Consider the following 57,671-nt stretch of genomic DNA (forward strand, 5'->3'; position numbering starts at 1 on the left):
TTGCTATTAAATCCAATGCACTGGTACAGGATACGGTAAAAATCCCCTTGCGCATCATGGGCGTGGCTGCCGGTTTCGACAGAACCGTGACCATACAGGTAGTAGCCGATAGCTCCACAGCCCTTCCCCAGCAATATGACTTGCTGCCAACCATCGTTAAAGCAGGCGACTATACCACCAATGTACAGCTCCTGGTAAACAGAGCGCCGGCATTAAAAACAGCCGATGTACGGCTTCTGCTTGAAATAGGGACCTCCGACGATTTTTTACCCGGCGTGTACAACTCGGCAACCAGCACTACAAGCGGGGGCGGATCAGTACGCTTTCCGGTACGGATCAACGATATTCTCACCAAACCATCTAATTGGGACGGTTTCTGTGCTACTTACTTTGGCGCGTATAGCCAGGTAAAGTATAAACTGGTGATCGATGTTACTGGTCGCACAGAATTCCTGACCACGGGCGACGACCCGGTTTCTATTCCTCAAATGAACTTTTTTAAAAAGAAATGCCGGAATTACCTGACCGATCTGAATACAGCAAACGGCATCAATCTTAAAGATGAGAATGGCAACGAGATAACTTTCCCTAACTGATTAAAGCGAATTACATGACAAAACAGTATCTATACGGTCTATTATTTTTTGTAACGGTCATTGTATTGGGTAGTTGCTATAAGGATAAGGGCAACTATGATTATACCGACACCGATGAGGTAGTGTTAAAGACCATCCGCGATACATTTAACGTGGTATTGCCCGATTCATTAAAAATAAACCTCACCATTGAAGAAAGCATGGCCAATGCGGCTGATCTCAGTTTCCAGTGGGTATTGTATCCAACTGCCACGCCACTTACCCGCCGCACCCTCGACACTACACAAAACCTGAAAGCATTTATCACCGAACTGCCAGGTTCATATTATTTGACCGTATATGCCAAAGACCGCAAAACAGGATTGGAATACCAGAAACGAGTTTATGTTTCTGTAATCAGTCCCTATAGCGAAGGCTGGTTGGTGGTGGAGGAAAAAAACGGGGCTTGTGACATCTCCATGATCAGTCCGATCGATACCATTTTCAGGAACATCTATTCAACTCAAAACAATGGCGAGCTCCTACCGGCAGGTACCAATCGCATTCCTGAAATAAGGACCTATAGTACCGATCAAAGGGTTTTTATCATTTCGCCTGCTGACATGATCCAGGTAAATTATTCCAATTTCGCAAAGATCATGGATTTCCCTGAATTCTTCTGGGAAACGCCTGCGGTTGTAAAACCCCAGGAATATTTTGCTAACAGCTATGATGAAATGATGCTCAATAACGGTAAAATACACAGCAGAAGCCTGAATGTACCGCCCAACAGCGTCAACAAACTGAACCTGCCCCCGGAAGGAAAGTATTATATTGCGCCCTACGAAATATATACCGGTTCAGGTTATGAAGTGTATGATACCATTGGTCAAAAATTCTATATGCTGAATACAGCATCGGGCAATTTAACGCCAATTACAATAACAGGCACCCCAATTTTTAACATGAACAATATTGGCAAAAAACTGTTATATACCGAAGTAAATACCAGCGGTGGCCAATGCAACGCCTTCTTCAAAAACAACAATGACGATTCGCTGTTTGCCTTTGTGTATAATTATTCTTCTTCACAGACTACTACGAAAGAACGGTACGATGGTTTGAATGCCCCCGGATTAAAAGATGCCCGTTTGTTTGTTGGCTCCCGCTTGTTGCAACTTTTGTATTATGCATCCGGTAATAGCATTTACAAACTGGATATTCCGGCAAAAACTGCTGCGCCCATATACACTTTTCCTGCGGGCACAGAAATAAGGGCTATGAAAATGTACCGCAACCTGAAAAACAGCAAAGATCCCAATCACAACAACCTGATTGCCGTTGCTACCCATGAAAACGGACAGGGTAAAGTATATTATTTCCCCCTTGCAACTACCGGTAATTTCACCAACAATACCTACAGTAAAGTATTTACCGGTTTTAATAAGATCAACGAAATAACTTTTAAAAGTCAAAAATAAATAAATGCTGAACCTGTTTGCCTGCTTTGTTCGCCATAACTTCAGCGCCGGCGCATTATGCGCCATAGCTTCAGCGGCGACTCATGTGACCCCTAATTTCCGGCAACGCAAACAGGTTCAGCATTAAGTAACCCATGAAAAAATTAGTATTAGCTACAGCTATCAGCCTCGCTTTGCATATAGTCCATGCACAGGAAACCACCTGGAACCATGTACCTTCCTGGTCAGCGATGTTACAAAAAGCAAAAGCCGAAAAAAAGCCCATTGTTATAGATTGTTATTTTACCGGTTGCCATCCCTGTGCACAAATGGATAAGGAAGTGTTTCCCAACAGTCTCCTGAGCAAAGAAGTGGCCGATAATTTCATCGGCGTGAAAATAGATGTGTTCTCTGAAAAGATGGGCGACTCTATCACCCGGAAATATGCGATCAGCGGATTTCCTACCTTCCTGGTCCTTGATCAAAATGGCAACCTCGTATCTATGTTTGGTGGTTATAAAGATGCCGGTCAGTTTTTAACAGAACTGCAAACGGCTAAACAAAAGATCTCAGCCAAACAATTGCTCACTGGCATTTCCGCATCTTATAATGATATATACCCTGATTTTTATAAACAATACTACGACCGGCAAAGCAGGAACACAGATGTTACAGCCGCCAACAACTGGATCAGAGCGCAACATGATTGGACAGCAGAACCCGTGGCCATGGCGATATTCCGCACGGGAAAACTGGATGCAGACATCGAAACATATTTCCTGAAGAACTATGACCGCTACAGATCATTATACGGCACTTTACTGGTACAAAATAAAGCCACCGGTTTGTTAACAGCTCAATTGAACAAAAAGCTCAACAAGACCCGCGACGATGCCGCGTTTAACCAGTTCCTGAACGAAAATAAAAAAGCGTTCCCTGCAGATGACTGGGCGGTTATTGAGCATGTACTGGCATTCAACTACTTCACCAATTTTGCTAAAGACAATGTAGCCCTGCTTCAGTTCATGAATGAACATCCGGTGATCTATATGAATTATTATGGCGCCTTTTGCAATAACCTGCTGGCAAAAAAAGAAGTAACAGTCGCCAATGCACAACTGTTAAAGGGCTGGGCCGACAAAGCCATGAATGAAGAAACCGCATTTGAATTGTTGACTACTACCGCCTATGTGCTGAGATCTGCAGGCGACCTGGATGGATTTAAAAAATATGTATCCCTGGCAATTGCCAAAGCAAAAAAATACAATGTGCCCGCTGATAAATATGAAAAAATGCTTTCAGCCAGTTAAGAGCTCTGGCAGATCATACCAAAGAAAAACCCCATCGAAAATGGGGTTTTTGGGTTTAATAATTTGCACTTAAAAGAGTGTGTATGTGCTTTTTTCACAGGGATTGGACAAGCTCATAAGATATCGGACAAAACGGGGCCATCTTAAGACTGTCTGATTTTACACCAGATCTATTCAAATATAATAAGTAATTAAAATAAAAGAAAAGGTTTTATAAGGTTTGTTTGAAGTTAATGAAAAAATATACGAAGTATATAAACTTTAAATGTTTTCATTACAATTGATTAAATACGATTTTTCCCAAATGTGAACCGGATAAATTATTTTCAACATCTGTTTAGCTTTAATTTAGCACCTCTTATTAAAGGGGCAGCCGTCAAACGTTAATTGTCCTGTTAACATTTACCTGCTCCAGAAAATGTTCATCATGCGAAACAATTAACAAAGTTCCTTTATATGTATTAATGGCAGCGGTTAATATCTCAATATTTTGAATATCCAGGTTATTGGTCGGCTCATCCAGCATAATAATATCTGGCGCCTGCTGGCCAATGGTAAGACAGCATAACATCAACCGCATGCGTTCGCCACCGCTTAATGCAGCTCCTTTTTTATCCCAATCATCTTTTGAGAATAAGAACCTGTTCAATCGGATCTTGATCTCATGTTCCTGTAAACCAGTTTTATTGAATTGCAGGGCTTGTTCATACACCGTTTGCTGATTAGATATCAGCGAGTAGTCCTGGTCTATATAAACATTGCGGTTGTCGGCGCGGTATACAAAGCCAATGGTTGGTTCCAGTTCACCCAGTATAATTTTGATAAGGGTGGTTTTACCGGAACCGTTCAACCCTTTAAGCGCGATCCGTTCACCACTGTTTATTTGCAGATCGAGGTCCGCTTTCCACAGGCGTTGTTTATCATATTCCTGATTGATGCCGGTTGCAGAAAACAGCATCTTTCCCTGGTGTAAGGTGGTATTATCAAAACCCAGTTGCATCTTGTCTATATCAGGCAATTCATTGCGCAGGGCCTGCAACTCTTCAGAAATGCCGCTGATCTTTTCACCGTGTGCCCCTTTGATCTTTGCCGTACTGTTCTCTGCGCTGTTCCGCAGCGTATTCATCATAATACGGGCAACACCTGCTTTTTCCTGTTTGCGTTTACCACGGGCATCCAGTTTCTGCTGCCGCTCCATGGTTTCCCGTTCTTTTTCCTTTGCCTTACGCAAGGCTTTTTCCTTGCTGTGAATGTCCTGGCTTAAGGCATTATTTTCTATCAGTTTTTGTTCTGCATAAAAATCATAATTGCCGCCATACATGGTCAGACCGCGTTTACTCAATTCGCCAATAGCAGGCAACCCATTCAACAGTTTTCTGTCATGACTCACTACTACCAATGCACAGGAGGTGGTAGTTATAAATTCATACAACAAGTCTCTACCGGCAGTATCCAAATGATTGCTTGGCTCATCCAATAAAACCAATTGCGGTTGATGTATATGGATGCCTGCCAGGAAAACTTTTGTTTTCTGTCCACCACTTAAAGAAGCCATAGGTTGAGTAAGTAGTAATTCATTCAACTGCCAGTATTGTAATGCTTCCTGGCATCTCTCCTCGATGGTCCAGTCGTCGTTCAGCTGGGCAAGGTACTGTTCCGTTACATTTCCCGCCAGGATCTCTTGCAGGGCAAGTAATTTAGTGTCTATCCGCAATGCCTGGGCTACAGTCAAATGATTGTATTGCCCGAATAATTGTGGGATATAATAGGGCGTGGTATCAAGTATAAGCTGTCCTTCATGCGGTGTTAACTCACCGGCAATGATCTTTAATAAAGTAGATTTACCGGTCCCGTTATTGCCTACCAATGCGATCTTGTCCCGGCTGTTAACAGTCAGATAAATAGCTTCAAACAACAATTCTTTGTTGGGATGTATATATGAGAGGTTCTGCAGAAATAGCATAATTTCTTTCTTCAATGGTTACAAATTAAACAGTGCCCGCGTCGGGTGCTGTTCTATGCCGGTCCTGAAAGAAATTATCTACTACATTAAATCCTTATAAATGAAGAAGGCTGCAAAGATAGGAAAATTATATTTATGGAGAACAGAAGCCGGCAATCGGCAATCGGCAATCGGCAATCGGCAATCGGCAATCGGCAATCGGCAATCGGCAATTTTAGCCTCGCGTAATCGTGAAACGGGAAAGGTGAAATCCCGACAAATCGGGACAGGCTGTGAAATAAAACCAGGGCATCTCACTGCGTTCGATGTGCCTTCGCTTCGCTCAGGAATACAAACACGTCTATTGAGACTAATAACTATCTTGCGCCGCCCAAAATTCTCTGCCGACTGCTTCGCCCGCCAGCGTAGGAGGGCCGTCTGCCTTTTAAGCGACACGCGTAGCGTGGAGCATCCTCCTGTATTTCACTGCCGACTGTATTTTGTATTTCCCATTGCCTACTGCCCATTGCCTATTGCCTTTTGTATTTCACGTCTGCCTTCAGTTACCGAAGCCTTGGCGTAAGAAACCGTTTGCCGTTTGCCGTCTGCCTTTTAAGCGACACGCGTAGCGTGGAGCATCCTCCTGTATTTCACTGCCGACTGTATTTTGTATTTCCCATTGCCTACTGCCCATTGCCTATTGCCTTTTGTATTTCACGTCTGCCTTCAGTTACCGAAGCCTTGGCGTAAGAAACCGTTTGCCGTTTGCCGTCTGCCTTTTGAGCGACACGCGTAGCGTGGAGCATCCTCCTGTATTTCACTGCCGACTGCCGTCTGCCGATTGCCGAAGTGAGGCCCGAACGTCTTGAACCCTTTCACGTTTCCCGTTTCACGACCTACCCATTGCCTTCCCTAACAACTCATCCACCTCCTCATACCCACAAGGATACGGAACATTGATCGCTAAAGCCCCTGCGGCTAACAAAGCTTTAACAGAATCGGGAGAACGGCGTGCGGTCCAGTAGGAATCCACACAGGCTTTAATAGCCAGGTTCAGCGGCGTTTGTCCGTTCTTATCCGGAACATCAACCGGTGAACCTGCCGCGATGAGCGTTTTAACCACCGCCGGATGACCGAGAAAAGCAGCAACGTGTATGGATAAGCTGTCGGTTGGGATGCCATAATAACCGTCGCCATTGCGGTACGGTTCATTAACGGGAACACCCAGGTCCAACAAATGTTGTACACCGGCCGTATTTCCACAAAGACTAAAACGGGCCAGTAATTCACCACCCATTTCTTTTATTTGGGTTACGAGAGCAGGCGTCTGGGCTGCCAGTTTTTCCACGGCATCGCTATCATCCATTGCGCAGGCGGCTATTAACTTAAATACCCCTTGTTGTTCTATGGCAATTCCGCGGAGCGCAAAAAGCGACAATACATCACCCCGGCCTTCACAGGCGGCCATAGTTACGGCCGTAATGCCATTGCTTGACAAATGAGGGTCGGCACCAGCACTAAGCAACCCTTCAAAGAACGCTAATCCGTTAGCGCGCTTTAACGCATGGTGTAAGGCGTGCCAGCCGCGTTTTCTTTCGCCATTGGCATCGGCACCATGTGCCAGCAGGTATTGCAGCCCCTTCTCATCGTGCCAGTCCAGTTTCCTTATCAGCATCATGGCCAGATTTTCCGAAGTGAGCCTGCCGGTTTCCACCAGCAATTGCATGGCATCGTTCTCACAGGTTTCAGGGGAATGGTATACAGCTTCAATATCGTTGGGTTCAGCGCCCCGGTCTAACAACAATTTGGTAAGGGGGGCATGATGCGCTACGCCGGCGGCGCCATATAACGGCGTTTCAAACTCCGGATAGGGGCCGCTCGTCATAAACCCGGCATTGGGGTCGGCACCGGCATCCAAAAGGGCCGTAGCGGCGTCTATAAAGTCATGGCTCTTCGCTTTATTCAAACGCAGGTATTTGGAAAGACACAGATAGGTGAGCGCGTTACCGCCATAAGGCTCCGATACGGCCGTTGCATTGCCAGCATTGTCCAACAGCCAATCGCGTACCAGCGCCACATTACCTGTAATGGCAGCCGTATGTATATCACAGGTAGCTATTTCAGGGTGGGCGGACAGCATTTGCTCCGCTTCCTCCAGCGAACCATGCCAGGTGGCCGCCTTTATAAAAGCTATACGTCTTTCTTCATTCATATGACACTATTGTATATAGCTAATTTATCGAAAAAAAAGGAAGCTGTATCTTTGCATTATGCAACTCTATATAAAAAACATGGTATGCGACCGTTGTATCCTGGTCATAAAGGAACAACTGGATAAGGCAGGCATAGCCTATAGCAAGGTTAATTTAGGGGAAGTAGCGCTTGATAATGAACCTACGCCCGTACAACTCGACAGCCTGAATGTAGCTTTAACAGCCATTGGATTCGAACTGCTCGACGATAAAAAAGAAAAGCTGGTGGAGAAAGTTAAGAATATCATAATCTCCCTGGTGCACCGGAATGAAGAGGGCAATAACAAAAAACTATCGGCTTTGTTGGAAGAAAAACTGCAACTGGATTATCATTATTTATCCAACCTGTTTTCTTCAACAGAAGGCATTACCATTGAAAAATACGCCATCCGCCAACGGGTAGAACGCGTAAAAGAATTGCTTACCTATAATGAATTAAGTTTAAGTGAGATCGCCGACCAAATGGAATACAGCAGCGTACAGCACCTGTCGCAGCAGTTTAAAAAAGAAACAGGAATGACCCCGTCGCAGTTCAGGGAGTTAAAGGATAAGGCCCGGAAGCCATTGGATAAGGTGTAAAATAGGCAGTAGGCAATAACCTGTCAACTTAAAATTATATACATCTCCCGCACAATCCTATAACAATGGGCTGACCACATAACGAGACCTTTGCATAAAGGATCTCCATATGACACCCATTGAAAAAGACCAGTCTACAATAATAAAAACAGTAAGAAAAACCTTCCCGGTACTGGAAATGACCTGTGCCGCCTGTGCAGTAAGCGTTGAATCAATGCTCAAAGCGGCAGCCGGCGTTATAGATGCCGGGGTGAATTTTGCCAACCAAAGCGCCTGGGTACAATACGATCCGGCCATTGCTACGCCCGCCGCCTTACAACAAACAGTACGCTCCATTGGCTACGACCTCGTAATAGACGAAGCCAACAGCAAACAGATCCAGGAAGCCGCGCAGCTGGACCATTACAACGAATTAAAACAACGCACCATCTGGGCATCGGTATTATCACTGCCCGTAGTGATCATCGGCATGTTCTTTATGAACATGCCTTATGGCAACTATATTTCCATGGTGCTAACCCTGCCGGTCATTGGCTGGTTTGGCCGTTCATTCTTTATAAATGCCTGGAAACAGGCCCGGCATGGAAAAGCCAATATGGATACCCTGGTAGCGTTGAGCACGGGTATTGCTTTTTTATTCAGCGCTTTTAATACGCTGGCGCCTGACTTCTGGCATGCCCGGGGTATCCATCCGCATGTGTACTACGAGGCAGCTTCCGTGATCATCGCCTTTATTTCCCTCGGGAAATTACTGGAAGAAAGAGCGAAACACAATACCTCGACTGCTATAAAAAAACTGATGGGCTTACAACCTAAAACAGTACGCGTAGTGGTAAATGGAAAAGAACAGGAATTACCGGTCGCAAACGTGTTACCCGGCCATCTTATCCTGGTCCGGCCGGGTGAAAAGGTCCCCGTTGATGGCATGGTGACAACTGGTTCTTCTTTTGTTGATGAAAGTATGATCACCGGCGAACCGCTGCCTGTTTCAAAAGAGAAAGACAGCAAAGTATTTGCCGGTACGGTGAACCAGAAAGGCAGCTTTCAATTTATTGCGCAAAAAGTGGGGAACGATACCATGTTGGCCCAAATTATTAAAATGGTCCAGGAGGCCCAGGGCAGTAAAGCACCGGTGCAAAAACTGGTAGATAAAATTGCCGGCATTTTTGTGCCCGTAGTAATAGGCATCTCCATCCTCACTTTTGTGGTTTGGATGATTGCCGGTGGCGACAACGCCTTCACCAATGCGCTGTTAACCTCCGTCACGGTTTTGGTGATCGCCTGCCCCTGTGCATTAGGACTGGCCACACCTACCGCTATTATGGTAGGCATTGGTAAAGGTGCAGAGAACAATATCCTGATCAAGGATGCAGAAAGCCTGGAACTGGCTTATAAAGTAGACACCATCATACTTGATAAAACCGGCACCATAACCGAAGGGAAGCCCGTAGTGGCCCAAATGAACTGGTTGGCCGGCAAAGAGGCTAATGCGGCCTTAAAACAGATCTTATACAGCCTGGAAGTGCAATCTGAGCACCCATTGGCCGAAGCGGTTATCAATGCATTAAAACAGGAAGGCATCCAGACAGGCAGCCTGAACAACTTTGAAAGCATTACCGCCAGGGGTGTTACCGGTTTGGTGGGCGCCACCCGGTACTATGTAGGAAACAAACAACTGATCGATGAGCACCGGTTGAACATTGACAGCACATTATTGCAAGCGGCGGCACTCTGGCAGCAACAGGCCCATACCGTTATTTATTTTGCCGATGCGCAGCAGGTACTGGCCATCATCGCCATTGCCGATAAAATAAAAGCCACTTCAGCCAAAGCCATACAGCAATTACAGCAAAGGGGCATTGAAGTATATATGCTCACCGGTGATAATGAGCAAACAGCAGCGGCCATTGCTGCAGAAGCAGGCATCAAACATTTCTCCGCTGGTATGCTGCCAGCCGGCAAAGCTGAATTTGTAAAAAAATTACAGGCACAAAACAGGGTAGTGGCCATGGTGGGTGATGGCATCAACGATTCACAGGCATTGGCCCAGGCCGATGTAAGCATTGCCATGGGCAGGGGATCAGATATTGCCATGGATGTTGCCACCATGACGCTTATCACATCTGATCTGCAATCGATCCCCAGGGCCTTGTCGCTATCGCGTAAAACGGTACGCACCATCAGACAGAACCTGTTCTGGGCATTTATATACAACCTTATTGGAATACCATTGGCAGCAGGTGTATTGTATGCGTTTAATGGTTTCCTGTTAAACCCTATGATCGCTGGTGCCGCTATGGCATTGAGCTCCGTATCAGTAGTAACAAACAGTTTAAGATTAAAAACAACCAAATTATAAATTCAACAATATGGAAACAGTAAAATTCAAGACAACGATCAAATGCAGCGGCTGTGTAGCCACCGTAACGCCGTATTTAAACGAAGCAGTAGGTGAAAACAACTGGCAGGTTGATACCCAGTCGCCCGACAAAATATTAACAGTAAATACAGCAGATAAAACAAAAGAAAACGAAGTAGTACAGAAATTGCAACAGGCAGGTTATAAAGCGGAAAAGATAAGTTAAAACTAAACTAATGGATGGGTCCATCTTTTTAGAGGGGCTCATCCTCATATAAAACGTGAACCGTGAAAGCAGCTCATGATTTTATACCCCCAACAAGATCGGGAGCGAAGCATGTTCACCGATAAAAGCTATAACTTCATACAGTCATCATTTTTTTGTTGATCGCAAAATGAAATACGCCGTTCCATTCCCTGATAAAACGGTCGATATTAAAGTGCTCCTGCGCAACGGCACGGGCACGTTGTCCCATAGTTTTTGCCATAGGCAGATCATTCAATAATAGTTTCATTCCGGCTATCAGCGCATCCACGTCTGTATTGATAAAAGCTGACTCCCCATTCGTAAGCAGGTTTGCATATTCAGTGGTGGCCAGTGACACTACTGGTATACCCGCCATCATGGCCTCGCATACCGACAACCCAAAACTGTTATGGCGTATAGGATTGAATAAAAACCGGTAACGGGTAGTGAAAGCCGTTAACCGGGGAAACAATACTTCTCCCAGTCCACCATATTGTTCGGTACCCATGCCCGCCAGATCGATAGGCACTTCCGCCCGCACCCGCTCAAAAATATCCCAGCCTGTTATCCGGCCCCGTTCCTTGATATGATTGATCACCACAATCCCTTTCTTCAATGCTCCCGTATAAGTATGGGAAGGCTCTGTAATACCATGTTGAATTATTTTAACTACAGGCACATTATTCTTCCACATTAACTCGTTGTAATGCGTTACATGCACCAGTACAACCCTGGGATCATATAATGGATGCGAAGAATCTACTGCATAGGGCGGGGGTGCATTGTGCTCTAAATAAACAGCCGGCAATTTTCGCTGCTCGGCCGACAGTACCTCATACTGGTCAACACGAAAATTCTTTTCGGATTGAAACAGGATACAATCAAAATCCATAGCCCTTACCTCCGAAACAGGTACTTCTATTACATTATCGCCAAACAGAAATGTTTTACCCCGGCCATAATACCCTTCATTCTTTTTATCATTTACCGGAATATAAATATCAAAATTACCTTGCGAAAGATAGTACAGGTAGCTTCCATGAATATGCCAGGTAAATATTTTCAACCTGTCCGCCTGATGAACAACTGAAGTCATATTTTTAATGATAGTTTTAAACCTATCATATCCAGTAGCATAAAAAGAAGTGCCGCTCTTTCATGGGGAAAAGGAGAAGCGTTTCGTTCGTATGTATGCCCATTCATTAGCGATGCTGTGTGAAAAAATGACCACCTGATTGGGCTTTCTGCATTCATCAGACGAGTACAAGGTAATGGCGCTTGCTTCCTATGGCAAACCGGTGTATCTGGAAAAATTCCGTTCCCTCATTCATCTTAATGGAACGGGTGTTACACCATTGATGATTTCTCACCAGAGGACGCTTTGAACCCTGCCGGCAAAAAAGAAGCCACGTTTGAACAACATTATTTTAATGCGGCCCACTTCTTACAAAAAAGTGCTGGAAGAAACAGTACTGGCATTGGTACATTGAATGCACCAGCAAACCAAACTGGAAAATCTTTGTATGGCAGGTGGCGTTGCGTTGAATTGAGAGAAAAAACAGTGCCAATTATAAGGTGCCCAACGCCATTGTACAACATCCGGTACGCACTGCAACCTGAGGCGTAAACATCAGGGAACAAAAGAAAAGTATGTTCAACGCACTTTTGTATAAAAAGCATGCAAGGTTGTATGAAAAAAGCCAGATGGAGCACATACCTTTATTATATTATCTGATCACCGTTTTTTTACTGCTGTCGATTGTGCTCACTTTTCAAAATACCAACCTGATGTTGTTTGCCATGATTACATGGTTGGTTTTAACGGGCTGGTTGGCCTGGAAAAGATTGCGCAACACTTCCCGAAGCCTTTACCACATAGCTGAAATGATCTGTACTTCAGCCATCATACCAGTATTATCAATTTATTGGGACCTGTACGGTGCCATAAAATTTAAGACTTTATATATATGATACAATTTAATGAGGAACAACCAAAGATAGCCTTGTTCAGGGCATTGCAACTGGGAGATATGCTATGTGCTGTGCCCGCGCTCCGGGCCTTGCGGCATGCATTCCCAAAAGCGGAGATCACATTGATAGGATTGCCCTGGGCGCACTCATTTGTTGATCGGTTTAATAAATACGTCGACCGGCTTATTGTATTCCCTGGCTATCCCGGTCTGCCGGAACAATCATTTTCTCAACCGGAATGGGATGAGTTCATTACCCGTATGCAGAAGGAAGAATTCGACTGCATTTTGCAAATGCAGGGCAATGGCACCATTGTAAATGAGATGTTGCAACAATTACAACCCAAACAACTGGCAGGTTTTCATCGGTACGATTCTCGCATGAATGAAGAAACGTTTGTGGAATATCCAGAGCGGGAGAACGAGATCAACCGGCACCTGTTATTAATGCAACACCTGGGCATTCCAGGTTTTGGCACCCAGCTGGAATTTCCGGTTTCTGAACAGGAAGAGATCGGCTTGCTACAGATAGCGCCTTTTGTGCACCAGGAAAAATATGTAATTGTACATCCGGGATCAAGAGATACCAGCTGGCAATGGCCACCGCTTTATTTTGCAGCGTTAGCCGATTTTTGTGCATCACACGGCTATCGCGTGGTATTAACAGGCACGACTGATGAGACCTATATCACTGACTATTTAGCAGACCTGATGCAACAACCGGTGACCAATCTGGCCGGAAAAACCAGTCTGGGTATGGTAGCAGCATTGATTGAACATGCACAATTACTAATAGCCAATTGCACCGGCGTATCGCAAATTGCTGCAGCTACAAAAACACCCAGTCTTATCATCAGCATGGATGGCGAACCACATCGCTGGGGCCCTTTAAACAGACAGCTGCACCATGTATACGACTGGACACGAAAGAGATCATTTACTGATGTATACCATAAACTGGTTGAAATGCTTAGTCTGAAAGAAAGATCGGTGCATGCTTTATCGAGATTCGGTCCGGTGCAATTAGGAGAACGGGGCTTTATTATTGGATAAAAAAAAAAGACTCCGGATCTACCGGAGTCCTGTAATTTCTCTTCCCTTCGCTGGCATTATCCAGATCAGGTCATTGGGGTCTGTTCTCAGATCTTATACTTCTATTTATTCTCCTTTAATCAGGATATAAACTTTGCTTTACAAAACCACCCCCTTTTGAGAAACTTCAACATTATTACATAAAAACACATGCCAGTTAATATCAGCGAAAGTACATCAACAGTATGTTCATATTGAGGAAATATCTCTGCATCAAAACCCCAGATAATATTTGTGGGGTTTATTTTTTTTATTCAATTCAATGTACCTAGCTTTATTTTACTAACGGCAGCAAAGCACTTTCATTCCGTTTGATTATACACTACTGCGTATTTAAACAATCATTTATTAATTGTCAACATTTTCGTGTAACACTGCAATACTTCAAGGTGTATAACGCTTTGCCATATCCGCTAAACAAATAAACAGATTGCCAATATGCAGTGAGCATTAAAATTGCAAGTAGTAATATTACCAATTATCTAACGTTTAAACACTTTTGTTATGCAAAGAAGAGAACGTCAGGGCAGGCAGGATTACGGCCGCCGGCAAAATGAAGGAAACCGTGGTCGTTACGGATCACAGGGTGACTATGAAGACTATGGACGTCAGCAAGGTCAGGGAAGAATGGGTGGTTATGGACAACAGACGAATTACGGATACCGGGAAGATGAAGGAAGAAGAAGAATGCAAGGTGGTTATGGCCAGCAAGGTGGCAACTGGGGCCAACAGGGTGGACGCCAGGGAGAATATGGACAGCGTGGCAATTACGGCCGTCAGCAGGGAAGCAATTGGGGCCAGCACGAAGGATATGGTGGCATGCAGGGAGGCTTTGGTGGATATGGTAATGAAGGACAATACGGTCAACAAGGCCGGTATGGTGGACAGCAAGGTGGATACGGTGGATATGGTCAGCAAGGCGGATATGGTGGAATGCAGGGCGGATACGGTGGTCAGCAGGGTGGTGGTGGATATGGCCAGCACGAATATGGCGGTATGGGCCGTGAAGAAGGATATGATGAAGATTATGATGAAGACTACAACCGCGGAGGCATGCAGGGCCGATACCAGGAAGAGGATTACGATGAAGATTATGATGAAGATGAAGACGAAAATCGTGGTATGACGGGTATGCAGGGCCACTATGGCGAAGAAGAGGAAGATTATGATGAAGACGAAGAGGAAGATGAAGACGAAGGTGGCCGCCAACAATATATGCAGGGACGTTCACGCCGTGGTTTTGGCAGTATGTCTCATGAACAGAATCGCCAAATGACCGGTATGGGCGGACAACAGGACTACGATGAAAGCAGATGGGGCAGAAGCAGCGGCCGCCAGGGCCAGGGCTTGGACCAGGGTGAATATGGCTCCTCTTCACGCGGCAGTCGTTCTTACGGCCGCTCAGGCAGTAGCAGTTCCGGCACTTCACGCCGCGGCTTTGCCAGCATGCCAAGAGAAGAAGTACGACGTATTGCCAGCAAAGGCGGACACGCTTCACATGGTGGAACAGGACAACAAAGTAGTAACCAGGGGAGAAGCTCCTCTTCACGAAGCCGTTCACAAAGCGGTTCAAGCGGAAGAAAAAGTCGCTCCGGTTCAAACCGCAGCAAAAGCAGTTCCAGATAAACTTTATTTGATTTATAGGACGGGTTATCCCGAGGGATAGAGTGCAGGTCGCTCTATCCTTCTTTCACAATCATTTAATCATTCAAAATAGTTGGAGTTATGGCTACCGCTACAGAAACAGGTAAAAGAAATGAGATTACACCTGAAACATCGGACCCAAATACCAGAAAGAAGGGCAGCCTGCAACAAGCCGATGAATCGCCCTCCTTCTTACAGAAGTTTTTTTTAGACCAGTTAAAAGATATGTATTATGCCGAACAGGAGTTACTAAAGGCATTGCCTGAAGTAAAAAATGCGGCCACTACCGAAGAACTGGAAGATGCAGTGGAAGATCATATGAAACAAACAGAACGCCACGTAAAACGGCTGGAAAAGATCTTTCACATGATCGGTCAAAAACCAGAAGGCAAGAAATGTGAAGCCATGGATGGACTGCTCCGGGAATGCAGGAATATTATTAAAGAGACTGAAGAGCATACCATGACCCGTGATGCAGCCCTGATAATTGCCGCACAAAAAATAGAACATTATGAAATAGCCTCCTATGGCGGCCTTGTGGCACTCGCAGTTACTCTTGGCCTGGAACGGGCAGCAGATATACTGGATAAAACACTGGCAGAAGAAGAAGATACAGATCAGTTGCTGACCGACATTGCAGAAAGCTACATCAATGTAGAAGCAGAACATGAAGGTGCATACAACTGGGATAAAAAAATATGGGTAGTTTAACGAAAGGCAAAAGGCAATGGGCAGTGGGCAATGGGGGAATACAGAGCTGTCTGCCTATTGCCATTTGCTGTATTCCAGGTCTGCCTTCGGCCGCCGAAGCCTTGCCGTAGGAGACCGTTTGCCGTCTGCCATCTGCCGTTTGCCGTTTGCCGTTTGCCGTTTGCCGTCTGCCGTCTGCCATCTGCCGTCTACCGTTTGCCATCTGCCGTCTGCCATCTGCCGTCTGCCGTCTGCCGTCTGCCTTTTGTATTTCCTATTGCCTACTGCCCATTGCCTTTAAAAACAACCTCCCATGGACATCATCATAGAAACCCCCAAAGGAAGCCGGCAAAAATATACGTACGATAAAGAATTGAAACTATTCAGGCTAAAGAAAGTGCTGGCGGCCGGACTGGTATTCCCATACGACTTTGGATTTATTCCCGGCACAAAAGGCGAAGACGGCGATCCATTCGATATTTTAGTACTTTCGGAGTTCCAGGGATTTCCAGGTTGTGTGGTAGATGTTCGCATCGTGGGTTGTTTACCAGCCATGCAAACCCATGCAAAAAAATCTTTCCGCAACGACCGGTATATCGGTATTCTGGAACAAAGCACCGTTTATGAACGCATTACGAGCCTGGAAGAATTACCCATGTCAATAATCGACAGCATCAAACTGTTCTTTACAACTTATTTGCAAGCCGAAGGAAAGACCGTTCATTGGGAGAATGACATGAATGCGCTCCAGGCGATAGAAGTCATTAATAAGGCGGTGGGCGCAAGTCGGGAAACGTGAAAGGCAACCTTTCAACCATATCAACCTGTCTTCCTGGTCAACTGATCAATGCTACTTCATGTCTTTCTCTATCTTAGCAAAATCAATCCCCCTTTCCACAAAATCCGCCTGGCTATGCAACCTGGCTTTATCATTAAACCCACACGCTACCGCTTTTAACAGGTCAGCCTCCACGGCAGCCAGGTCATTAAGCCGGGCATGCAGAATAGCAGAAAAGTACCACGCCTCGCTGTTGGCAGGATCAACCATTTTATACAGGTTAACATAGTACTCAGCACCTACATCGCGGTGATTGCCCACCAGTTGGTTACTAAAAGAATAAAAGGCCAGTGATAAATACGCCAGTAATCGCTGATACATGGCGCCTTCGGCCGTAGAAGCCTTTGCTTTTGTTTGCAGATCGGCAATTTCTTTTGTCCAGTAAACCATATCGCCCCCGTTGAACTGCTGCGCGTAGTGGGCTTTGATCTGCTGTTCGCGTTGCAGCAACTGTTGTTGCGCTTGCGCCTGTTGTTTATATGCAGCCATAGCGGTAAGGGAAGCAGCCTTATTACTAAACCAGCCAGCATCAGCGGACAGGTTCTTTAACAGATTGCTGGCGAGGGCACATTCAGCCGCGGCTTTTACCAGGTCATTGGCGTTGATAAAAGATTCAACTGTTTTTTTACTGTTGGCAGCAAACGATTTGATCAATGTTTCATCCACCGGCAACTGTTTGTTACGCATGGCATCGAACTGCAAACCGGCAAAAGCAATGTCCATTGTTTTTTCAGGTGCCCATTCATGTTTGCCATTGAAAAACAACAGGCGGTGCGGAGTGGTTGTTTTATTGAGTTCGGAGGAAATGGCTACCAGTTCGGTCATATTCATATCACCTTCACCAGTTATTCCGGTAAAACTGAATGCGTAATTACTGGCGTCCGCCCCATCAGGCAAACCGGCACCGTTGGCAATAACCCCTTTAATTTCGGGGTGGTTCAGCGCTGCAAAGCCAGCTGCTTTTGCGCCGCCGGAAAACCCGGCTGTATATATCCGTTCAGCATTTATATTAAATCGCTTCCTGGTATCATCCTCCAGGATTTGCCAAATGGCGTCCGTAACATTCCAGTCGTTCCCATTTTTTGAATTATTACTACCAATCAACAGAAAGCCATATTTATCGGCGAGCGCCTTATATTTATTCAATGGCAGCGAACCACTCGCATGCGGATCGAAAAAATAGATCACCGTCAACGCTTTTTTACCTCCGGTTGATGGAATGTAAACAGCATAGGTTTGAGAACCATCAGCCCGGCAAGCGACTGTATCGATCACTTTCCCAATGGCAAAAGAATCGAGTGGGGCAGGGGCAGCCTCTACTACGCCATCCTTTACCGGGTGTTCCGAAGCAGTGGTAGGGTTATTAGCGCAGGCATGAGCACAAAAAGCAGCCAGCAACAATCCCGTACAAGTAGGTATTTTCATCATACGTAAATGGTGAATTCAGTTCGTAAGTTATTAAGTTATTGGGTTCATAGGTCAGAAATTCAAATTAACCTCCGAACTCGGGAACCTACAAACTTAATAACTACGAACCTGGAACCCAGAACGTATAAACTTACTTCTTAGTATGCTTTCTAACTTCAGGCGCCACCTTGGTACCCAACAATTCAATAGCCTTCATCACTTTGTCATGGGGCATGGTGCCCACGCTGATATGCATCAGGAAACGGGTTAAACCCAGCATTTCCTGCTCGTACAGGATCTTTTCAGTAACCTCTTGCGGACTGCCCACCAGTAAAGCCCCGCGTTTGCTCCGCATGGCATCAAATGCCTGTCGGGTCATGGGTTGCCACCCACGCTCTTTTCCCAGTTGCGTCATAACATGGTTGTAGGAGGGATAGAATTCATCTGCAGCCTGTTGGGAAGTTTCGGCAATATATCCATGCGAATGCACGGCCAATTGCAGCTTTTGTTCATCATGACCCGCTTTCTTGTAGGAATCGCGGTACAATTGCGCAAGCCCTTTAAAATTCTCCGGACTACCACCAATAATGGCCATGGCCAGTGGCAGACCGTATGCTGCCGCGCGCATGACCGATTGAGGTGTTCCACCCACGGCTACCCATAAGGGCAGTTCCTGTTGATAGGGCCGGGGATATACACCCAGGTTATTGATAGGCGAGCGGAATTTCCCTTTCCAGCTTATTTTTTCGCTTTTATTCAACTCAAATAGCAGATCGAGCTTTTCAGCAAAAAGGTCATCATAATCATCCAGGTTGTAACCAAACAGGGGAAACGATTCAATAAAAGAACCGCGACCCGCCATGATCTCGGCACGCCCATCACTCAACAGATCAAGGGTGGCAAAGTCCTGGAACACCCGAACAGGATCATCAGAACTTAACACGGTTACTGCGCTGCTTAATTTTATCTTTGTTGTTTTGGCAGCCGCCGCCGCCAGGATAACTGCAGGGGAGGAGGCAATGAAATCAGGCCGGTGATGTTCGCCAACTGCAAAAACATCCAGTCCTACCTGTTCCATTAATGCTACTTCTTCCATCAGGTCTTTCATGCGCTGATGTTGAGAAATAGATTTCCCCGTTACTGGATCGGGTGTTAATTCAACAAACGTACTAATACCAATTTCCATATATGAATATTCCTCTTTTTTAGTATGGTTATAATTTATGTAAGCATGTATCGGCAGTCGGCAATCGGCAGTCGGCAGTCCCTATATTCGATCTCGCTCATCACCTTCGGTCCTCTGCACTAGCTCAGCATGTTGACTCCTTCGCTTTCGCTCAGGAATTTTTAATCAAAACTGAGAACTAGAAAACTGACGAACCAATTAACCCGAAACTCCTAACCTAATAACTCAAGAACTAAATAACTATATAAAACAACCAAATGTATATCAAATTAGTTCATACAAGCTACTATACCCAAGGGAAGTGAGGGGCTATGCAAACGATTGAATTAATTGATTATTAAGACTTAGCTGTATATCCCCGTGAAATGGTATATTCATGGCATGAAACACCTCATTGTAACCATTGCCAGCTACCTGCTTATCACCACCTGCGTATATTCTCAATCTGCCACCAGCGACAAAAGCAGTTACACGCCCACTGCACAAAATATGCAGGCGCGGCAACAGTTCCAGGTCGATAAATTCGGGATGTTCATACATTGGGGGTTGTCGAGCATGCTGGCCGATGGCGAGTGGGTAATGAATAACCGGAACATCAAAGTCGTTGATTATTCCCGCCTGCTGCACGCCTTCAATCCTGCTGATTTTAATGCGGCGCAATGGGTAGCCACCGCTAAAAATGCCGGGATGAAATACATTGTTTTCATTACCCGCCACCACGATGGATTCTCAAACTGGGATACCAAATATTCCGACTGGAAAATAACCAATACACCCTATGGGAAAGATGTACTGAAAATGATCTCGGAAGAATGCCGTAAACAGGGTATCAAATTAGGATTGTATTATTCCCTGCTCGACTGGTACCGCACCGATTATCCCAGGGAAACCGGTCGAACCGGACAAGGCACCGGCAGAACTGGAACAGGCGATTATGCCTCGTACCTGCAATTCATGAAGAACCAGTTGACCGAGCTGTTGACCAATTATGGCGATATCATGTGCATCTGGTTCGATGGCCATTGGGACCAAACCAATCCCGAGGGACAGGCTGACCGTACTTCGCGCATCGACTGGAAGTATAATGAGATCTATGAGCTCATTCATAAATTACAACCACAATGTATGATCGGTAACAACCATCATATGACACCCTTTGCCGGGGAAGATTTTCAAATGTTTGAACGCGATCTGCCAGGTGAGAACAGATCGGGATTGAGTTTTCAAAAACCGTCAGATGCCCTGCCATTGGAGACCTGTGAAACGATCAATGGCGCCTGGGGTTATAATATCACCGACCGCAAATATAAAACGGTGAACGAGGTAGTTCGGTTGCTGGTAGGCGCTGCTGGCCGCGATGCCAACCTGCTGCTGAATGTAGGGCCTATGCCAACCGGCCTGATACAATCAGAATTTACCGATACGCTGGCACAGGCCGGGAAGTGGTTGCAACAATATGGTGAAAGCATTTATGGTACCCGTGGCGGGCCACTCAAACCGCAAGACTGGGGTGTAACCACCCAAAAGGGTAAGTTCATCTATTTACACGTTTTCAAAGCGCCCGACGCCAATGTGATCCTGCTGCCTGATGGAAAGCTTAAAATAAAACAGGTAAAAGTTTTGGGTGCCAATACGCCGGTGAAATACACCAAAATGAGAAATGGAGTGGCTATTTCTACGGAAGGAATTTCCATTACCGAACCGGATACGATCATCGTTATTGAACAATCTTAATACTGTTAATAGGTTCGTAGGTTATTATGTTCTTAGGTTCAACCCCAAAAACTTAATAACCTACGAACTTACAAACAGTCTTCGTTTAAACCATAGCCAATATTTTACCTCCTCCAACATACTTGATGATTTCCACCTCTCCCCGGTCCATGGCGCCAAAGGCAATACCAACGCCCAGTAAACAACTGTAGTTGTTCTCACCGGCCTCTTTAATAATTGCCTGCCGCATATCCATTATATTGCACGTCAGCGTAACAGCCTTACTTTGCTGTGATATGGTAAACCAGTCGCTATGCGCCATCTTAAACGAATTCGATGGTCGGGTATGATAACCTGATTTCAAACAATAGCCCCTGAAATTGAAAAATACATCCGGTACCATTCCCAAAACCGCAATAAACTTATACCAGCCAAAATTTCCTGGTAAAAAGAAATTTACATTTGGTATTAATTCAGGAAAAGTAACAGATGCTTCCAGCGCGTCTTTCGACAGCGTATATTTCAACGGATTGGCAATGATACTTTCGAACGAAGTGCGGCGATTGAGATTAATTCCCTCCAACAATTTGGGATTTTTAGTGAGTTCTATATTTCGTTCGCCGAGGTCACTTACGGTGTCCAGCCCCTGAATAGGTTTAAACATTGCATTCAGCGGGCCTGCCAGGTTATAGTCGCCGAGCAATTTCATGGGGCGTAAGATGTTCATTACATGGGAGCTGATGGTCGCCCTTCCGCCAAATTCCATATTGTATCTACGCGTATTTTCAAAGGCATCATGGGTTTTTACCATCCGACTGGAAGGACCGCCCTTCCTTCGAACGACCGGTTCATCAGATCCCCGGATCTTATAAACGGAGAAATCACTTAGATCTCCGATAATTTCTAACATTTTTTTGTACCTGCTCATAAAGATTGGTTTAATGGTCATGAAGATAGCCGTAAGCCGTAAACGCAAAGTGAATACAACTTTCGGACCAGTTTACTTCATGTAATTTACATAAAATATGTAACTTCGACCTTACGTTAGAGTTATATATTTCCACATTTTTATCTTTCTCAGCAAAAGGCAATTCTTACTTTACGCCATCCGCTACTTTCAGCCTCTCTTTATTCTCTCTTTAGTCTCTCTTTAGTCTGTCTTGATTCGCCTGTGGTTCATATATGCACCACATGAGGTTCACTAATATCCTCACCATGTCCCCCAGGTGTTTAGCACATGTCCTGTACATATCCCGTTCCTTTATAGGTACAGCACATATACAGGATATGTACGGGATATATACGGGATATGTACGGGACATCCCTACATCTCATATGAATATAACCTAATACAAGAGTGAATCCGGAGTGAATAATGAGTAGAAAAGCAGTGGGCAATGGGTCTCAGCTGAGCCGAGAGGAATAGGCTCGCGAAATTTGAAACTCGCTTCTGGCAGACGGCAAAAGGCAGACGACAGACGTGAAAAAGACAAAGACAGTAGGCAGAAATTCATGAATGGTGCTCGCCTGCGGCTCGACATTTCGGATACCCTCAATAACCACCCAATAACTTAATAACTCAAGAACCTACTAACTTAATAACCTACAAACTTACAAACTCAAAAACTTACAAACTAAATACCTGTAACAAATTAGTGAACAGTGATACATATAACGCGTATGAGATAGAAAGCGGTGACTGGTCAACCAATACTAAGGTAAATAGGTATTATTGGACAGATAAGATTGCTTTCCTATCAAATACATTTTATTTGCATGCTTTTTCTATTTAGGATTATTTAAACCTTAAAATTAATTATGAAAAGAGTAATTCTCCTCGGTACTATGGCTTCTGTTCTCGTTTTATCGGCTTGTAAAGGCGGTAACAAGAAAGAAGAGACCAGCGAAAACGCTGCAACTGCATCCCAATCATCCACTCCTGCTGAAGAAACCAAACCGGCTGCCAATCAGCCCAAAGAATACAAGGTAACTTTTACACCCGATTCAGCCATTATAGGCAAAAAGAAAGAAGCACTTGTAAAGATCCTGGGTGCCACCGCCATGGCCATGACCGATCCCGATGGCAAAGACAATGGCGTTGAACTGGTAGTAAAACTGCAGGCTACCAATAAAGCGCATATCAATGAAGGATACAACATTTCTGTTTCGTATTCCAACAGCCGCCTGCAATTAGACAACGGCACCAACGTTACCTGCAAAACCGGCACCGATTACCTGAGAGCTGAACCTGAAGCTACTGGTAAAGAAGAAAGCTGGACATACGAAATCCCTGCCGGCGCCAAACCAACCGCATTGAACCTGTTCATGGACGATACCCGCGTTTCTGTAGGTATTACCATGAGCGAAAAATAGTTAAAAGGCAATGGGCAATGGGCAGTAGGCAATGGGCCTCGTCGGCAATGCCGGGCCTTTTTAACCTTTAGGTCCAGGCTCTGTCGTAAAACATACTAAGCTACAAGCATACATGCTTGTAGCTTTTTTTATGCCTTGTACCTTCTGCCGTTGCTTGCAGCGATCTTCAGCCTTCTGCTAATATTGCTGAATAAATAGTAAACAAGCCCCCCGTAGATACTAAGAATTTGTCGTTAGTTAGTGATAGCAACGATTGTGCGCGCAAATCCTGCCTTTTTATTGACCATTTAAACCATCTCACATGCAACAATTGTATTGCCAGATCAAACGTTTGCCTAAACATTGGCAAACGACGTTACTGCTATTGTTTGTTTTATGTACAAATTTTTCATTACCGGCTTTTACACAAGCCAAACTTACTGCTACCGGCAGTTCTGGAAGCGGCTACCCGGTTATTACCGCAGCCGGGTTTGCTTATGAAGACCCCGATTGCGTGCACAGCTCTTTTGGCCCACATGTTACCCAGGCATTTGATGCAGATCTGAACAAGAATGTTTTTGTATTCCACAGCCATATTGTTGATGACAATGACCGCTGTACCAATTTCGACCGGGTTCGTATGGAAATCAAAGGCAACAACAGCACCACCCAGCACACAGAAGGGCAAACGGCCTGGTACCGCTGGAAATTCAAATTAGACGCCAACTTCATAGGCGGCTCTTCCTTTTGTCATATTTTTCAGATCAAAGCCTATACAGGCGACGCAGGCGCCCCCCTCATCACCATTACACCAAGAGCTTCTGTACTGGAAGTTATTCATGATGGCGGTGATGAAGCCGGCTCAGTTGACCTGGGCAAATTGATCTCAGTTGACCTGGCCCCCTTCAAAGGCACGTGGGTGGAAGGATATGTAAAGTATACCAGCAGTGATAATGGTTCTTTTGAGATAACATTGAAAAGAGTAAGCGATGGCGCCACGCTGTTGAGCTATAGCAAAACCAGCGGCATCGACCTATGGCGAACCGGTGGTGGTCATAACCGTCCCAAATGGGGAGTTTACCGTTCCAAGAACAGCACCGGTTTACGCGATGAACAGGTGCGATTCGCTGATTTCTGCGTATCGGAAAGCAGTGAATCGCAATGTCCAAGCGAAGCTGGCTCAGGTGGTGGCGGTGGTACCTTTTCCGGTTATTACCGGTTAACACCCCGGCACAGCGGCAAAGCCCTGGTTGTGCAGAATGCGGCTACCAGCAACAGTGCAGCCGTTATACAATACACTTATGGCGGCAGTAGCACTAATGATGAGTGGCAACTGCAAAGCATTGGCAGTGGCTATTACCGCATCATCAACCGCAATAGCAGTAAAGATATGGTGGTGCAAAGCGCCTCCACCAGCGACGGCGCTGCCATTATTCAATACACCTATGGCGGCAGCAATACCAATGACGAATGGCAACTGGTCGACAACGGCGGCGGATATTACCGCATTGTCAATCGCATGAGCGGCAAAGTAGTGGAAGTAGCGGGAAGTTCCACCGTTGACGGGGCGGCTGTACAACAAAATACCTGGAATGGCGGCACCAATCAACAATTCGAACTGGAAAGCCTGGCCGCAGCAAGACAGAAAACCATGAACACGGCCATCACTGAACCCACATTGAATGAAGCAAGCCTTCGCTTTCAAAACCCCATAGCAGGCAGTACAGTTATTAGTTTAACACTGCCGGAAAGCGGTCTCACCAATGTAACCATCTTCGATCAAACGGGAAGAGCCGTAAAGGTATTAGTAAACAGCCCCCTCAATAAAGGCAGCCACAGTATAACATTGAACCAGCAGGCTATTGCAGCCGGCACATATTTTATCAGGCTGGTGCAGAATGATAAAAAGATTACCCGGCAGTTGATAAAACAATAACGGCCCGGAACATTTGAGGTAGGAAGTAGGAGGTAGGAGGTAGGAGGTAGGAGGTAGGAAGCTCGCGAACTTTCATACTTCTTACTTTTTACTTCTTACTTCATACTTCTTACTTCTTACTTCCTACTTCTTACTTTTTACTTCTTTCTTCTTACTTCTTACTTTATCTACCATCACTTCTATCTTCAACCGTCTGCTGCCTTTCCTGGTCAATTGGCCTACTGGTCAACCCTTTCAACTTTGGAAACAGGGTGATCCACCCTTTGGCGGATGATCCACCTTTTGCCTTTCATCTCTGCCCTCTGCCTTCTGCCCTTTGCCTATTGCCTATTGCCCATTGCTGAATTTATTCTATTTTTAGCCCCATTTTTTATGGCACAACATCCGGAAATAAGAACAGTGAACGTAACCCGCTACGTTACGCCCTTACGCGAGGGCGGTTCGCTGCCTGCCATTGCAGAAGCTGATGACGGCTTTATGTACGTACTCAAGTTCAGAGGGGCAGGACAGGGGATAAAAGCGCTGATCGCAGAACTGATAGGAGGCGAAGTAGCCCGGGCACTTGGGCTAAAAGTACCAGAACTGGTGCTGGCCAACCTGGATACCGCCTTTGGCCGTACCGAGCCCGATGAGGAAATACAGGACCTGTTAAAAGCAAGTGTGGGACTGAACCTGGCATTGCACTATTTATCGGGCGCCATCACGTATGACCCGGCGGTGATAAAGATCGAACCGCGGCTGGCGTCACAGATCGTCTGGCTTGATTGTTTGCTGATGAATGTTGACCGCACAGCCCGCAATACCAATATGCTCATCTGGCAAAAAGAACTTTGGCTGATCGATCATGGCGCTACTTTATTTTTCCATCATAACTGGCAAAGCTGGAAAGAGCAGGCACTAAAACCATTTGTGCAGGTAAAAGACCATGTTTTGCTGCCCCAGGCATCGCAACTCATTGAAGTGGATGCCGAATGCAGGACCATGCTTACACCCGAACGCATCCGCGCTATTGTTGATCTGGTGCCTGATGAATGGCTGGCAACCGACCTGGCCGAAGCATCTGTTGCAGAGCGCCGCCAGGTGTACGCCGATTTTTTAATAACCCGAATTGCCTCGTCACACATTTTTGTAAAAGAAGCCCAACATGCAGGAAAAATACTTATTTGAATACGCTGTTATCCGTATGGTGCCCAGGGTAGAACGGGAAGAGTTTTGCAATGTGGGCATTATTCTGTTCAGCAAGGAGCGAAAATTTTTGCAGGCCATGCATACGGTGAATGAGACCAAGGTAAAAGCACTGGATGAAAAAGCCGATATCGCCGAAATTCAGGCCTACCTGCAGGCATTTGAAAAAATTTGTCAGGGCGCCAAAGATGGCGGCCCCATTGCCCAGCTGGATATGCCATCCCGGTTCCGCTGGCTGACCGCACAACGCAGCACCATTTTACAAACATCACGCGTGCATCCGGGGTTTTGCCAGAACCCGCAGGAGGCATTGGTACGCCTGCACCATCAACTGGTTTTATAACTCGTTCATTGAGAACAATTCTTTAGCCAAAATTCCGTTTATAACGGGTCAATCTGTTAGAAAAATCCAATATCTGTCATGGCATAGTGTTTGCTCATCACCGATGACTCTGATTCTATGCTGTTAAAACCAATTTCACATGAGCTTTATGTGTCCGCCGGATGATTTCCCAGCACAAAAAAGTGCAACCTCGCCTGTCAGTTATCCCCTTTTTTTGTCACGCGCCCGCCTACGTCCGTATGACATTTCTCAGGTTGAGAAATGATAATTATCAATTTGAAATCATTGTATTAAATGGGGGTTCTTTAACATTTGTTTTGTTACCTTTGCGACGCTAAAAAAACAGACGTATCTACCCCCACCGGCAAATAAAGCGCTCCTGAGTAGTAGCATTTTATCGGAAGTAAAAGTTGATACTAAAATAATTTTCGCATTATTATGCCTAAAGTAACCTTTAACAATAAAGACAAGAGTTTTTTCAATACTTTAAAGTCATCTGTTGATCAATATTTTGCCACGCAGAATATAAAAAAGACCGGTAACTGGGCGCTGTATTCCAAAACGGCAATTCTGGCGCCTGGAGCGATCGTGATCTACGCATTACTGCTGTTTTTGCCGATGCCTGCCTTTTTGGCCATCGCACTTTGCTGTGTCCTGGGTTTTGTTCTGGCCAGCATTGGTTTTAATGTAATGCACGATGCCTGTCACGGCAGTTATTCAAGCAAAGGCTGGGTGAATGAAACCATGGCCCTTAGCTCGAACCTGTTGGGTGGCAATACCTACATCTGGAAATTCAAACACAATATTGTTCATCACACCTATACCAACATCGATGGGGTTGACGATGATATCGCCCTGAGCCCCCTGATGCGTCAGTGTGAAACCCAAAAATGGCTTCCGCCACACCGGTTCCAACACGTATATGGTTTCGTACTGTATGCGTTCACTTCACTGGCCTGGTTCTTTGTGATGGACTTTACCAAATATTTCAACCAGAAAGTACACACCACGCCCATGACCAAAATGGATGCCAAGGAGCACGTGATCTTCTGGGTAAGTAAATTGTTGTACGCTGCCTTATTTGTGGTTGTTCCTATCCTGCAATTAGGCTGGCTGCCCTGGATGTTTGGTTTTATAGCACTGAACCTGACCCTGGGTTTAACCCTGGCGGTTGTATTTCAGCTGGCACACGTGGTAGAACATACCGAATTCGTACATGCCGACGAGGTGGAACCCATGAAAATTGAGAACGAATGGGCTATTCATCAGGTACGGACCACCGCTAACTTTGCGCCCCGTAATAAATTTATCAGCTGGTATGTGGGTGGATTGAACTACCAGGTTGAACACCACCTGTTCCCCCGTATCAGTCACATACACTATCCTGCTATCAACCGCATTGTAAAACAAACCTGTGCGCAATTCAATATTGCCTACAATGAGTTCCCTACCATGCAGCAGGCAATTGCTTCACACTATCGGATGATCCGTGAGCTGGGTAAAAGACCAGCTTAAATAAAGTAACAAATAATTGTAAAGGGCCTTTAGGGGCCCTTTTTTATTTTATACCGTTTTACGGTAACATCCCTCTTTTTAAGTGATTGATATCAGCAGCCAGCCCTATTGATAAGAATGGTAAATAGCTTAGAGCGCTAAATACCATTCTTATTAATTCTTAAACTTAAGTTATGAGGAATGTGCTGCGTTTCGGTAAGTCGTTGCTCGTTGCGGGTGTATTATTTACATCTGTAAACTGTATGGCCCAGGTAAGGGAAAAATGGGTGAAAAGGCAAAACGGAGATGCTAACAATTACGACAAGGCCAATGCTCTGATTGTTGACCAATACTGCAATGTGATTGTAACAGGTTTGAGTGAAGGCAAAGGCTCTGGTTATGACTATGCCACTATTAAGTACAGCGATGAAGGAGAAGCCAAATGGATAAAAAGGTTCAATGGCCCGGCAAATGGGGATGATGAGGCTGCTGCTACTGCCATTGACAACAAAGGGAATGTATATGTAACCGGATTGAGTACAGGCAGCGGAACCGAAACCGACTTTGCCACTATTATGTACGATGAGGAAGGAAATACAAAATGGGTTCAACGGTTTAACGGGCCCGGAAATGGAGCTGATATAGCTACCGCCATTGCCGTGGACAAAGATGGGAATGTATATGTAACGGGACATAGTACTGGCAAGGGAACCGGTTTCGACATTACCACTATTAAATACGACAACAATGGAAATGCCAAATGGGTAAAAAGGTATAATGGCCCCGGAAATGGGGATGATGAAGCTACAGCCATTGCAATTGACAATAACGGGAATGTGTATGTAACCGGCTGGAGTACCGGCAATGGAACAGGGGGCGATTACACCACCATTAAATACGACAACAATGGCTCGCAACAATGGGTAAACAGGTATAATGGCCCCATCAATGATTTCGATATTGCCAATGCCCTGGCTGTAGATGGCGCGGGCAATGTATACGTAACTGGCTATATAACCAGAATAGAGAACCAGGGTGAAGGCAGTGCCACCGACATAGCTACCATCAAATACAATGCATCGGGTATACAGCAATGGGCAATAATTTATAACAAACAAAGCCGGGATGAAGCCTATGCCTTAAAAATTGACCAGGCTGGAAATGTATACATAACCGGAATGAGCGGCCCAACCGTTGAAGATCCGGAAAACGACTATGTAACCATTAAATACAATACCAATGGCATACAACAATGGGCAGCCATATTTAGCGGTGCTGGTTATGGCTTTTTTGGCTCAGATGCCTTTGCCACCAACCTGGAACTGGATGCTGCGGGAAATGTATATGTAACAGGTGGCAGTTCCATTCGGGCTGAGCTGGACTATGTTACTATTAAGTACAATGCCAATGGCGTTCAGCAGTGGTTAGCCAGTTATGACGGTCCGGGGAATGACATTGACAGAGCATCCGCTATTGGGCTCGACAAAAATGGCAATGTATACATCACCGGACCAAGCAGTCTTGGCAATAATGCCGACTATGCCACCATTAAATACAATTCAGCCGGCATGCAAAAATGGTTAAGGCGGTATAACGGTCCGGGCGGTGAGCTAAAGGGAGGTGATGATGTGGCAACCGCTCTTGCTGTAGATAAGGACGGAAATGTGCATGTAACAGGCGGTATGACCAGGCTCATTACGGGTTCGGACTATACGACCTTCAAGTATAATACAAACGGAGACAGGGATTGGAAAAAAACGTACAACGGCCCGGGCACAGGGCCCGACCAGGCCTCAGCTATAATACTGGATGCACAGGGCAATGTATATGTAACCGGAAGCAGTTTTGGCAAGGGCTCACTGGCCGATTTCACGACTGTTAAATACGACGCAGCTGGCAATACACAGTGGGGAAAAAGATATAATGGTCCTGATAATTTATCTGACAAGGCAAATGCCATTGCAGTAGATGCACAGGGCAATGTATATGTTACAGGAATCAGTACAGCCGGCAATTTATACGGCGATTATGTTACCATCAAGTACGACGCAGCTGGAAATACAAAATGGGTAAAGCGATATAATGGGCCGGGAAACAGTTTGGATGAACCTGTCGCTATTGCGGTAGATGCTTCCGGTAATGTATACGTGACCGGTACAAGTTATGACGTAACAAGCTTTGCCGACTTTGCGACTGTTAAGTACGACGCCAATGGAAACCAGCAATGGGTAGCCAGGTTTAACGCTCCTTACAATGCCGATGATGAACCCAAAAAACTGGTGGTGGATGCCCTGGGCAATGTATTTGTAACCGGTTACAGCTGGGGTAATAGCGGAACAATTGACTATACCACCATTAAATACAATACGGCAGGCGTGCAGCAATGGCTGGCCAGGTACGACTCGCCGGACAATGGTTTTGATACGCCCAATGACTTAACCATTGATGCTGCCGGCAACGTGTATGTAACAGGAAGCAGCGGGAACTTTGGCAGCGGAGCCGACATGACCACCATTAAATACAATGCAGCAGGCGTACAGCAGTGGGCAGCCAGCTACGACGCCGCCAATTCTGAAGATATAGGCAATGCGCTGGCAGTAGATGCCCAGGGAAATGTATATGTAACGGGGTCTAGCCGGCTCGATAACAACTTATTTGAAGACTACGCCACTGTAAAGTACAATGCAAAAGGGGTGCAGCAATGGGTGGCCAGGTATACCGGACCCGGCAACCACACGGATATGCCTACAGGTATTGGCCTGGACAAAAATGGCAATGTGTATGTTACCGGCTACAGCTTTGGCGACGGTACTTCGAACGATTATACCACCATCAAATATGAGCAAACACCGCTCGTAACTATGAGCTCGGCCATCGATCCCGTGCCCAATAACCTGGCTATAGAGCAACGGGAACCAGCTAAACTAACAGTAAAAGCATTCCCCAATGCGTTCACACAATACATTAACCTGCAATGGAGTGGCAGCGATGGACCGGTAACCATTACCATTACGGACAATATGGGCCGGCTGGTTGACAAAAGGACCGGCCTGGCCGCCAGCGGCACCCTGCAAACGGGCAATAAGTTTACGCAGGGCGTTTACTTTGCAGAAATAGTACAGGGAAAGGAGAAAATAATAGTGAAGCTGGTTAAGAATTAAGATGGTTTATAATGACCTGTAAGGTGCATCATTTGAGTTTGCCTTAGTAGTGGGTTGATTTGCACCTGACAGGTCATCTTTAATATACAAAGGAAGACCTGTCAGGTCTAAGACATCAGTCTGACTATGCAAGACCCAATGATAGACCTTACAGGTCTTCCTTTTTTTAGATGATATATATCAGCACAATACTCGTTTAAAATATTCTGTAAATAACCTTATTTTGTAAGTGCTTTTACTTACTGGGCATTCCAACCGCATTAAATTCTTATTAGTCCAATAACAACACGTACCCTGACAGCGGTCATTTTTTACATCCTGTTTCCATTTTTCAATTACTTCCTTAAGAAAGGAAGCACCCCTACATCAGTGAACCGAAGCCCTTTTAACAGGTCACTTTATGAAGACAGCACGATCTGTACTCATGACACTATCTACCATAATTATTAATTCTTAAACTTATGTCATGAGAAATTTGCTACTCTGGAAGTCATTGCTTCTTGTATTTGCTTTTTTTATGTCGGTCAACAGTAACGCCCAGGTAACTCAAAAATGGGTGCAACGAGAGAACGGTGATGCTAACAATCCGGACGTGGCCAATGACCTGGTGATTGACCATAATAGCAATGTGATCGTAACGGGTTATAGCAACGGCAAAGGTACCGGTAATGATTATGCAACCATCAAGTACACCGACGACGGAAATACCAAATGGATAAAAAGATATAATGGCCCGGGGAATGGAATCGATCAGGCCACCGCTGATGCCGTGGACGGCAACGGAAATGTATATGTAACTGGATATAGCGAGGGCAGCGGGACCAGCTCTGATTTTGCCACTATTAAGTACGACGCAGATGGAAATACAAAATGGGTAAAAAGGTTCAATGTGCCGGGTAATGGTGACGACCGGGCTATTGCCATTGCCGTGGACGCTGAGGAAAATGTATACGTAACAGGATGGAGTTCACGCATTGGGACGACAACGGGTTATGACATTACCACCATTAAATACAACAAGTATGGAGATACAAAATGGGTAAAAAGTTATGATGGCTTGGGTTTCGACGATCAGCCTAATGACATTGCTGTAGATAAAAATGGTAATGTATATGTAACAGGATATAGTAATAGTAATGACATTGGAACAAATATCGATTATGTCACCATTAAGTACGACAATAATGGAAATCTGCAATGGGCACAAAAGTATAACGGTCCGGCTAATAGTTTCGACAGGGCCAATGCCCTCGCCCTGGACGATTATGGCAACGCATATGTAACAGGCGTTACCACCACGGCCCTGTCTCCGGTTATAAACACCGACATAGCCACCATCAAATACAATGCAGCAGGCGTGCAGCAATGGGTGGCCATTTATAATAACAGGCGTGAGGAAGCAGTTGCCATAGCCGTGGATGCGGCAGGCAATGTGCATGTATTGGGGGCTACCGGATCTGGAAATGAAGACGACGATGGCAGTAAATATGTAACCATTAAATATAATGCCGCAGGCGTACAGCAATGGGCCCAGCTCTTTAGCTTTCCAGGTGCAACTCAGGGCGCTAACCCCGGAGATATGGCACTGGACGCGGCCGGCAATGTATATGTTACAGGTGGGCTTTCCGTGAATGGGGTATTGGATTATGTTACCCTTAAATACAATGCCGCCGGCGTGCAGCAATGGGTTGCTGTATATAACGGCCCCGGCAACAGAGCAGATATAGCAAACGCCATAGGCATCGATAAATATGGCAATGTCTATATCACCGGCTTTAGCTTTATCAATGAACCTGATTATGCCACCCTTAAATACAATAATTCCGGCGAGCGCAAATGGTTACAACGGTATAATGGCCCGGGCGATCAGCTAAAAGGCGGCCCCGATATGGCCAATGCACTTGCGCTGGATGCAGCTTGCAATCCTCATGTAACAGGCGGTATCACCCGGCTTAATACCGGTTTAGACTATGCCACCTTCAAGTACGAAACAGGCGATGGGGACAGGATCTGGAAAAAAACGTACAATGGTCCCGGTTATGGACCTGACGTGGCCAATGCAATAGCCGTGGATAACAACGGTAATGTGTATGCAACGGGAAGCAGCTTTGGCGTGGGATCACTGGCCGACATTGCCACTGTTAAATACGATGCTGCCGGGAATTCCCAATGGGGCAAAAGGTATAATGGCCCCGCCAATTTAAACGATCAGGCAAATGCCATTACGGTTGACAACAAGGGCTTTGTATATGTAACCGGATTTAGTCAAAGTCCAACTGCAACTACGGTAGCAAACCCCGATTATGTCACCATTAAGTACAAAGACAATGGCGACGTAGTATGGATAAAACGGTATAACGGCCCGGGAAATTCTACCGATATCGCCAATGATATTTTCGTGGACGCAAATGGCAATATATACGTAACAGGAGGCAGTTCAGCCAACGGAGCCTCTACCGATTACACCACCATTAAGTACGATGCCAATGGTAATCAGCTATGGGTCGCCCGGTATAATGGCCCATTGAATTTTTCCGATGATGCCAATGCCCTGGCAGTGGATGGTTCCGGCAATGTATATGTAACAGGGGAGAGCTTTGGCAGCGGAACATCAATTGACTATGCCACCGTTAAGTACAATGCAGCAGGTGTGCAGCAGTGGGTACAAAGATATGCAGGGATTGGTGGTGACCAGGCCAGAGACATTGCCCTGGATGCTGCCGCCAATGTGTATGTAACAGGGTTTAGCTCGGGCGACTATGCCACCATAAAATACAATACAGCAGGCACGCAACAGTGGGTGGCCATACACCCTGGAAACAATGCGTTTGGGGCAACAGCACTGGCATTAGACCCTTCGGGCAATGTATATGTAACAGGTGGCAGCAGTACCAGTCCCGGTAATCCTGAAGATTATCTTACCGTTAAGTACAACACAGGGGGCGTGCAGCAATGGGAGATCAGGTATAACGGACCGGGCAACGACCAGGATATAGCCACGGATATCAGCCTGGATGCAGCCGGCAATGTATATATTACCGGGCGCAGCACTGGTAACGGCACCCTGTTCGATTATGCCACCATCAAATATGCGCAGGCACCACTTGTAACTATGAGCTCGGTCACTGATGCTGTGCCTAACAACCTGGCTATCGAGCAACGGGAATCGGCTAAATTATCTGTAAAAGCATTCCCCAATGCCTTCACTTCATACATCAACCTGCAATGGAGCGGCAGCGATAAACCGGTAACCATTACCATCACAGACGATATGGGCCGGCTGGTTGAAAAAAGAATAGGATTAGCTTCCAGCGGCACCCTCCAAACCGGTAATAAATTCGGCAAGGGCGTTTACTTTGCTGAAATAATTCAGGGAGGGGAGAAGATAGTGTTGAAGCTGGTCAAGAATTAAGACAACACCTGATGACCTGTAAGGTGCATCATTTGAGTTTGCCTTAGTAGTGGGTTGATTTGCACCTGACAGGTCATCTTTAATATACAAAGGAAGACCTGTCAGGTCTAAGACATCAGTCTGACTATGCAAGACCCAATGATAGACCTTACAGGTCTTCCTTTTTTTAGTTGATACCAATCAGCAGGATGGTCATTTAATATCTTCTGTAAATAGCGTACTTTGTTAAAGCTTTTGCTTCCTCTGATTATTAGATACCTCCTGTTTCTGCCCTGATCGTGTCTGGATTTACGTTACATCCTGTTTCAATTTGCTAATACTTCCTTAAGTAAATAGCTACTGTCCCTACACCAGTATACCATCGCCCTTTACTATTTCTCCTTATGAAGATGGCGCCAACCTGTACTCATGACAAACAGGTACCATTATTATTAATTCTTAAACTTACATTATGAGACATGTGCTACTCGGAAAGTCACTGCTTTTTGCGGGAGTGTTTTTAACATCGGTCAGCTCTATGGCCCAGGTAACTCAAAAATGGGTACAAAGGGAGAACGGAGACCCTAATACGCCAGACCAGGCGTCTGCTCTGGTGGTGGACAATAAAAACGATGTGATTGTAACAGGACAGAGCCAGGGCAAAGGCACCAATTATGACTTTGCCACTATTAAGTATGACGATGATGGATCTACAAAATGGGTAAAAAGGTACAATGGCTCAGGAAATGGAGACGATGAGCCAACAGGCATTGCCGCTGACAGCAACTGCAATGTATTTGTAACAGGAAATAGTAGAAATGGAATTAACAACGATATTGCCACCATTAAGTATGACCCCGATGGAAATACAAAATGGGTAAAACGGTTTACCGGCGCCTCGGCTGATGCTATTGCCGTGGACCGTTATGGAAATGCATATGTAACGGGAACCGGCACCGCAGCCAGTGGCGGTATCGGTATTACCACCATTAAGTACGATGGCAATGGCAATATTATATGGGTAAGAAGGTTTGGCAGCGGCTCAGCTTCTGCCATTGTTGTGGATAAAAATGGTAATGTGTATGTAACCGGAGCAGCCCCCCACATGGGCACAGGAGGTGATGCTACCACTATTAAATACGACAATGATGGTAATTTATTATGGGTAAGCCAGTTTAATGGCAGTCCTATAAATGATGCCGACGTACCTAGTGACCTGGCCGTGGATAACAACGGTAATGTGTATATAACAGGCTTCTCCATCACTGAACTGGCGGCGGATGACCATAGTGAAATTTTCACGGTCAAATACAACGCATCGGGCGTGCAGCAATGGTCAGCCCTTTTTAGCCGTAATACCCGCGATGAAGGTAAAGCCATAGGCGTAGATGCTTCCGGCAATGTGTTCATCACCGGGTTTAGCGGCACTGCTGAGGAAGATCCAGACAATGACTATGTAACAATTAAATACAATTCAGCAGGCGTGCAGCAGTGGGTGCAGGTAGTGGTGAGCCCCGCAGTTCAACAAGGAGGCGGAGCCAATGACCTCGTGTTGGATGCAGCAGGTAATGTGTACATAACAGGCGGGCTGTTATTTTCCAACGGTGGCACAGACTATACTACCATTAAATACAATACCAACGGTGTGCAGCAATGGATAGCCGTGTATGACGGCCCTGGAAGTGATTATGATATAGCAAATGCCATAGGGATAGATAAAAATGGCAATATATATATTACCGGGTTCAGCAGGATCAATGGATTCTCTGACGACTACGCCACCATTAAATACAGTAACAACGGCGTGCAAAAATGGGTAAACATATACAATGGCCCGAGCTTTGAAAAAGGAAACCCCGATTTTGTAACTGCCCTCGCTGTAGACAAGGATGGAAATGCGCATGTAACAGGCGCCATCCTTCGAAACAAAACCGGTTACGACTATGCTACGTTCAAATATGATACAAATGGAGGTACGGACTGGAAAAAAACTTATAATGGAACGGGAAAAGGCCCCGATTTTGCCAATGCCTTAGCACTGGATGCCCAGGGGAATGTGTATGTAACAGGGAGAAGTAAAAGCGTCGGGAACCAGGCGTCAGGTGATGATTACGCTACTGTCAAGTACGACGCAGCGGGCAACAGTCAATGGGGAAAAAGGTACAACGGGCCAGCGGATACAGCTGATGCGTCTACAGCAATCGCAGTAGACGTAAACGGGAACGTGTATGTTACCGGGCAAAGCATAGGCACCAACGGCAGTTACGATTTTGCCACTATCAAGTATGATGCAGCTGGAAATACTAAATGGGTAAAACGGTATGATGGTCCTGGTCACGGGTTCGATGGAGCAACTAAGATTGCCGTAGATGCCGCGGGTAATGTATATGTAACAGGGATCAGCATTGGCAGCGGAACGTTGGAAGACTATGTTACTATCAAGTATGACCCCAATGGAAACCTGTTGTGGGTGGCCAGGTACAACGGCCCGGACAATACTAATGATGAAGCCCATGCCCTGGCAATAGATGCTTCCGGCAATGTATATGTTACAGGAGGAAGCTTTGGCAGCGGAACCCTTAGCGACTATGCTACTATCAAGTACAATGCAGCGGGCGTGCAACAATGGGTGGCAAGATATCATGTTAATAATGACGTGGCCAGGGACATAGCCGTGGATGCCGCCGGTAATGTATATGTAACGGGATTCAGTGGCAACAACGGAAACCTCGACGACTATGCCACCGTTAAGTACAATGCGGCAGGTGTGCAACAATGGGCAGCCAGGTACGATGCCGCTGGTTCCGGAGATGAAGCCAATGCCCTGGCATTGGATGCCGCCGGAAATGTGTATGTAACCGGTGGCAGCAGGCTCAGCAACAATTCATTTCCCGATTATGCTACTGTTAAATACAATGCAATCGGCATACAGCAATGGGTAGCCAGGTACAACGGGCCAGGCAATGGCAGTGATGTAGCAGTTGATATTGGCCTTGATGCAGCTGGTAATGTATATGTTACCGGAACGAGCGAGGGTAACCTGACACAGAGCGATTATGCCACCATCAAATATGAGCAAACACCGCTCGTAACTATGAGCACAGTTGCTGATCCTGTGCCTAACAACCTGGCTATCGAGCAACGGGAATCGGCTAAATTATCTGTAAAAGCATTCCCCAATGCCTTCACTTCATACATCAACCTCCAATGGAGCGGCAGCGATAAACCGGTAACCATTACCATCACAGACGATATGGGCCGGCTGGTAGAAAAAAGGACCGGGTTAGCGGCCAGCGGCGCCCTGCAAACGGGTAGTAAATTCGGAAAGGGCGTTTACTTTGCTGAAATAGTGCAGGGAGGGGAGAAAATAGTGTTGAAGCTGGTTAAAAATTAAGACAACACCTGATGACCTGTAAGGTGCATCATTTGAGTTTGCCTTAGTAGTGGGTTGATTTGCACCTGACAGGTCATCTTTAATATACAAAGGAAGACCTGTCAGGTCTAAGACATCAGTCTGACTATGCAAGACCCAATGATAGACCTTACAGGTCTTCCTTTTTTTAGATGATACCAATCAGCAGGATGGTCATTTAATATCTTCTGTAAATAGCCGTACTTTGTTAAAGCTTTTGCTTCTTCCGATTATTAGAATACCTCCTGTTTCTGCCCTGATCGTGTCTGGATTTACGTTACACGTGTTTCAATTTGCTGATACTTCCTTAACCCAATAGCTACTGTCCCTACACCAGTATACCATCGCCCTTTACTATTCCTCCTTATGAAGATAGCGTCAGCTTGTACTCATGATAGCAGGTACCATTATTATTAATTCTTAAACTTAAGTTATGAGACATGTGCTACTCGGGAAGTCATTGCTTCTTGTATGTATTGTTTTTATGTCGGTCCAAAGTATGGCCCAGGTAACTCAAAAATGGGTACAAAGGGAAAACGGAGACCCGAATACGATAGGCCCTAGTACGCAAAACCGGGCCATTGGCCTGGTGGTAGACAATAAGAACAATGTTATTGTGACAGGAATAAGCGAGGGTAACGGTACAAGTGACGACTTTGCCACAATTAAGTATAATGCTGATGGCGCTTTAAAATGGGTAAAAAGGTACAACAGCACTGGTAGTGCGATCGATCAGCCAACAGGCATTACCGCAGACAGCAACTGCAATGTATTTGTGACGGGATTTAGCACCGCCACCACTGGAACCGGTTTTGACTTTGTTACCATTAAGTATGACCAGGATGGAAATACAAAATGGGTAAAAAGATTTAATAGCCCCGATAATGGGGATGATCGCGCTCGTGCCATTGCCGTGGACAGCTATGGAAATGCATATGTAACGGGCACTGTAAATAACGGTAGTACCACCATAAAGTATGATGGCAATGGCAATATTAAATGGATAAGAACGCTTACCAACGGCGGTGGTAGTGACATTGCTTTGGATAAACTCGGCAATGTGTATGTAACCGGAAGTGGCCCCGGCGTGGGCACCGGCACTGATGCTGTCACATTTAAACTGGACAATAATGGTAATTTATTATGGATGAGCCAGTTTAATGGCAGTCCTATCAATGAGGGCGACGCACCACATGACCTTGCCGTGGACAACAACGGAAATGTGTATATAACAGGCTTCTCCATCACTGAGTTGGCGGCGGATAACCATAGTGAAATTTTCACGGTCAAATACAATGCATCGGGCGTGCAGCAATGGTCAGCCCTTTTTAGCCGTAATACCCGCGATGAAGGTAATGCCATAGGCGTAGATGCTTCCGGCAACGTGTTCATCACCGGGTTTAGCGGCACTGCTGAGGAAGATCCTGACAATGACTATGTGACCATTAAATACAATGCAGCAGGCGTGCAACAGTGGGCCCAGGTAGTGGTGAGCCCCGGCGTTGTACAGAACGGCGGCGCCAATGACCTGGTGCTGGATGCAGCAGGCAATGTGTATATAACGGGTGGGCTTTTATTCCCAAATGGGACAGACTACACTACCATCAAATACAATACCAATGGCGTGCAGCAATGGATAGCATTTTATGCTACCCCCAGTGATGATATAGCATCTGCCATAGGTCTGGATAAAAACGGCAATATATATGTTACCGGATTCATCAGCGGTGGTTCCGAATATGGCACCATTAAATACAGTAACAATGGCGTGCAAATATGGGTACAAAGGTACAATGGCCAAAGCCTTGAAAAAGGAGGCGCCGATTTTGTAAGCGCCCTCGTCGTAGATCCGAACGGGAATCCGCATGTAACAGGATCCATCACCCGAACTAAAACGGGGTATGACTATACAACGTTCAAATATAATACAAATGGAGGCACAGACTGGAAAAAAACGTACAACGGAACAGGAAATGGTCCTGATTTTGCCAGTGCCATAACAGTGGATGCTTTAGGGAATGTGTATGTAACAGGCAGAAGCAACGGCGTCGGAACAGATTTTGATTTCGCCACTGTCAAATACGACGCAGCTGGTATTAGCCAGTGGGGAAAAAGGTACAATGGCCCCGGGAACGCTTTTGATGAGGCTGCCGCAATCGTTGTTGACGGAAACGGGAATGTGTATGTGACAGGAAAGAGTGTTGGCAGCGGAACGATGGAAGACTATGCTACTATAAAGTACGATGCAGCTGGAAATACCAAATGGGTAAAACGTTATAATGGTCCTGGCAATGGAGCCGATATTGCCACTGACATTGCCGTGGATGCCTCGGGCAATGTATATGTAACAGGGCGGAGCATTGGCAGCGGAACCTTTGAAGACTATGCCACTATCAAGTATGATGCCAATGGGAACGTGTTGTGGGTAGCCAGGTACAACGGCCCGGGTAATTCTATTGACGAAGCCAATGCCCTGGCAATAGATGCTTCCGGTAATGTGTATGTTACGGGTGGAAGCTTTGGTAGCGGAACCCTTAGCGACTATGCCACTATTAAGTACAATGCAGCAGGAACGCAGCAATGGGTGGCAAGATATAATGTTAATAACGACGTGGCCAGGGACATAGCCGTGGATGCCGCCGGGAATGTGTATGTAACGGGATACAGTGGCAACAACGGGAACCTCGACGACTATGCCACCATCAAGTACAATGCAGCAGGGGCGCAACAATGGGCGACCAGATACGATGCCGCCGGTTCCGGAGACGAAGCCAATGCCCTGGCCCTGGATGCCGCCGGAAATGTGTATGTAACAGGAGGAAGCCGGCTCAACAACAATTCATTCCCCGACTATGCCACCGTTAAGTACAATACAACAGGCGTACAGCAATGGGTAGCCAGGTACAACGGGCCGGGCAATGGCAGTGATGTGGCCGTTGATATTGGCCTCGACAATAATGGCAATGTGTATGTTACCGGCACGAGCGACGGTAACCTGACACGGAGCGATTATGCTACCATCAAATATGAACAAACACCGCTTGTAACAATGAGCTCGGTCACTGATCCTGTGCCTAACAACCTGGCTATCGAGCAACGGGAATCGGCTAAATTATCTGTAAAAGCATTCCCCAATGCCTTCACTTCATACATCAACCTCCAATGGAGCGGCAGCGATAAACCGGTAACCATTACCATCACAGACGATATGGGCCGACTGGTAGAAAAAAGGACCGGGTTAGCGGCCAGCGGCGCCCTGCAAACGGGTAGTAAATTCGGAAAGGGCGTTTACATTGCTGAAATAGTGCAGGGAACGGAGAAAATAGTGTTGAAGCTGGTCAAGAATTAAGATATAGGCATTTTTTAAGATTAGGTGCTGTTAGAATATAGGTTTACGAAGTAGGAGGTAGGAAATTCGGGAAGGTGGGTCACTGTTGCAGAGTGGCTCACCTTTATCATTTGATAGATCAGGGTGACTCACCCTTAGAGGCTTTCCAATAGCTAACAGCAGGCACTCCGACTTGTCGGAGCGCCATTATAAGCATAGGCTGAGACCTGTAAGGTCCGCCATCGGGTTTTGAATAATTAGAGGGTTTAAGCGGTCCTGACAGGTCGTGTTTTAATAAAGCACACCAGACCTGTCAGGACCAAAACAGCTTTCTGTAAGTGCAAGACCCCAGGTCTTCATTTTTTTGTTAAGGTGGGTCATCCGCCAGCGAACGGATGGCTCACCTTTTAACTAACGCAAACCCGGCTCTCCGACTTGTCGGAGAGCCATTATGGGGAACGGAGAAGATAGTGTTGATACTGGTTAAAAATTAAGATAGCTAATGAAGACCTGTCAGGTCCAAATCATCAGGCCGATAATGCAAGACCCGATGATGGACCTTACAGGTCTTCCTTTTTTAGTTAATTTTGCCCCATGTCAGCAGCGGATAAATGGCTTTTGATACGCAATTACGACCTATGGGCGCATTTAACGGATGAAGAGGTGGCGGAGCTCAACATCGTGCACAACTATATTGAAGCCCATAAAGGCGATTACATCTACTTTGAGGCATTTCAACACAACAAACTGTATTTTGTAAAAGAAGGCTATATCCGCATTGGCTTTATCGATGAAAGCGGCCGCGAAATGATCAAAGAGATCATTCAGCAAGGCGAACTGTTTGGACAAATAACCCTGGAGAAAAACAGCCTGAACGGCGAATTTGCCCAGGCCTATAAAAGCGAAGTGAGCCTGTGCGCCTTTTCCATTGATGATTTCCAAAAACTGCTGCAAAAAAAGCCAGCCCTGGCGCTTAAATACAGCAAACAGGTGGGTTCCAAACTCAGACAAATAGAGAACAGGTTGCTGAACCTGCTGAACAAGGACGTAAAGACCCGCCTCCTGAATTTTCTATGGCAGCTGGTGCAAAAACAGGTACCACCCAATGCCCCTTCCGCCTGCATCCCCAACTATCTTACGCATGAAGACATTGCCAATCTCATAGGATCGAGCCGGCAAACCGTTACCACTCTTTTTAATGAACTGGCAACCGAGGGCTTTATCACCTACAACCGGAAGGAGATCTGTTTTCCCGACATAAAAAGGCTGCAACCTTACTACACTGTTGTATAACCGATAGCCACAACCCGCTTTAACTTTCATTTAACCGGGTACAACAACCAGGCATCCCGAACTTACGTAAAGGTCAAAAAGCAAGATGGATTGTTATTTATAATCAGGAAATTGAGATTTTCAGCATTGGAAAATTGTGTAATGTTTTCCCCGCTTTTTGTTAAATAAATTAACAGCTGTTTTAAATTACCGGGATCACGTTACATTAAAAGGTTTTATATATGAAGAAAATAATAGTATTTATTCTTGGCCTGTTCCTTACGTTCCCGCTTTTTTCACAATCCCTGACGCCCATTGACACGGCATCGGAAGTAACATTCAAAATAAAGAACCTCGGATTCAATACAAGCGGCTCCTTTAGCGGTTTGGCCGGCGCCATTACCTTCACCCCCGACAACCCCGATGGCTGCAGTTTTGATGTGCATATTGATGCAAATACGGTAAATACCGGCGTTGAAATGCGCGATGATCACCTGCGCGGCAGCGATTATTTTGATGTAAAGAACCACCCTCAGATCAGGTTTGTGTCAGCAAAAGTAACCAGCACAAAAAAGAACGGAACATTATTTGTTTCCGGTAAACTAACCATAAAAGGAACAACAAAAGACATTTCCTTTCCTTTTACGGCACAACCCATTAAGGACGGTTATTTATTCAACGGTGAATTCAAAATAAACCGCCGTGATTTCAAGGTAGGAGGGGGTAGTACAGTGAGCGATAATCTAACGGTATTCTTAAAAGTGGTGGCCAGGAAAATATGAGTTTCGGATATACGGTAAAAACCAGCAGAACGGAAATTCATAACGGAAAAATAATTTTATATTTAGGAACAAAACCGACCAATGCAATTACAACAAGCTGTAAACACGATCTTTGTACAATTGGCCGACTCACTCAGCCAATTGTCGCAACCGCAATACAGCCAGTCGTGTTCAACCCTTTTCAATAATACGATTGGCCAGCACGTGCGACATATCATCGAGTTGTTTCAATGTTTGGAGAATGGATATGAATCGGGCACTGTCAATTATGAGAAACGCAAACGCGACACATTACTTGAAACCGATAAAGGGCTGGCCGGGACCCTGCTGCTCGAGATCCACCGCGGGTTGAACAAACCCAATAAAACGCTCACCCTGGAGGCCAGCTACGATGAACATGTTACCGAATCCATTGCCATTGACACCAATTATTTCCGCGAAATAGCCTATAACCTGGAACACACGATCCACCACATGGCATTAATACGGGTAGGCATTACAGAGATCACCAATATCCATTTACCTGACAATTTTGGGGTAGCATCCTCTACCATTAAGTATCGTAACCAATGTGCACAGTAACCTTTATCCGCGCAGCGGATAATATATATATAACATCCAACCGTGATGAAAAGCATTGGCGTTCCAGTGCCTTTCCACCAGCGGTATACCAATACCCATCTGGCAAATTATTATTCCCGAAAGATGGCGATGCCGGTGGCACCTGGATAGCAGCCCATGAGAACGGTAATGCCATTGTTTTTTTGAATGGGGGTTTTGAACGTCACCAACCCAAACCGCCCTATCGTAAAAGCCGTGGACTTATATTGCTCGATCTGTTGGATTCCATTAACCCAGTGTTTGGTTTCAGACTGATCTCATTACAACAAATTGAACCCTTCACTGCCGTGATCTGGAGTGCTGGTCAGCTGGTTGAATGCCGTTGGGATGGGGAAAAAAAACACCTCACCGAACTGTCCGATTCGGAACCGCAGATCTGGTCGTCGGTCACCTTATATGAGGAGGCGGTGGTGGAGAAAAGAAAAAGCTGGTTCAGGGAATGGCTACAAAAAAAGAAAGAGCCAGCACCGGAAGACATTCTCCATTTTCACCAGTTTACCGGTGATGGGGATGCCCACAACGATCTGCTGATGGATCGCAACGGGCAGGTGTTCACGGTAAGCGTTACCCAGCTGGTCCTTTCCGATGAAGAAACGCACATGCACTACCTTGACCTCAGGAATGACAAAAACTTCACGCAACATTTAATAGTTGAAAAATCAATGGCAGGCCGAGCATGAACAGCATACAACGCATCCTGCACAGACCGTTCTTTATAAAATTATTTAACTGGGAATACTGGAGCTTTACCACTGTATATCTGTGTATTTACCCGGTATGGTTCCTGCTGTGCCTGCGCGCCCGGTCGTTATTTTTCTTTGCAGCAAGCAACCCCACCATTAAGAACGGCGGCTTTTTGTGCGAAAGCAAAAAAGACATCATCACCATCATCCCACCGCAATATCATCCATCAACCGTTTTCTTTTCCATCCCCTCTAATGGCAATATCGTGTTACGCGATCTGCAACGGGCGGGGTTACAATTCCCGCTTATTGGCAAACCCAATGTGGGCGGCCGGGGCCGGGGAGTAAAAGTATTACGGGATGAGCAGGATGTAATAACCTATGCGCGTAACGCGTATATGGATTTTCACATCCAGGAATTTGTTCCCTGGAAACTGGAAGCTGGGATCTTTTATGTACGTAACCCCAACCAGGCAAACGGCGCTATCACCGGCATTGTATACAAAGAGTTTTTATCAGTGACGGGGGATGGCCAGCACACCATACTACAACTGTTACAAAAAGATAAACGGGCCTTGATGTACCTCGGCAGTTTGAAAAATATTCATGGCGACCGGTTGAACCTGGTATTGCCAGCTGAAGAGAAAATGATCGTTTCGCCATTTGGCAACCATGCCCGCGGTTCCAAGTTTATAGACGCCACCCACCTGGCCGATGAAACCCTGACGCAGGTCATAGATGGCATTTGTAAACAGATCCCGGGCTTTTATTTTGGGCGCCTCGACATCCGGTTTGAAAGCTGGGAAGCATTGCGCGCAGGCAAAAATTTTTCAATCATAGAAGTGAATGGGGCAGGGGCGGAACCCACCCATATTTATGACCCCCGGCATTCCATATTTTTTGCCTGGAAAGAGATCATCAGACATTGGGTCCTGCTCAACCGCATAAGCCGGATAAACCATAAAAAAGGACACCGGTATTTAGGCTGGCGGGAAGGGATCAGCATGTTTAGAGAAGCTAAGGAATGGGCTAGGAAATTAGAGGCGATGACGGAGTAAGGGAGGGCATAAGGCTTGAGAATCGATTATTCACTATTCATCCAACAAGCAACAACATTAACAAATTGCATCTACGAATATTCTTCACCGGTATGTTCATCAGCTTCCTGGGCACGCTGCCACTGGGAACGCTGAATGTAGCGGCCATGCAGATCTCGGTGAGTGATGGCATTCGGCCCGCCCTGTATTTTTCGCTAGGGGCCCTGCTGGTAGAGATCATTTATGTACGTATTTCATTGGTGGCCATGGACTGGGTACAAAAACAGGAGCGGTTTTTCCGCTGGCTGCAGTGGTTTACCGTGCTTATCATCCTGGCCCTGGCCATTACAAATTTTATAGCAGCGGCCAGTCCGCACGTTAAAAAGAACGTCATTCTTTCACATACTATACACCGTTTTTGGTTAGGGGTGGTCATGAGTGCCATTAATCCGGCCCAGATCCCCTTCTGGTTTGGCTGGAGTTCCGCCCTGTACACAAAAAAGGTGCTGCTTCCCCGTAACGACATCTATAACGCCTATATCTGCGGCATTGGCGTCGGCACCTTTGTGGGCAATGCGGTGTTCATTTTCGGCGGACAACTCATTGTAACCCGTTTAAACGCGAACCAGGGCATTATCAGCTGGATCATTGGGGGCGTGTTTGCCATTACCGCTATTATAATGAGTTATAGGATCATTTATAAGAAGAAAAACAATTAAAGTGAGGCCATTGGTCTTTGAAAAGGCAGTTATTTAGTTCGTTTGTTATTTAGTTCGTTTGTTCCGCCAACCAGTGGGAAAAGCGGTTTTACCCATGTCCTATTTTTTAATTGCTGCTTCCTATTTCATTCTTCGTACTTTCTACCTCGTACTTTTTAGCTCGTACTTCGTACTTCTTACTTCTTACATCCCATTTCTTTCAACATATTTCTTACGTCCTGCCTCCTACCTCTTACCTCACATTCTTAAAAAAACCAATGCACATTCTTAATCAACAACTTATATTTTACAATGTATTATTCCCCCATCCAAACACACCAAAAAAAAGCGATATGCGTTTTAAACTTTGCTACCGGTTGTAAGTCTGAGACCGGACCTTTAAAATAACATACCCAATGCAAAAACGACAATCCATTTTCCTTGGCTTAGTAGCCTGCTGCTTAGTTCTTTCTTTTATCGCCTGTAAAAAAACGGCAAAAGATGCAGCGACCGATGTTACTGCGGCCCAGGATAACACCATGGCCGAAACCAATTACAACGATGCTAACAACATGGTAGACCTTGCAGCAGCGACCGGTGTGAGCTTTTCCTTCAGAACAGAGACCGGTTCAAACACTGCCCGTATTGAAGAAGTGCTGGGCACCTGTGCAACCGTATCTGTAGATACTGTTGCCCGTAAAATTACCATCGATTTCGGCGCCACCGATTGTACCGGCCCCGATCTCAGAAAACGCAGAGGTAAGGTCATAGCTACCTGGACGGGCAGCTACCGCACTCCCGGTACGGTGATCAACATTACCTTCGACAACTATTTTGTAAACAACAACCAGATAATGGGTACGCACAAGACCACCAATATGGGTCTTGTAAATGGTAACCTGGTTTATAAAATTGAAGTAGATGGTTCTATTAAAAAACCCATTGGTGGCACCATTACCTGGAAATCTACCCGCGAACGTGCCTGGACTGCAGGTATGAACACCCCATCAAACCCATTGGATGATGAATATTCAATAACCGGTACTGCCAGTGGTACAACTGTTCTTGGCACTTCGTATAGCATCAACATCACACAACCACTGGTGCGTAAAATGAGCTGCTATTTCTTTGAAAGCGGTAAAATTGAATTAACACCAACAGGAGGTTCAACCATGACGCTTGATTATGGCAACACCGGCTGCGATGCAAAAGCTACTGTTTCTGTAGGCCCTTTGTCGTACAATATCGATTTATTCTAACCAGTATCTTCTTAGTCACATAATATAGTGTTGTTAAAACGAGGCCCCTTCTTTATTGAGGGGGCTTTTATTATTTAATGAACTTCCTGAAGGCAGGCGGCAAATGTGAAATACAAAAAGGCAATGGGCATTGGGAAATGGGCAATGAAAAATACAAAATACAAAAGGCAGACAGCAGACGGCAGACAGGCAGACGGGCGAGGTAGAAAGCAGAAAGCCTAAAGCCAACAGCGGTATTCGCTTTGAACTTTAAACTTCCTATTTATTTATATTCTTTCCTGGACAGGCTAACTACCAGACATCTCAGATACCCATTTATCTCTGTCATCCGGACTAAACTTCCAGGGGGCAAAGTTATTTTCAACATTGCTGAACATCGCGTTCCATTCCTGAGGTGCATTGCTTTCTTCCATGATCAGTGAACGGCGCAATTCCAGGATAATTTCCAGCGGACTGATACTAACCGGACATTCCTGTACACAACTGTTACAGGTAGTACAGGCGCGCAATTCTTCTACTGAAATATAATCGTGCAGCAGCGTTTTACCATCATCTTTAAACTCCCCGTTCTGGTCGATGTTCTTACCAATATCTTCGGCCCGGTCGCGGGTCGCCATCATGATCTTCCGGGGCGATAATTTTTTACCGGTTATTGTAGCCGGACAAGCTGCACTACAGCGACCACATTCTGTACAGGAATAAGCATCGAGCACATTGCGCCAGCTCAGATCGGGCACGTCTTTAGCGCCAAATTTGTCGGGAGGCGTGGCATTCGTTGGTGCCAGTTCGGGCTGCATGGCGTACAACACTTCGTTTTGAATAGCCGGCATATTACTCATTTTACCCATGGGTTGCAACCGGGTGAAATACGCATTAGGAAATGCCAGTAAGATATGCAGGTGTTTTGAGAAAGGGATATAATTCAGGAATGCAAAGATGCCCAGGATGTGCAGCCACCAGCAGGTTCTTTCAACACCTACCAGCGCAGTATCACTCAACCCGCCCAGCAAAGGATGCAGGGCAGCTGAGAATACAAAATTACCGGTAACATGCTCGCCATAATGCCCATATCCACGTTGCTGTAACAGTGTATCGGCCGCATTCATGGTGAGGAAAAGCGTCATCAGTACGATCTCGGTAATAAGGATATAATTGGCATCGCTACGCGGCCAGCCGTTCAGGTCGGGACTGGCGAGGCGTTTTACTTTTACTACATTTCTTCTTAAAAGGAAAATGACACAGCCCACCAATACCGTTAGGGCCAGGAATTCAAAAGCATTGATCAGATAAGGGTATATGGCGCCGCCGAAACCAGCGAATATCCGGTGAGTACCAAATACACCGTCGATCACGATCTCCAGTACCTCAATGTTAATGATGACAAAACCGGCATAAATAAAAAAATGCATTATGGCCACCAGGGGATTGCGAAACATCTTTTTTTGTCCGAACGCCAGTAGGAACACATTGCGCCAGCGGTCACCGGTACGGTCACTAAAGTCGGCATCCTTACCTAATAGAATGTTGCGGCGAATAGTCATTATCTTTTTGCTGAAAATCCAAATGGCTACAGCTGAAATAATGAGAAATAGTATTTGTTGGATATATGGCATGGGGCTAAGATAGGGAATTTGGGAAATAAAAAACAGCTGTTAGCTTTAAGGGGCAAGCTTCAGGCTGCAAGCTACAAGCAATACACCTCGGCGCGGCAAAAGTCGAAAGCGAATACAGGTTTAAAAACCTAAAGGCTTAAGGTGAAAGCGAAGCAGGTCTTAAGGCTTTCTGCCTTCTGCCGTCTGTCTTCTGCCCTTTTTTCTATAGTTTTGGCCAAAAAAATACATGTCGCGTAATTATATCCTTAGTAAGGAAGCAGTAGCCCGGAAATTACAACGGATGGCCTATGAGATCATAGAAAACAACCTCGACGAACAGGAGATCATACTGGCCGGTATTCGGGAAAATGGCAGTGTAATTGCCCGCAACATAGAGAAACTGTTACATGCAATAAACAGTAATATAAAGATCTGGAATATAGAGATCGCGCTCGATAAAAAAGCGCCTCACGATATAAAACTGAGCGGCGAAACAGATTTCACCGAAAAAGTGATCATTGTAGTAGATGACGTGGCCAACAGTGGCCGTACAATGTTATATGCCATCAAGCCTTTTCTGGCGTACCTGCCTAAAAAGATCCAGACCCTGGCGCTGGTTGAACGCACGCACAAAACTTACCCCGTTAATACCGACTATGTAGGGCTGTCAGTAGCCACCACGTTGCAGGAACATATCTTCGTTGAAGTGGAGGGTGATACCGTTACAGGAGCATATATGGAGTAAGTTCTAAGTTATTTAGTTCTTGAGTTTGTTGGTTCCTGGGAGCCGAACTCAGCGCGCAGAGTTCAGGGTTCGACTGCCGACTGCCGACAACAGTCGGAATACGGAAATAAGGACTTTCACGTTTACGGTTTCACGTTTCACGCTCTACGAGGTATACTTTTTGTATGATAACTGCGTCAAATCGTAAAATTATATAACTTCAAACCTTCAATACTAACATCAAATTAAGTATTATGGATGATGCTATTATGCAGCGCGTACAAGTTTGGAAAGACGGAAACTATGATAATGCCGCCAAACAGGAAATTGCCAGGCTTGAAAAAGAGAATCCCACTGAGCTGGCCGACGCTTTTTACCGAAACCTGGAATTTGGTACCGGTGGTTTGCGTGGCATTATGGGTATAGGCACCAACCGCATTAACAAATACACAGTGGGTATGGCCACTCAGGGTTTTGCCAACTATTTAAATGAAACCTACCCCGGTGGCGTTATTCGCATTGCCATTGCGCACGATAGCCGTAACAACAGCCGCCAATTTGCAGAGATCACTGCCAATGTAATGGCCGCTAACGGCATCAAGGTGTTTTTGTTTGAAGCATTGCGTCCAACTCCCGAATTAAGCTTTACCATTCGCCAGCTGGGTTGCCAGGGTGGGGTGGTATGTACCGCTTCGCATAATCCGAAAGAATACAACGGTTACAAAGCATACTGGAACGATGGGGGGCAACTGGTGCCACCACACGACAAAAACGTAATAAAAGAAGTAGAGAAAATTGCCTCGGTTGATGAGGTAAAATGGAGTGGCGGTGAAGCCAATATCAGCATCATCGGCAAGGATATGGACAGCCGGTATATCGACATGGTGAAAAGCCTGAGCGTATATCCGGAGGTGATCACCCGTCAACGCGACCTGAAGATCGTTTATACGCCTATACACGGTACCGGTATCATGCTGGTACCTGAAGTATTGCAGCGTTTTGGTTTTACCAATGTGCATATAGTAGAACAACAGGCTAAACCCGATGGTAATTTCCCTACGGTAGTTTACCCCAATCCCGAAGAAAGTGAGGCTATGAGCATTGGGTTGAAACAGGCTAAAGAACTGGATGCCGATATTTTACTGGGAACCGATCCTGATGCTGACCGCGTTGGTATTGCCATTAAAGACAAACAGGGCAACTGGGTGTTGATGAATGGTAACCAAACCGCCGTACTGGCTTTCAATTACATCATTGAGGCCCGCAAGGCAAAAGGCGTTGCCCAAAAGAACGATTTTGTGTGCAAGACCATTGTGACTACGGATATGATCGACCGCATTGCGGCTGATAATAATGTAAAATGTTACAATGTACTGACCGGTTTTAAATGGATCGCTGAGCTGATCAAGGAAAAAGAAGACACAGAAAATTACATTGTGGGCGGCGAAGAAAGTTATGGTTTAATGATCGGTAGCCAATTACGGGATAAGGACGCAGTATCTGCCGTAGCCTTACTGTGCGAAATGGCCGCCTATGAAAAAGACAAGGGCCGCACCTTATTCGAAAAGCTGATCGATCTGTATGTTCAATACGGCTATTACAAAGAACATTTGATCTCCATCACCAAAAAAGGCATGAACGGTCAAAAGGAAATTGCCGAAATGATGGATGGTTATCGCAGCAACCCGCCTGCAAGTATTAACGGTTCTCCGGTGGCGCAACTGCTCGATTATGAATTGCGCAAAGGAAAGAACTTGCAAACCGGTGAGGAATGGGATATCACCCTGCCTGTTTCAAACGTGCTTCAATTCATTCTGGCCGATGGCAGTAAGATCTCTGCCCGCCCCAGTGGTACGGAGCCCAAGATCAAATTCTATTTCAGCGTAAATACCACTATTAAAAGCGCTGCCGAATTTGATTCCATTCAGGTAAAAGGCGACCTTGATAAAAAGATCCAGGGCATTATTACTGATATGGGCTTGAAATAGTCTGGTAATGCTTCTTCAATGAAGTGTTGCTTACTGGAATATAAGAAAATGAAGTAGGAAGTAGGAGGTAAGAAGTAGGATGGGTCTGACAATCGAGACCCGCGCTTCTTATCTTCTACTTTTTTTCTGTACTGTACACAAAAAAAAGCAGGAAGTAAAAGCGGGGTATTTTCATACATCCAACTTCTTACTTCCTACTTCTATATCTTAGAATTACTTAATAATTCTCTTATTACTTCTTAGGTGCTTCAGCAGGAGCATCCTTCGCCGGAGATATATTCAATTTCTTGTATACAAGTGGTAAAATATCGTCAGCTGAAGGGAAAGCGATCAATTGCTCTTTAGGCAGAATATAAGCGTAACCATTTTCTTTAGCCACCGCTTGTGAAGTGGTAACCGCTTTGTCCTGGATGGGCGCCAGCAATTCCTGTTCGTGTTGGTTCATCATTTGCTGAGCTTCCTGGTTAACAAAGTTGGTCCATTTAACATACAGGTCATTTAACTCTTTCCGCTTTACTTCTTTTACGGGAGAGGTCATTTTTGCAGAGTCAGTTACAAAAGCTTTTTGTTTATCTATAAACGCCTGTTGGTAATCAGTTCCCTGTTGAACCAGCGCCTTTTGGTATTCCTGCATATCACCCTGTGCCTTTTTGTACTCGGGCATATTGGCTACCAATTCCTGCAAGCTGATATAGCCGATTTTATTTTGGGCATTTGCCTGAACGGCGTTCGCGAGCAGACCAATGGTAAAGATCACTACAATTGCTACAAATTGCCTCTTCATATTGTGGGTTTAAGTTATTTAGGTCGCAAAAATAATGGAATTCGTTGCTTCCCCAGAAAAAATACGAGGTGTTTCTTTAGTTCCTAAGGAATTTATTTAGTCCCGATTATTCCATTACTCTTTCAACGATCTTACCTGTTTTTTTATTTTTCAAAATCACTTTTTTTGCGCCATAATGGGTCACTTCTTCCTTAACCAGGTAGTGATCGGCATCGTATTCGGTAAGATGGCTGTCTTTGGTGACGCCGGTCTTCCCCCGCCAGATCTCCAGCTGCACCGGTTCCCATAATTTGCTTTTGGCCGAGCGATAGGCGGCATCCAGGATACAGTTCACCACATACCCATCGTAAAAGGTTTCTTTGGGGTCATTACCTGCCTCCATAGCATTGAACATATCCATGAACATATGGTTATACCCCAGTTCATTCAGTTCATCGCCTACCGGAAATAACCAACCGGTATTGCTTTCGGCTTTTTCGGCCACATAATTGGCGCCTTTACCGCTGGTGAACATATCGAAACCGGTACGTAGAAAACTATTGATCCAGATGGTACCTTCAGAGCCCATTACTTCATCGCGCAGATCGAGCCCGCCGCGGAAGGTCCAGCTTACCTCAAATTGCCCAATGGCGCCGTTCTCATATTTAACCAGTCCAATGGCATGGTCTTCGGCATCGATGGGTTTTACCTGGGTATCGGCCCAGCACATGACCTCAACGGGTTTTATATCCTTGCCAATATAACTGCGGGTGATCTCCACGCAATGGCAACCAAGATCAAGGATACAACCGCCACCGGCCTGTTCTATATCCCAGAACCAGTCGCTGTGCGGGCCAGGATGGGTTTCCCTTGATTTGGCCCATAAAATGCGGCCCAGGGCACCTTCCTTCACGCTCTCCAGCGCTTTTATGAATTTGGGAGTATATACCAGGTCTTCCAGGTAGCCATTGAAGATGCCGGCCTGTTCAACAGCCTGCAACATACGTTTCGCTTCCTCGCCATTGCGACCAAGCGGTTTGGTGGTCATCACGGCTTTGCGGTGAAGACAGCAAAGCATTACAGCTGCTTCGTGCAGGTTATTGGGCAGTGCAATACAAACGATGTCAACATCAGGGTTCGCAATAGCGTCCTCCATGTTGGTAGTATGGTGCGCTACGTTGTAATCTTCAGCAAATCTTTTGGCGCTTTCAGTGCGGCGCGAATAGATACTTACAATTTTGTCACGGCTTCTGTAACCCTGTAAGGAGTCGGCATAAAACCGGCCAATAAATCCTGAACCGAGCATAGCAATCTTTGCCATAATATGGTTTGTTGTTTATGGTTTGTTGTTTGTAGTTCTGAGTTCCGGAGTTACCGGTTCCATGTTTCAGGTTCTTGGGTTGGTAAGTTATTGGGTTATTGATTGATGGCTTTCTGCGAAAGCGGGGACCGGGGTATTTAACTTGTCAGTCAAAGTCCCGATAACTAAAAAAATCAATAACTAAAGAACTTACAATCCTACAACTGCAAACTACGAGCCTATTGGCAATTGCCGCGACAGCTTGAAGCGTACTGCAGCGAGTGTCCGCGTTTGGCGGATGAAGCTTGCAGCCTGTATACCATTAGGCTTTGGGCTGTATTATCGCTTCACCAGCCACATGTACCTGTTTTTTCTCCCTGAAAAATAATATAAAATACAGTAATACAGCTACGGCGATATATACCGGTACCAGCCAGATGTTAACCCAGTTATGGTCATTTTTTCCGGTGAAGGCGTTGATGGTTGGCAGCGCATACATACCCGCCGTTTTACCGGAGAACCAGGTGCCAATCACCATTCCAACTCCATAAGTGGCAAACGTAAATAAGCCCTGCGCTGCATTCTTGATTTTTTCACCTGCTTTTTTCTCTGTATACATATAACCGGTTACAAAAAAGAAATCGTAACAAACGCCATGCAGAATGATACCGGCATATAACATCCACACATTGGTATCAATATTACCAAAGGCAAATGCTACATAACGCAGGATCCAGGCAGCCATGCCCAGCAGCAGCATTTTCTTAACACCAATGGTATTGAACAAAAAGGGAATGGCTATAATAAACACCGCTTCTGATACCTGTCCCAGGATCATTTTACCGGCAGATTCTTTCATGCCCGATTCTGTTAAAAAGAGATTCGCAAATCCATAATAAAAGGAGAGCGGAATACAAACAAGGATGGCCGCAATAAAGAAGATCAGATAAGGCTTGTCTTTAAACAATACAAAAGCTTCTACACCCAAGGCTTTGCCAGCTGAAGCATCAGCACTTTTGCCTTTGGGTGGCGTATCAGGTAAAATAAAGCTTATTATTCCCAATCCGGCCGAAACAGCAGCAGCCATAATAAAAGTGGTAGATGTTGCTCCGATATCCAAACGGGCAATGAATAACCCGGCAACGATCCAGCCAATGGTCCCGAAAACCCGAATCCAGGGAAATTGCTTTCCCGGATCGGTCATTTGATGGAAAGCAATACTGTTCGACAAAGCAATGGTTGGCATATACAATAGAGAATACACTAATATCACCCAAAAGAATACCGAATTATCTGTGATTTTGGTAGCGAGCAATAACATTCCGGCACCTAATAAATGCAAAATGCCCATTAACCGCTGGGCAGCAAAAAAACGATCCGCAATCAATCCGATAAAGAACGGCGAGATCATAGTGGCCAATGCTAAGGCACCGTATGCTAAACCAATGGCGTCATCCGTGGCGCCCAGGTGCACTTTCATATACGTGCTCATTGTTACATACCAGGCACTCCATATAAAATACTGAAGGAACATCATTAAACACAACAGAAATCCGGTCTTGGTTTTCATATATATACATTCATTTAAATAGAATACGTGCGGAAATTACAACAAAATTGTATTAGCCACCCGCTCCCAATTTATATTTTGAATTATTATCACCTTTTGTACATTTGTATAAGTACTTATATAATTTATGAGCTTTTACGAATCATTGGGATTTTTGGTATTTGGAAGCCGGCTGCGCAGGCTGAGCGAGGCATTTCTGGCAGACGTGAACAAGATCTACGCCTCGCACGAGCTGCAATTCGACGCCGCCTGGTTTCCGGTATTTTATATTTTATCACGCCAGGAAACGGTTTCTATCAGGGATATTTCTGACGAGCTGGGCATTTCCCATTCGGCCGTAAGTCAGCTGGTAAGCAGTCTGCAGCAGAAAGGCCTTATAAAGACCGCAACAGCCGACGATGATGCACGCAAAAAAGTGGTGGCCTTCACCGCAAAAGGAAAAAAATTACAACAGCAGGTGCAGCCGGTATGGGAAGCACTGCAACAAGCCATGGGTACCCTGGTACAGGAAGGGAAACATAGCAAAACTATATTGACAGCTATTAGTGAAATTGAACAGGGCTTACAAAATGAATCAGTTTTTAACCGGGTGCAAAACATTTTGCACCATAAGTAACTATTATGCAACAGGAGTTTTTTTACGGTATCGATGACCTCACTATTGGGAATGCACTGGCCATTGCCGGCGGCAAAACAAAAGGCGTGTTGAATAAAACGGCCATTGCCAATATTCAGAAAAGCCAGCAGTATGTACAGGAAATTGTTGAGACCAACAGAACAGTATATGGCGTTAATACCGGTTTTGGCGTATTGGCCAACAAACCCGTGTCGGAAGAGGATACCCGTATTTTACAACATAAGATCTTACAAAGCCACAGCGTAGGTGTTGGAGCACCCATCAGCGTTGAAATTGCCAAACTGATGCTTATTACCAAAGTGCATGCACTGGCCCGGGGTTATTCAGGCGCCCAGCTCGTCACGCTGCAACGCATCATCTGGCATATTGAACAGGACGTAATTCCCGTGGTGCCGGAGAAAGGAAGTGTAGGCGCTTCGGGTGATCTGGCGCCATTGGCCCATTTGTTCTTACCCCTGATCGGACTGGGTGAAGTGTTTTATAAAGGGGCAAGGTATAAGTCAATCGATCTGTTAAAACAATTTGATCTGGCACCTATTCAACTGGGTCCCAAGGAAGGCCTGGCACTGATAAATGGCACCCAATTCATTTTATCGTTTGCAGTAAAAGCTGTCCAACGCATGCATTACTGTTTGGAAGCCGCCGACATCATTGGCGCCATGAGCCTGGAAGCATTGACCGGCACCAAGGCGCCTTTTGATGAACGCCTGCACGAGTTGCGTCCATTTGCCGGCAATAAACTGGTGGCCCAACGACTGAGATTATTATTACACCAGAGCGATATTATGCAAAGCCATGTTGATTGTGGCCGTGTGCAGGACCCCTACAGCCTGCGTTGTATGCCGCAGGTACATGGCGCCAGCCGCAATGCATGGTTAC

General features: G+C 45.6%; 42 protein-coding genes (2 of these 42 cut by a window edge). 32 read left to right on the forward strand and 10 right to left on the reverse strand.

All coding sequences use genetic code 11. The annotated features are described in order from the left end of the window. From J7I42_RS15065 to J7I42_RS15075, 3 genes are all read left to right on the forward strand, one after another. Nucleotides 1-596 carry the 3' portion of a DUF4843 domain-containing protein gene (locus J7I42_RS15065; RefSeq protein ID WP_209139653.1) on the forward strand. 157 nt of this gene lie to the left of the window's left edge, so only the last 596 of its 753 coding nucleotides appear in the window; its start codon lies beyond the left edge, outside the window; the stop codon is at nucleotides 594-596. Between the two features lie 14 nt (nucleotides 597-610). Further along, a complete protein-coding gene (locus J7I42_RS15070) occupies nucleotides 611-2,056 on the forward strand; it encodes a PKD-like family lipoprotein (RefSeq protein WP_209139654.1) in 1,446 nt (481 codons plus the stop codon). Between the two features lie 134 nt (nucleotides 2,057-2,190). Further along, on the forward strand, nucleotides 2,191-3,345 hold the full coding sequence (locus J7I42_RS15075; protein WP_209139655.1) for a thioredoxin family protein: 1,155 nt from the start codon (nucleotides 2,191-2,193) through the stop codon (nucleotides 3,343-3,345). A gap of 376 nt (nucleotides 3,346-3,721) precedes the next feature. On the opposite strand, the gene J7I42_RS15080 is transcribed toward J7I42_RS15075, so the two are convergent. Continuing rightward, nucleotides 3,722-5,323 carry an ABC-F family ATP-binding cassette domain-containing protein gene (locus J7I42_RS15080; RefSeq protein ID WP_209139656.1) on the reverse strand — a complete coding sequence of 534 codons (1,602 nt, stop codon included), beginning with the start codon at nucleotides 5,321-5,323 and terminating at the stop codon, nucleotides 3,722-3,724. An 853-nt stretch (nucleotides 5,324-6,176) separates the two neighbouring features. Continuing rightward, on the reverse strand, nucleotides 6,177-7,499 hold the full coding sequence (locus J7I42_RS15085) for an ankyrin repeat domain-containing protein (RefSeq protein WP_209139657.1): 1,323 nt from the start codon (nucleotides 7,497-7,499) through the stop codon (nucleotides 6,177-6,179). Nucleotides 7,500-7,557: 58 nt separating this feature from the next. Between J7I42_RS15085 and J7I42_RS15090 the strand changes: the two genes are divergently transcribed. The 3 genes from J7I42_RS15090 to J7I42_RS15100 all read left to right on the forward strand — a co-directional run bounded on the left by J7I42_RS15090 (nucleotide 7,558) and on the right by J7I42_RS15100 (nucleotide 10,703). Next, nucleotides 7,558-8,118 (forward strand): helix-turn-helix domain-containing protein, encoded by a 561-nt coding sequence (locus J7I42_RS15090; RefSeq protein ID WP_209139658.1) that lies wholly within the window; start codon nucleotides 7,558-7,560, stop codon nucleotides 8,116-8,118. 109 nt (nucleotides 8,119-8,227) lie between these two features. After that, nucleotides 8,228-10,477, forward strand: a complete 2,250-nt coding sequence (locus J7I42_RS15095) for a heavy metal translocating P-type ATPase (protein ID WP_209139659.1) — start codon at nucleotides 8,228-8,230, stop codon at nucleotides 10,475-10,477. 10 nt (nucleotides 10,478-10,487) lie between these two features. Beyond that, nucleotides 10,488-10,703, forward strand: a complete 216-nt coding sequence (locus tag J7I42_RS15100) for a heavy-metal-associated domain-containing protein (protein WP_209139660.1) — start codon at nucleotides 10,488-10,490, stop codon at nucleotides 10,701-10,703. A 136-nt stretch (nucleotides 10,704-10,839) separates the two neighbouring features. On the opposite strand, the gene J7I42_RS15105 is transcribed toward J7I42_RS15100, so the two are convergent. Continuing rightward, entirely contained in the window at nucleotides 10,840-11,820 is a 981-nt protein-coding gene (locus tag J7I42_RS15105; protein ID WP_209139661.1) for a glycosyltransferase, read from the reverse strand. Nucleotides 11,821-12,374: 554 nt separating this feature from the next. Between J7I42_RS15105 and J7I42_RS15110 the strand changes: the two genes are divergently transcribed. The 5 genes from J7I42_RS15110 (at nucleotide 12,375) to J7I42_RS15130 (ending at nucleotide 16,919) form a co-directional block, all read left to right on the forward strand. After that, the gene (locus J7I42_RS15110; protein ID WP_209139662.1) at nucleotides 12,375-12,695 is read left to right on the forward strand and encodes a hypothetical protein; all 321 of its coding nucleotides are present in this window, start codon (nucleotides 12,375-12,377) and stop codon (nucleotides 12,693-12,695) included. Then, nucleotides 12,692-13,747 (forward strand): glycosyltransferase family 9 protein, encoded by a 1,056-nt coding sequence (locus J7I42_RS15115; protein WP_209139663.1) that lies wholly within the window; start codon nucleotides 12,692-12,694, stop codon nucleotides 13,745-13,747. Before J7I42_RS15110 ends, J7I42_RS15115 begins: the two co-directional genes overlap by 4 nt. A 543-nt stretch (nucleotides 13,748-14,290) precedes the next feature. Continuing rightward, the gene (locus J7I42_RS15120) at nucleotides 14,291-15,412 is read left to right on the forward strand and encodes a KGG domain-containing protein (protein ID WP_209139664.1); all 1,122 of its coding nucleotides are present in this window, start codon (nucleotides 14,291-14,293) and stop codon (nucleotides 15,410-15,412) included. 99 nt (nucleotides 15,413-15,511) lie between these two features. Beyond that, nucleotides 15,512-16,141, forward strand: coding sequence for a YciE/YciF ferroxidase family protein (locus J7I42_RS15125; RefSeq protein WP_209139665.1), 630 nt, complete (start codon nucleotides 15,512-15,514; stop codon nucleotides 16,139-16,141). Nucleotides 16,142-16,433: 292 nt separating this feature from the next. Further along, nucleotides 16,434-16,919 carry an inorganic diphosphatase gene (locus J7I42_RS15130; protein ID WP_209139666.1) on the forward strand — a complete coding sequence of 162 codons (486 nt, stop codon included), beginning with the start codon at nucleotides 16,434-16,436 and terminating at the stop codon, nucleotides 16,917-16,919. A gap of 51 nt (nucleotides 16,920-16,970) precedes the next feature. Here J7I42_RS15130 and J7I42_RS15135 read toward each other — a convergent pair whose 3' ends face one another. Beyond that, the gene (locus J7I42_RS15135; RefSeq protein ID WP_209139667.1) at nucleotides 16,971-18,386 is read right to left on the reverse strand and encodes a hypothetical protein; all 1,416 of its coding nucleotides are present in this window, start codon (nucleotides 18,384-18,386) and stop codon (nucleotides 16,971-16,973) included. A 130-nt stretch (nucleotides 18,387-18,516) separates the two neighbouring features. Further along, nucleotides 18,517-19,551: an LLM class flavin-dependent oxidoreductase gene (locus J7I42_RS15140; RefSeq protein ID WP_209139668.1), complete on the reverse strand. Its 1,035-nt coding sequence runs from the start codon at nucleotides 19,549-19,551 to the stop codon at nucleotides 18,517-18,519. A gap of 381 nt (nucleotides 19,552-19,932) precedes the next feature. Between J7I42_RS15140 and J7I42_RS15145 the strand changes: the two genes are divergently transcribed. Further along, nucleotides 19,933-21,285 (forward strand): alpha-L-fucosidase, encoded by a 1,353-nt coding sequence (locus tag J7I42_RS15145; RefSeq protein WP_209139669.1) that lies wholly within the window; start codon nucleotides 19,933-19,935, stop codon nucleotides 21,283-21,285. Between the two features lie 85 nt (nucleotides 21,286-21,370). On the opposite strand, the gene J7I42_RS15150 is transcribed toward J7I42_RS15145, so the two are convergent. Next, nucleotides 21,371-22,192 carry a hypothetical protein gene (locus J7I42_RS15150; RefSeq protein WP_209139670.1) on the reverse strand — a complete coding sequence of 274 codons (822 nt, stop codon included), beginning with the start codon at nucleotides 22,190-22,192 and terminating at the stop codon, nucleotides 21,371-21,373. A gap of 890 nt (nucleotides 22,193-23,082) precedes the next feature. On the opposite strand from J7I42_RS15150, the gene J7I42_RS15155 reads away from it, so the two are divergent. From J7I42_RS15155 to J7I42_RS15230, 16 genes are all read left to right on the forward strand, one after another. Next, nucleotides 23,083-23,637: a hypothetical protein gene (locus J7I42_RS15155; RefSeq protein WP_209139671.1), complete on the forward strand. Its 555-nt coding sequence runs from the start codon at nucleotides 23,083-23,085 to the stop codon at nucleotides 23,635-23,637. A gap of 301 nt (nucleotides 23,638-23,938) precedes the next feature. Continuing rightward, nucleotides 23,939-25,552, forward strand: a complete 1,614-nt coding sequence (locus J7I42_RS15160) for an RICIN domain-containing protein (RefSeq protein ID WP_209139672.1) — start codon at nucleotides 23,939-23,941, stop codon at nucleotides 25,550-25,552. A gap of 372 nt (nucleotides 25,553-25,924) precedes the next feature. Next, nucleotides 25,925-26,719, forward strand: a complete 795-nt coding sequence (locus J7I42_RS15165) for a HipA family kinase (protein WP_209139673.1) — start codon at nucleotides 25,925-25,927, stop codon at nucleotides 26,717-26,719. Then, nucleotides 26,697-27,080 (forward strand): DUF3037 domain-containing protein, encoded by a 384-nt coding sequence (locus tag J7I42_RS15170; protein WP_209139674.1) that lies wholly within the window; start codon nucleotides 26,697-26,699, stop codon nucleotides 27,078-27,080. The genes J7I42_RS15165 and J7I42_RS15170 overlap by 23 nt, the downstream gene beginning before the upstream one ends. 438 nt (nucleotides 27,081-27,518) lie before the next feature. Continuing rightward, on the forward strand, nucleotides 27,519-28,595 hold the full coding sequence (locus J7I42_RS15175; protein WP_209139675.1) for a fatty acid desaturase family protein: 1,077 nt from the start codon (nucleotides 27,519-27,521) through the stop codon (nucleotides 28,593-28,595). A gap of 173 nt (nucleotides 28,596-28,768) precedes the next feature. After that, the gene (locus tag J7I42_RS15180) at nucleotides 28,769-31,735 is read left to right on the forward strand and encodes an SBBP repeat-containing protein (protein WP_209139676.1); all 2,967 of its coding nucleotides are present in this window, start codon (nucleotides 28,769-28,771) and stop codon (nucleotides 31,733-31,735) included. A gap of 466 nt (nucleotides 31,736-32,201) precedes the next feature. Beyond that, nucleotides 32,202-35,147: an SBBP repeat-containing protein gene (locus J7I42_RS15185; protein WP_209139677.1), complete on the forward strand. Its 2,946-nt coding sequence runs from the start codon at nucleotides 32,202-32,204 to the stop codon at nucleotides 35,145-35,147. Between the two features lie 451 nt (nucleotides 35,148-35,598). Then, nucleotides 35,599-38,520, forward strand: coding sequence for an SBBP repeat-containing protein (locus J7I42_RS15190; protein WP_209139678.1), 2,922 nt, complete (start codon nucleotides 35,599-35,601; stop codon nucleotides 38,518-38,520). Nucleotides 38,521-38,971: 451 nt separating this feature from the next. Then, nucleotides 38,972-41,887 carry an SBBP repeat-containing protein gene (locus J7I42_RS15195; RefSeq protein WP_209139679.1) on the forward strand — a complete coding sequence of 972 codons (2,916 nt, stop codon included), beginning with the start codon at nucleotides 38,972-38,974 and terminating at the stop codon, nucleotides 41,885-41,887. Between the two features lie 573 nt (nucleotides 41,888-42,460). Beyond that, complete coding sequence (locus tag J7I42_RS15200) at nucleotides 42,461-43,159, forward strand: Crp/Fnr family transcriptional regulator (RefSeq protein WP_209139680.1); 699 nt, start codon at nucleotides 42,461-42,463, stop codon at nucleotides 43,157-43,159. Nucleotides 43,160-43,380: 221 nt separating this feature from the next. Next, nucleotides 43,381-43,920 (forward strand): YceI family protein, encoded by a 540-nt coding sequence (locus tag J7I42_RS15205; RefSeq protein WP_209139681.1) that lies wholly within the window; start codon nucleotides 43,381-43,383, stop codon nucleotides 43,918-43,920. A gap of 81 nt (nucleotides 43,921-44,001) precedes the next feature. Further along, nucleotides 44,002-44,502, forward strand: a complete 501-nt coding sequence (locus J7I42_RS15210; protein ID WP_209139682.1) for a hypothetical protein — start codon at nucleotides 44,002-44,004, stop codon at nucleotides 44,500-44,502. Then, complete coding sequence (locus tag J7I42_RS15215) at nucleotides 44,490-45,221, forward strand: NRDE family protein (RefSeq protein ID WP_209139683.1); 732 nt, start codon at nucleotides 44,490-44,492, stop codon at nucleotides 45,219-45,221. Before J7I42_RS15210 ends, J7I42_RS15215 begins: the two co-directional genes overlap by 13 nt. Next, nucleotides 45,218-46,282: a hypothetical protein gene (locus tag J7I42_RS15220; RefSeq protein ID WP_209139684.1), complete on the forward strand. Its 1,065-nt coding sequence runs from the start codon at nucleotides 45,218-45,220 to the stop codon at nucleotides 46,280-46,282. The genes J7I42_RS15215 and J7I42_RS15220 overlap by 4 nt, the downstream gene beginning before the upstream one ends. A 65-nt stretch (nucleotides 46,283-46,347) precedes the next feature. Further along, the gene (locus J7I42_RS15225) at nucleotides 46,348-46,980 is read left to right on the forward strand and encodes a LysE family translocator (protein ID WP_209139685.1); all 633 of its coding nucleotides are present in this window, start codon (nucleotides 46,348-46,350) and stop codon (nucleotides 46,978-46,980) included. 395 nt (nucleotides 46,981-47,375) lie between these two features. Continuing rightward, the gene (locus J7I42_RS15230; protein WP_209139686.1) at nucleotides 47,376-48,218 is read left to right on the forward strand and encodes a hypothetical protein; all 843 of its coding nucleotides are present in this window, start codon (nucleotides 47,376-47,378) and stop codon (nucleotides 48,216-48,218) included. 287 nt (nucleotides 48,219-48,505) lie between these two features. Here J7I42_RS15230 and J7I42_RS15235 read toward each other — a convergent pair whose 3' ends face one another. Continuing rightward, nucleotides 48,506-49,831 carry a 4Fe-4S dicluster domain-containing protein gene (locus J7I42_RS15235; RefSeq protein ID WP_209139687.1) on the reverse strand — a complete coding sequence of 442 codons (1,326 nt, stop codon included), beginning with the start codon at nucleotides 49,829-49,831 and terminating at the stop codon, nucleotides 48,506-48,508. 226 nt (nucleotides 49,832-50,057) lie between these two features. Here J7I42_RS15235 and J7I42_RS15240 point away from each other — a divergent pair, with 226 nt between their 5' ends. Continuing rightward, complete coding sequence (locus tag J7I42_RS15240; protein WP_209139688.1) at nucleotides 50,058-50,555, forward strand: phosphoribosyltransferase family protein; 498 nt, start codon at nucleotides 50,058-50,060, stop codon at nucleotides 50,553-50,555. 233 nt (nucleotides 50,556-50,788) lie between these two features. Continuing rightward, on the forward strand, nucleotides 50,789-52,522 hold the full coding sequence (locus tag J7I42_RS15245; RefSeq protein ID WP_209139689.1) for a phospho-sugar mutase: 1,734 nt from the start codon (nucleotides 50,789-50,791) through the stop codon (nucleotides 52,520-52,522). Between the two features lie 232 nt (nucleotides 52,523-52,754). On the opposite strand, the gene J7I42_RS15250 is transcribed toward J7I42_RS15245, so the two are convergent. The 3 genes from J7I42_RS15250 to J7I42_RS15260 form a co-directional block, all read right to left on the reverse strand. Next, complete coding sequence (locus J7I42_RS15250; RefSeq protein WP_209139690.1) at nucleotides 52,755-53,306, reverse strand: OmpH family outer membrane protein; 552 nt, start codon at nucleotides 53,304-53,306, stop codon at nucleotides 52,755-52,757. A gap of 106 nt (nucleotides 53,307-53,412) precedes the next feature. Further along, the gene (locus J7I42_RS15255) at nucleotides 53,413-54,606 is read right to left on the reverse strand and encodes a Gfo/Idh/MocA family protein (protein ID WP_209139691.1); all 1,194 of its coding nucleotides are present in this window, start codon (nucleotides 54,604-54,606) and stop codon (nucleotides 53,413-53,415) included. 301 nt (nucleotides 54,607-54,907) lie between these two features. Next, nucleotides 54,908-56,155: a nucleoside permease gene (locus J7I42_RS15260; RefSeq protein WP_209139692.1), complete on the reverse strand. Its 1,248-nt coding sequence runs from the start codon at nucleotides 56,153-56,155 to the stop codon at nucleotides 54,908-54,910. 127 nt (nucleotides 56,156-56,282) lie between these two features. On the opposite strand from J7I42_RS15260, the gene J7I42_RS15265 reads away from it, so the two are divergent. Together J7I42_RS15265 and hutH are read left to right on the forward strand one after the other, a co-directional pair. After that, complete coding sequence (locus J7I42_RS15265) at nucleotides 56,283-56,771, forward strand: MarR family winged helix-turn-helix transcriptional regulator (RefSeq protein WP_209139693.1); 489 nt, start codon at nucleotides 56,283-56,285, stop codon at nucleotides 56,769-56,771. Nucleotides 56,772-56,776: 5 nt separating this feature from the next. Continuing rightward, on the forward strand, nucleotides 56,777-57,671 hold the 5' portion of the coding sequence (gene hutH / locus J7I42_RS15270; RefSeq protein WP_209139694.1) for a histidine ammonia-lyase. It continues 668 nt past the right edge of the window; the window shows 895 of its 1,563 coding nt (coding positions 1-895); the start codon lies at nucleotides 56,777-56,779; the stop codon falls past the right edge of the window.

The organism is Niastella soli, assembly GCF_017742245.1.
Classification (GTDB): Bacteria; Bacteroidota; Bacteroidia; order Chitinophagales; family Chitinophagaceae; genus Niastella; species Niastella soli.

Excerpts from the sequence above, each read along its gene's own strand:
- J7I42_RS15205 (WP_209139681.1), top strand. The coding sequence starts at position 43,381 with ATGAAGAAAATAATAGTATTTATTCTTGGCCTGTTCCTTACGTTCCCG.
- J7I42_RS15130 (WP_209139666.1), top strand. The coding sequence starts at position 16,434 with ATGGACATCATCATAGAAACCCCCAAAGGAAGCCGGCAAAAATATACG.
- J7I42_RS15115 (WP_209139663.1), top strand. The coding sequence starts at position 12,692 with ATGATACAATTTAATGAGGAACAACCAAAGATAGCCTTGTTCAGGGCA.
- J7I42_RS15110 (WP_209139662.1), top strand. The coding sequence starts at position 12,375 with ATGTTCAACGCACTTTTGTATAAAAAGCATGCAAGGTTGTATGAAAAA.
- J7I42_RS15250 (WP_209139690.1), bottom strand. The coding sequence starts at position 53,306 with ATGAAGAGGCAATTTGTAGCAATTGTAGTGATCTTTACCATTGGTCTG.
- J7I42_RS15220 (WP_209139684.1), top strand. The coding sequence starts at position 45,218 with ATGAACAGCATACAACGCATCCTGCACAGACCGTTCTTTATAAAATTA.
- J7I42_RS15145 (WP_209139669.1), top strand. The coding sequence starts at position 19,933 with ATGAAACACCTCATTGTAACCATTGCCAGCTACCTGCTTATCACCACC.
- J7I42_RS15260 (WP_209139692.1), bottom strand. The coding sequence starts at position 56,155 with ATGAAAACCAAGACCGGATTTCTGTTGTGTTTAATGATGTTCCTTCAG.
- J7I42_RS15095 (WP_209139659.1), top strand. The coding sequence starts at position 8,228 with ATGACACCCATTGAAAAAGACCAGTCTACAATAATAAAAACAGTAAGA.
- J7I42_RS15255 (WP_209139691.1), bottom strand. The coding sequence starts at position 54,606 with ATGGCAAAGATTGCTATGCTCGGTTCAGGATTTATTGGCCGGTTTTAT.
- J7I42_RS15150 (WP_209139670.1), bottom strand. The coding sequence starts at position 22,192 with ATGAGCAGGTACAAAAAAATGTTAGAAATTATCGGAGATCTAAGTGAT.
- J7I42_RS15075 (WP_209139655.1), top strand. The coding sequence starts at position 2,191 with ATGAAAAAATTAGTATTAGCTACAGCTATCAGCCTCGCTTTGCATATA.
- J7I42_RS15235 (WP_209139687.1), bottom strand. The coding sequence starts at position 49,831 with ATGCCATATATCCAACAAATACTATTTCTCATTATTTCAGCTGTAGCC.
- J7I42_RS15090 (WP_209139658.1), top strand. The coding sequence starts at position 7,558 with ATGCAACTCTATATAAAAAACATGGTATGCGACCGTTGTATCCTGGTC.
- J7I42_RS15245 (WP_209139689.1), top strand. The coding sequence starts at position 50,789 with ATGGATGATGCTATTATGCAGCGCGTACAAGTTTGGAAAGACGGAAAC.
- J7I42_RS15200 (WP_209139680.1), top strand. The coding sequence starts at position 42,461 with ATGTCAGCAGCGGATAAATGGCTTTTGATACGCAATTACGACCTATGG.
- J7I42_RS15180 (WP_209139676.1), top strand. The coding sequence starts at position 28,769 with ATGAGGAATGTGCTGCGTTTCGGTAAGTCGTTGCTCGTTGCGGGTGTA.
- J7I42_RS15085 (WP_209139657.1), bottom strand. The coding sequence starts at position 7,499 with ATGAATGAAGAAAGACGTATAGCTTTTATAAAGGCGGCCACCTGGCAT.
- J7I42_RS15135 (WP_209139667.1), bottom strand. The coding sequence starts at position 18,386 with ATGATGAAAATACCTACTTGTACGGGATTGTTGCTGGCTGCTTTTTGT.
- J7I42_RS15105 (WP_209139661.1), bottom strand. The coding sequence starts at position 11,820 with ATGACTTCAGTTGTTCATCAGGCGGACAGGTTGAAAATATTTACCTGG.
- J7I42_RS15125 (WP_209139665.1), top strand. The coding sequence starts at position 15,512 with ATGGCTACCGCTACAGAAACAGGTAAAAGAAATGAGATTACACCTGAA.
- J7I42_RS15190 (WP_209139678.1), top strand. The coding sequence starts at position 35,599 with ATGAGACATGTGCTACTCGGAAAGTCACTGCTTTTTGCGGGAGTGTTT.
- J7I42_RS15140 (WP_209139668.1), bottom strand. The coding sequence starts at position 19,551 with ATGGAAATTGGTATTAGTACGTTTGTTGAATTAACACCCGATCCAGTA.
- J7I42_RS15175 (WP_209139675.1), top strand. The coding sequence starts at position 27,519 with ATGCCTAAAGTAACCTTTAACAATAAAGACAAGAGTTTTTTCAATACT.
- J7I42_RS15120 (WP_209139664.1), top strand. The coding sequence starts at position 14,291 with ATGCAAAGAAGAGAACGTCAGGGCAGGCAGGATTACGGCCGCCGGCAA.
- J7I42_RS15170 (WP_209139674.1), top strand. The coding sequence starts at position 26,697 with ATGCAGGAAAAATACTTATTTGAATACGCTGTTATCCGTATGGTGCCC.
- J7I42_RS15215 (WP_209139683.1), top strand. The coding sequence starts at position 44,490 with ATGTGCACAGTAACCTTTATCCGCGCAGCGGATAATATATATATAACA.
- J7I42_RS15185 (WP_209139677.1), top strand. The coding sequence starts at position 32,202 with ATGAGAAATTTGCTACTCTGGAAGTCATTGCTTCTTGTATTTGCTTTT.
- J7I42_RS15230 (WP_209139686.1), top strand. The coding sequence starts at position 47,376 with ATGCAAAAACGACAATCCATTTTCCTTGGCTTAGTAGCCTGCTGCTTA.
- J7I42_RS15265 (WP_209139693.1), top strand. The coding sequence starts at position 56,283 with ATGAGCTTTTACGAATCATTGGGATTTTTGGTATTTGGAAGCCGGCTG.
- J7I42_RS15195 (WP_209139679.1), top strand. The coding sequence starts at position 38,972 with ATGAGACATGTGCTACTCGGGAAGTCATTGCTTCTTGTATGTATTGTT.
- J7I42_RS15160 (WP_209139672.1), top strand. The coding sequence starts at position 23,939 with ATGCAACAATTGTATTGCCAGATCAAACGTTTGCCTAAACATTGGCAA.
- J7I42_RS15070 (WP_209139654.1), top strand. The coding sequence starts at position 611 with ATGACAAAACAGTATCTATACGGTCTATTATTTTTTGTAACGGTCATT.
- J7I42_RS15240 (WP_209139688.1), top strand. The coding sequence starts at position 50,058 with ATGTCGCGTAATTATATCCTTAGTAAGGAAGCAGTAGCCCGGAAATTA.
- J7I42_RS15165 (WP_209139673.1), top strand. The coding sequence starts at position 25,925 with ATGGCACAACATCCGGAAATAAGAACAGTGAACGTAACCCGCTACGTT.
- J7I42_RS15100 (WP_209139660.1), top strand. The coding sequence starts at position 10,488 with ATGGAAACAGTAAAATTCAAGACAACGATCAAATGCAGCGGCTGTGTA.
- J7I42_RS15210 (WP_209139682.1), top strand. The coding sequence starts at position 44,002 with ATGCAATTACAACAAGCTGTAAACACGATCTTTGTACAATTGGCCGAC.
- J7I42_RS15155 (WP_209139671.1), top strand. The coding sequence starts at position 23,083 with ATGAAAAGAGTAATTCTCCTCGGTACTATGGCTTCTGTTCTCGTTTTA.